This window comes from Shewanella sp. Choline-02u-19 (assembly GCF_002836205.1).
Lineage (GTDB): Bacteria > Pseudomonadota > Gammaproteobacteria > Enterobacterales > Shewanellaceae > Shewanella.
In genome coordinates this window covers 3,517,960-3,575,630 of the sequence record NZ_PJBE01000013.1, presented here as the reverse complement: position 1 = coordinate 3,575,630, position 57,671 = coordinate 3,517,960, and the positions used below count along the sequence as shown (strand labels likewise).

56 protein-coding genes and 1 pseudogene (2 of these 57 only partly in view) are annotated in these 57,671 nt (G+C 44.3%); 19 read left to right on the top strand and 38 right to left on the bottom strand.

From position 1 onward, the window contains the following. The 4 genes from CXF83_RS22385 to CXF83_RS22370 all read left to right on the top strand — a co-directional run. Positions 1-608, top strand: partial view of a flavocytochrome c gene (locus tag CXF83_RS22385; RefSeq protein ID WP_101098067.1) — the 3' end only. It extends 913 nt beyond the left edge of the window; the window shows 608 of its 1,521 coding nt (coding positions 914-1,521); the start codon falls outside the window, past its left edge; the stop codon is at positions 606-608. 28 nt (positions 609-636) lie between these two features. Further along, positions 637-990, top strand: a complete 354-nt coding sequence (locus tag CXF83_RS22380; protein WP_101098066.1) for a cytochrome c3 family protein — start codon at positions 637-639, stop codon at positions 988-990. 385 nt (positions 991-1,375) lie between these two features. Further along, entirely contained in the window at positions 1,376-2,620 is a 1,245-nt protein-coding gene (locus CXF83_RS22920) for a hypothetical protein (RefSeq protein WP_101089574.1), read from the top strand. Between the two features lie 118 nt (positions 2,621-2,738). Further along, on the top strand, positions 2,739-3,845 hold the full coding sequence (locus CXF83_RS22370) for a hypothetical protein (RefSeq protein ID WP_101089573.1): 1,107 nt from the start codon (positions 2,739-2,741) through the stop codon (positions 3,843-3,845). A 91-nt stretch (positions 3,846-3,936) separates the two neighbouring features. Here the strand turns inward: CXF83_RS22370 and CXF83_RS22365 are convergent, their stop codons facing one another. After that, the gene (locus CXF83_RS22365; protein WP_101089572.1) at positions 3,937-4,824 is read right to left on the bottom strand and encodes a LysR family transcriptional regulator; all 888 of its coding nucleotides are present in this window, start codon (positions 4,822-4,824) and stop codon (positions 3,937-3,939) included. Positions 4,825-4,945: 121 nt separating this feature from the next. Between CXF83_RS22365 and CXF83_RS22360 the strand changes: the two genes are divergently transcribed. Further along, complete coding sequence (locus CXF83_RS22360; protein WP_101089571.1) at positions 4,946-5,593, top strand: TetR/AcrR family transcriptional regulator; 648 nt, start codon at positions 4,946-4,948, stop codon at positions 5,591-5,593. A 34-nt stretch (positions 5,594-5,627) separates the two neighbouring features. On the opposite strand, the gene CXF83_RS22355 is transcribed toward CXF83_RS22360, so the two are convergent. Together CXF83_RS22355 and CXF83_RS22350 are read right to left on the bottom strand one after the other, a co-directional pair. After that, positions 5,628-6,998, bottom strand: a complete 1,371-nt coding sequence (locus CXF83_RS22355; RefSeq protein ID WP_101089570.1) for an ATP-binding protein — start codon at positions 6,996-6,998, stop codon at positions 5,628-5,630. Then, a complete protein-coding gene (locus CXF83_RS22350) occupies positions 6,999-7,682 on the bottom strand; it encodes a response regulator (RefSeq protein ID WP_101089569.1) in 684 nt (227 codons plus the stop codon). Between the two features lie 240 nt (positions 7,683-7,922). Between CXF83_RS22350 and CXF83_RS22345 the strand changes: the two genes are divergently transcribed. The 3 genes from CXF83_RS22345 to CXF83_RS22335 all read left to right on the top strand — a co-directional run bounded on the left by CXF83_RS22345 (position 7,923) and on the right by CXF83_RS22335 (position 10,111). Continuing rightward, positions 7,923-8,408, top strand: a complete 486-nt coding sequence (locus CXF83_RS22345) for a Spy/CpxP family protein refolding chaperone (protein ID WP_101089568.1) — start codon at positions 7,923-7,925, stop codon at positions 8,406-8,408. Positions 8,409-8,515: 107 nt separating this feature from the next. Continuing rightward, entirely contained in the window at positions 8,516-9,385 is an 870-nt protein-coding gene (fieF, locus tag CXF83_RS22340) for a cation efflux pump FieF (protein ID WP_101089567.1), read from the top strand. A gap of 171 nt (positions 9,386-9,556) precedes the next feature. Next, positions 9,557-10,111: a porin family protein gene (locus CXF83_RS22335; RefSeq protein WP_101089566.1), complete on the top strand. Its 555-nt coding sequence runs from the start codon at positions 9,557-9,559 to the stop codon at positions 10,109-10,111. Between the two features lie 91 nt (positions 10,112-10,202). Here the strand turns inward: CXF83_RS22335 and glnG are convergent, their stop codons facing one another. From glnG to CXF83_RS22320, 3 genes are all read right to left on the bottom strand, one after another. Next, positions 10,203-11,612 (bottom strand): nitrogen regulation protein NR(I), encoded by a 1,410-nt coding sequence (gene glnG, locus CXF83_RS22330; RefSeq protein WP_101089565.1) that lies wholly within the window; start codon positions 11,610-11,612, stop codon positions 10,203-10,205. 17 nt (positions 11,613-11,629) lie between these two features. After that, positions 11,630-12,670, bottom strand: coding sequence for a nitrogen regulation protein NR(II) (gene glnL, locus CXF83_RS22325; protein ID WP_101089564.1), 1,041 nt, complete (start codon positions 12,668-12,670; stop codon positions 11,630-11,632). Between the two features lie 179 nt (positions 12,671-12,849). Continuing rightward, the gene (locus CXF83_RS22320) at positions 12,850-13,368 is read right to left on the bottom strand and encodes a DUF4124 domain-containing protein (protein ID WP_101089563.1); all 519 of its coding nucleotides are present in this window, start codon (positions 13,366-13,368) and stop codon (positions 12,850-12,852) included. A gap of 297 nt (positions 13,369-13,665) precedes the next feature. Between CXF83_RS22320 and CXF83_RS22315 the strand changes: the two genes are divergently transcribed. Continuing rightward, positions 13,666-14,238, top strand: coding sequence for an MliC family protein (locus tag CXF83_RS22315; RefSeq protein WP_232775178.1), 573 nt, complete (start codon positions 13,666-13,668; stop codon positions 14,236-14,238). A gap of 125 nt (positions 14,239-14,363) precedes the next feature. On the opposite strand, the gene CXF83_RS22310 is transcribed toward CXF83_RS22315, so the two are convergent. The 5 genes from CXF83_RS22310 to CXF83_RS22290 form a co-directional block, all read right to left on the bottom strand. Beyond that, positions 14,364-14,987, bottom strand: coding sequence for a glutathione S-transferase family protein (locus CXF83_RS22310; protein ID WP_101089561.1), 624 nt, complete (start codon positions 14,985-14,987; stop codon positions 14,364-14,366). 112 nt (positions 14,988-15,099) lie between these two features. Further along, on the bottom strand, positions 15,100-15,777 hold the full coding sequence (locus CXF83_RS22305) for a type 1 glutamine amidotransferase domain-containing protein (protein WP_101089560.1): 678 nt from the start codon (positions 15,775-15,777) through the stop codon (positions 15,100-15,102). 119 nt (positions 15,778-15,896) lie between these two features. Then, the gene (locus CXF83_RS22300; RefSeq protein ID WP_101089559.1) at positions 15,897-17,054 is read right to left on the bottom strand and encodes an iron-containing alcohol dehydrogenase; all 1,158 of its coding nucleotides are present in this window, start codon (positions 17,052-17,054) and stop codon (positions 15,897-15,899) included. 123 nt (positions 17,055-17,177) lie between these two features. Next, the gene (locus tag CXF83_RS22295; protein WP_101089558.1) at positions 17,178-17,780 is read right to left on the bottom strand and encodes a TetR/AcrR family transcriptional regulator; all 603 of its coding nucleotides are present in this window, start codon (positions 17,778-17,780) and stop codon (positions 17,178-17,180) included. Positions 17,781-17,903: 123 nt separating this feature from the next. Further along, positions 17,904-18,356: an Lrp/AsnC family transcriptional regulator gene (locus tag CXF83_RS22290; protein WP_101089557.1), complete on the bottom strand. Its 453-nt coding sequence runs from the start codon at positions 18,354-18,356 to the stop codon at positions 17,904-17,906. Between the two features lie 165 nt (positions 18,357-18,521). Between CXF83_RS22290 and CXF83_RS22285 the strand changes: the two genes are divergently transcribed. Further along, positions 18,522-19,697 (top strand): PrnB family protein, encoded by a 1,176-nt coding sequence (locus CXF83_RS22285; RefSeq protein ID WP_101089556.1) that lies wholly within the window; start codon positions 18,522-18,524, stop codon positions 19,695-19,697. 1 nt (position 19,698) lies between these two features. Continuing rightward, entirely contained in the window at positions 19,699-20,832 is a 1,134-nt protein-coding gene (locus CXF83_RS22280) for an aminotransferase class V-fold PLP-dependent enzyme (protein ID WP_101089555.1), read from the top strand. 55 nt (positions 20,833-20,887) lie between these two features. Here the strand turns inward: CXF83_RS22280 and CXF83_RS22275 are convergent, their stop codons facing one another. Beyond that, positions 20,888-21,190 (bottom strand): hypothetical protein, encoded by a 303-nt coding sequence (locus CXF83_RS22275; RefSeq protein ID WP_101089554.1) that lies wholly within the window; start codon positions 21,188-21,190, stop codon positions 20,888-20,890. Between the two features lie 251 nt (positions 21,191-21,441). Between CXF83_RS22275 and CXF83_RS22270 the strand changes: the two genes are divergently transcribed. Then, positions 21,442-22,461: a WD40/YVTN/BNR-like repeat-containing protein gene (locus tag CXF83_RS22270; protein ID WP_101089553.1), complete on the top strand. Its 1,020-nt coding sequence runs from the start codon at positions 21,442-21,444 to the stop codon at positions 22,459-22,461. Between the two features lie 62 nt (positions 22,462-22,523). Here the strand turns inward: CXF83_RS22270 and CXF83_RS22265 are convergent, their stop codons facing one another. From CXF83_RS22265 to glnA, 3 genes are all read right to left on the bottom strand, one after another. Next, entirely contained in the window at positions 22,524-23,756 is a 1,233-nt protein-coding gene (locus tag CXF83_RS22265; RefSeq protein WP_101089552.1) for a dicarboxylate/amino acid:cation symporter, read from the bottom strand. A 159-nt stretch (positions 23,757-23,915) separates the two neighbouring features. After that, positions 23,916-26,096 (bottom strand): carbohydrate-binding family V/XII, encoded by a 2,181-nt coding sequence (locus CXF83_RS22260; protein ID WP_198553567.1) that lies wholly within the window; start codon positions 26,094-26,096, stop codon positions 23,916-23,918. A gap of 218 nt (positions 26,097-26,314) precedes the next feature. Further along, positions 26,315-27,724 (bottom strand): glutamate--ammonia ligase, encoded by a 1,410-nt coding sequence (glnA, locus tag CXF83_RS22255; RefSeq protein WP_101089551.1) that lies wholly within the window; start codon positions 27,722-27,724, stop codon positions 26,315-26,317. 721 nt (positions 27,725-28,445) lie between these two features. On the opposite strand from glnA, the gene typA reads away from it, so the two are divergent. Next, a complete protein-coding gene (typA, locus tag CXF83_RS22250; protein WP_101089550.1) occupies positions 28,446-30,275 on the top strand; it encodes a translational GTPase TypA in 1,830 nt (609 codons plus the stop codon). Between the two features lie 553 nt (positions 30,276-30,828). Here typA and CXF83_RS22245 read toward each other — a convergent pair. The 4 genes from CXF83_RS22245 to CXF83_RS22230 form a co-directional block, all read right to left on the bottom strand. Further along, positions 30,829-32,016 (bottom strand): DUF418 domain-containing protein, encoded by a 1,188-nt coding sequence (locus CXF83_RS22245; RefSeq protein ID WP_101089549.1) that lies wholly within the window; start codon positions 32,014-32,016, stop codon positions 30,829-30,831. Between the two features lie 743 nt (positions 32,017-32,759). Continuing rightward, entirely contained in the window at positions 32,760-33,974 is a 1,215-nt protein-coding gene (locus CXF83_RS22240) for a 4Fe-4S binding protein (protein ID WP_101089548.1), read from the bottom strand. Positions 33,975-34,157: 183 nt separating this feature from the next. Beyond that, positions 34,158-34,805, bottom strand: coding sequence for a DUF2959 domain-containing protein (locus CXF83_RS22235; RefSeq protein ID WP_101089547.1), 648 nt, complete (start codon positions 34,803-34,805; stop codon positions 34,158-34,160). Between the two features lie 62 nt (positions 34,806-34,867). Further along, a complete protein-coding gene (locus tag CXF83_RS22230; protein WP_101089546.1) occupies positions 34,868-35,089 on the bottom strand; it encodes a hypothetical protein in 222 nt (73 codons plus the stop codon). A gap of 121 nt (positions 35,090-35,210) precedes the next feature. Between CXF83_RS22230 and CXF83_RS22225 the strand changes: the two genes are divergently transcribed. The 5 genes from CXF83_RS22225 (at position 35,211) to CXF83_RS22205 (ending at position 38,700) form a co-directional block, all read left to right on the top strand. After that, complete coding sequence (locus tag CXF83_RS22225; RefSeq protein WP_232775177.1) at positions 35,211-36,215, top strand: virulence factor BrkB family protein; 1,005 nt, start codon at positions 35,211-35,213, stop codon at positions 36,213-36,215. Beyond that, on the top strand, positions 36,184-37,140 hold the full coding sequence (locus CXF83_RS22220) for an alpha/beta fold hydrolase (protein WP_101089545.1): 957 nt from the start codon (positions 36,184-36,186) through the stop codon (positions 37,138-37,140). The genes CXF83_RS22225 and CXF83_RS22220 overlap by 32 nt, the downstream gene beginning before the upstream one ends. Further along, positions 37,137-37,706: a hypothetical protein gene (locus tag CXF83_RS22215; RefSeq protein WP_101089544.1), complete on the top strand. Its 570-nt coding sequence runs from the start codon at positions 37,137-37,139 to the stop codon at positions 37,704-37,706. The genes CXF83_RS22220 and CXF83_RS22215 overlap by 4 nt, the downstream gene beginning before the upstream one ends. A gap of 85 nt (positions 37,707-37,791) precedes the next feature. Beyond that, positions 37,792-38,229 carry a D-aminoacyl-tRNA deacylase gene (gene dtd / locus CXF83_RS22210; protein ID WP_101089543.1) on the top strand — a complete coding sequence of 146 codons (438 nt, stop codon included), beginning with the start codon at positions 37,792-37,794 and terminating at the stop codon, positions 38,227-38,229. A 21-nt stretch (positions 38,230-38,250) separates the two neighbouring features. After that, a complete protein-coding gene (locus CXF83_RS22205) occupies positions 38,251-38,700 on the top strand; it encodes a thioesterase domain-containing protein (protein ID WP_101089575.1) in 450 nt (149 codons plus the stop codon). Between the two features lie 77 nt (positions 38,701-38,777). Here CXF83_RS22205 and CXF83_RS22200 read toward each other — a convergent pair whose 3' ends face one another. Then, positions 38,778-40,151 carry a DUF4397 domain-containing protein gene (locus CXF83_RS22200; protein WP_101089542.1) on the bottom strand — a complete coding sequence of 458 codons (1,374 nt, stop codon included), beginning with the start codon at positions 40,149-40,151 and terminating at the stop codon, positions 38,778-38,780. 394 nt (positions 40,152-40,545) lie between these two features. Here CXF83_RS22200 and CXF83_RS22195 point away from each other — a divergent pair, with 394 nt between their 5' ends. Next, positions 40,546-41,139, top strand: coding sequence for an FMN-dependent NADH-azoreductase (locus CXF83_RS22195; protein ID WP_101089503.1), 594 nt, complete (start codon positions 40,546-40,548; stop codon positions 41,137-41,139). Between the two features lie 64 nt (positions 41,140-41,203). Here CXF83_RS22195 and CXF83_RS22190 read toward each other — a convergent pair whose 3' ends face one another. The 18 genes and pseudogenes from CXF83_RS22190 to CXF83_RS22105 all read right to left on the bottom strand — a co-directional run. Continuing rightward, complete coding sequence (locus CXF83_RS22190; RefSeq protein ID WP_101089502.1) at positions 41,204-41,530, bottom strand: rhodanese-like domain-containing protein; 327 nt, start codon at positions 41,528-41,530, stop codon at positions 41,204-41,206. A gap of 160 nt (positions 41,531-41,690) precedes the next feature. Beyond that, positions 41,691-42,932, bottom strand: a complete 1,242-nt coding sequence (locus CXF83_RS22185) for a beta-ketoacyl-ACP synthase (protein ID WP_101089501.1) — start codon at positions 42,930-42,932, stop codon at positions 41,691-41,693. Further along, positions 42,929-43,654, bottom strand: coding sequence for a 3-ketoacyl-ACP reductase FabG2 (locus tag CXF83_RS22180; protein WP_101089500.1), 726 nt, complete (start codon positions 43,652-43,654; stop codon positions 42,929-42,931). The genes CXF83_RS22185 and CXF83_RS22180 overlap by 4 nt, the downstream gene beginning before the upstream one ends. Before the next feature lie 102 nt (positions 43,655-43,756). Next, entirely contained in the window at positions 43,757-44,233 is a 477-nt protein-coding gene (locus CXF83_RS22175) for an ApeP family dehydratase (RefSeq protein WP_101089499.1), read from the bottom strand. Then, positions 44,226-45,455 (bottom strand): beta-ketoacyl-[acyl-carrier-protein] synthase family protein, encoded by a 1,230-nt coding sequence (locus CXF83_RS22170; RefSeq protein ID WP_101089498.1) that lies wholly within the window; start codon positions 45,453-45,455, stop codon positions 44,226-44,228. Before CXF83_RS22170 ends, CXF83_RS22175 begins: the two co-directional genes overlap by 8 nt. Before the next feature lie 20 nt (positions 45,456-45,475). Then, positions 45,476-46,126 carry a DUF3261 domain-containing protein gene (locus CXF83_RS22165; protein ID WP_101089497.1) on the bottom strand — a complete coding sequence of 217 codons (651 nt, stop codon included), beginning with the start codon at positions 46,124-46,126 and terminating at the stop codon, positions 45,476-45,478. Beyond that, entirely contained in the window at positions 46,114-47,391 is a 1,278-nt protein-coding gene (locus CXF83_RS22160) for an NAD(P)/FAD-dependent oxidoreductase (protein ID WP_101089496.1), read from the bottom strand. Before CXF83_RS22160 ends, CXF83_RS22165 begins: the two co-directional genes overlap by 13 nt. After that, entirely contained in the window at positions 47,385-49,802 is a 2,418-nt protein-coding gene (locus CXF83_RS22155; RefSeq protein ID WP_101089495.1) for an MMPL family transporter, read from the bottom strand. Before CXF83_RS22155 ends, CXF83_RS22160 begins: the two co-directional genes overlap by 7 nt. Then, on the bottom strand, positions 49,799-50,527 hold the full coding sequence (locus CXF83_RS22150; protein WP_101089494.1) for an outer membrane lipoprotein carrier protein LolA: 729 nt from the start codon (positions 50,525-50,527) through the stop codon (positions 49,799-49,801). Before CXF83_RS22150 ends, CXF83_RS22155 begins: the two co-directional genes overlap by 4 nt. Beyond that, positions 50,524-50,994, bottom strand: a complete 471-nt coding sequence (locus CXF83_RS22145; protein ID WP_101089493.1) for an acyl-CoA thioesterase — start codon at positions 50,992-50,994, stop codon at positions 50,524-50,526. Before CXF83_RS22145 ends, CXF83_RS22150 begins: the two co-directional genes overlap by 4 nt. A gap of 34 nt (positions 50,995-51,028) precedes the next feature. Beyond that, a complete protein-coding gene (locus tag CXF83_RS22140; protein ID WP_101089492.1) occupies positions 51,029-52,588 on the bottom strand; it encodes an HAL/PAL/TAL family ammonia-lyase in 1,560 nt (519 codons plus the stop codon). Beyond that, positions 52,585-54,303 (bottom strand): glycosyltransferase family 2 protein, encoded by a 1,719-nt coding sequence (locus tag CXF83_RS22135; RefSeq protein ID WP_101089491.1) that lies wholly within the window; start codon positions 54,301-54,303, stop codon positions 52,585-52,587. The genes CXF83_RS22140 and CXF83_RS22135 overlap by 4 nt, the downstream gene beginning before the upstream one ends. Continuing rightward, on the bottom strand, positions 54,303-54,692 hold the full coding sequence (locus tag CXF83_RS22130; RefSeq protein WP_101089490.1) for an ApeI family dehydratase: 390 nt from the start codon (positions 54,690-54,692) through the stop codon (positions 54,303-54,305). Before CXF83_RS22130 ends, CXF83_RS22135 begins: the two co-directional genes overlap by 1 nt. Further along, entirely contained in the window at positions 54,689-56,068 is a 1,380-nt protein-coding gene (locus CXF83_RS22125) for an AMP-binding protein (RefSeq protein WP_101089505.1), read from the bottom strand. Before CXF83_RS22125 ends, CXF83_RS22130 begins: the two co-directional genes overlap by 4 nt. After that, positions 56,065-56,613: a hypothetical protein gene (locus CXF83_RS22120; RefSeq protein WP_101089489.1), complete on the bottom strand. Its 549-nt coding sequence runs from the start codon at positions 56,611-56,613 to the stop codon at positions 56,065-56,067. The genes CXF83_RS22125 and CXF83_RS22120 overlap by 4 nt, the downstream gene beginning before the upstream one ends. Beyond that, positions 56,613-56,861, bottom strand: a complete 249-nt coding sequence (locus CXF83_RS22115; protein WP_101089488.1) for an acyl carrier protein — start codon at positions 56,859-56,861, stop codon at positions 56,613-56,615. The genes CXF83_RS22120 and CXF83_RS22115 overlap by 1 nt, the downstream gene beginning before the upstream one ends. 8 nt (positions 56,862-56,869) lie before the next feature. Then, the gene (locus CXF83_RS22110; RefSeq protein ID WP_101089487.1) at positions 56,870-57,124 is read right to left on the bottom strand and encodes a phosphopantetheine-binding protein; all 255 of its coding nucleotides are present in this window, start codon (positions 57,122-57,124) and stop codon (positions 56,870-56,872) included. Beyond that, positions 57,102-57,671: pseudogene (locus tag CXF83_RS22105) on the bottom strand (lysophospholipid acyltransferase family protein) (it continues 250 nt past the right edge of the window). Before CXF83_RS22105 ends, CXF83_RS22110 begins: the two are co-directional and overlap by 23 nt.

Here is a 57,671-nt window from a genome sequence, read left to right as displayed (position 1 = left end):
CTAACTATTCTATCTACAATTTCCCTCATTCAATGGCGGTAAACCGTCTAACGGGTAAGCGTTTCATGAACGAAATTGCTGACCGTAAGACGCGTGCTGATGCTGAGCTAAGTTGCCGTGATGAAAAGGGTAACGCACTGCCTCCAATCTTGATCACTAGCTATAAGGATTCTAAAAAGCATCCGAATACTAAGAAAGTAATCAAGTACAACGTCGGTTGGAAGTTTGATTCAGTTGAAGAACTAGCCAAACATTTTGAAGTGCCACTTACAGCGCTGAAAGCTCAGATCGCAGAGTATAACGAATACGTTAAGTCTGGTGATGACAAGCAGTTCGGTAAGAATATGACTAAGGCTAAAGATAAGTTTATCCAAGCGCCATTCACCGTCGTAAGACTATGGCCAAAAGTGCATTATTGCCAAGGTGGTGTACAGGTCAATACTAAAGCCGAAGTGAAAGACAGCTTCACAGGTCAGTCTATCTCTGGTCTATATGCAGCCGGTGAAGTCTGTGGTGGTATTCATGGTGTGAGCCGTTTAGGTAGTTGCTCAATTCCGGAATGCATGGTGATGGGTATGACAGCTGCACGCAGCGTCATGAAAGCCTAAATTTACCAGATAATAAAAGGAATGAGTGATGAGTAAATTTAAAGCGGTATTAGCGCTAACATTGGGTTGCCTGTTAACTCTATCTGCACAAGCAGTAGAGGTGCGAGACCACCATAAAGAAGTGATCGGTAAAGACTGTAAAACATGCCACGACAATGGCATCAAACAGTTTCCATCAGATCAAGCATGTTTGCAGTGTCATGATGTAGATGACTTGGCAGAGCAAACAGCGCGTAACGAAGAAGATAAGTGGCAGAATCCACATAACAACCTGCATTACGGTAAAGAGTTACCTTGCCAAGAGTGTCATGGCGAGCATACATCTAAAAAGCCATTATGCAGTAACTGCCATACTTTTAAGTTTGATAAATTTAAAGAGTAAACGGTAAACCACTCATTGTGATGAGTGGCGTTTCATCTCAATTATCCTAATCATTAGGATCAGGCCATGCTACTCAGTAATGGCCTTTTTTATTGAAATAAAATTTATAAGATCCCTGCAAGTTTCTATAAGTTAATATTAGCCTCGCAATTTTATTGCGGGGCTTTTTATTTGTGTGGATATACATCTATTACTATTAGTAAAGTTTTATTGATTAAGTTCTAATTTAATTAATACAATTAAATTTTGTCATCATATTTTGGTTATGTGATACAGATGATGATTTTTTTGATAAAAGTTTGTGGTTTAATCATTTTTGGAAATGATTCCAAATATAATATTACGCGGAGTTTTATATTATATAATTAAACAATAATGGTGATGTATGAACTGTAAAATAGTATTGGGAGCTTTGCTTCTGTCCAATAGTGTCGCGGCAGCTGAGATTCCAGATTTCTTAGATGCTAATGAGATTAAGTCGGCAAAGTTTAGTTGTTTAGCTGAGCAAGCAAAATATTCTGCTGATGACCAAAAGTATGTCGATATTCTATGGGATGAGACTTTAACCTATCTAAAAGCTTACGCTATTGCACTGACCAACGATCAAACAAGCGGTTGCCTTAATTCGGACTCGGCTATGATTGACTCGACAGAGGGCGGTCAACGTATGTGCTTGATGGATAGGCGTGATATGAAGTTGATGGTGAAAAACATCTATCAGGTGATTAATAACGCTGATGAAGCAAAAAAGTGCTTTGGTGCACGTGAAGACGTTGCTTGGATCTACAATCCAGGTGGTGAGCTAACGGAAAACTCTCCCGTGGCGAAATGGCTGAATCGCACTACTTTTGAGACCTTTTTTAAAGAGAAGGTCACTAACCCTGAAGTGAAAAAGTTAGGTAAGAGTTTTACCGATAATTTTTACAAGATGGTGACGGGTGATGAAGTCAAAATGCCTGCGGTATTTCCTTATGACATTAGTGCTAACGCGTTACCCAACCTATGGGCTGCGGCGGGTTGGTTCCCTATGTACGCAGAAGAAAGTAAGCGTAACGATAAGAACTTTAACAATATTCGTGGTGGTTATGCATACGCTGAAATATTTGGTCATTGGGGCTTATTACGTATTGATGAAATTAATGGCGAAAAGGTCGGTGCAGAAGTGGGTATGACAGTACAATCTGTTGATACCTTGTATCCGTTCCATAATCACGCAATCTCTGAGATGTACTACAACATGCGTGTGCCAGCTTGTACCAATCAGTTCAAAACAATGGCTATCCGTGAAGATTCACCTCTTGTTACAACCGTAAAAGAGGATGACAAAATACGTCGAGTGCAATTTGATGAAGGTCAGCATAATTCACAAACTATGTGGTTATCAGGTAGCAGCGAACAAGATCCATTGATCTACTTCCACCAGAATACTATCCATGCATTTGATGTTGACGGTAGTTGCGAAGCTAAGCCTGAAGAGCGCGCTATCGTATCAGTCTGGGCCAGAAGTAACGCGAATGACAAGCGTAATGACTATGGCACAACTTTGCTGTGCGAATCAGCTGAAAATCCGGGAACACCGGCTAAACGTGGCGAAGTTATTCAGTGTGATTTAACCAAAATCAAATGGTAGTGATTTAATATGGCGATAGATAAAATCTATTGCCTATTAATTTAATCCCACTGTAGATATAACCCTCTCAATTAATTTTTTAACACTATATTATTTTTTAAATAAAAGGACGTATTCGATGAGCAAGCTAAATATAGCGCTGACTTTTTCGGCGCTGGTAGCTATTACGAGTAACTTTGCAGTTGCTGATGATTTAAAAGTTGGTGGTTCAGTTCGTGCTAATTACAGTTATAGTGATTATTCTGAATCGTCAAAAGATAAAATTGGTGATCTCGACTTTAACTTATTATCCGTTACTTTTTCAGACAAATGGAATGATATTGGCGTTAAAGCTGAATATCGGTTTTATCAAGGTTATGATTTCTTAAAATATGGTTATGCTTATTGGGATGTCAATGAAGACTTAACGGTTAGCGGCGGCGTTATCAATAAACCTTTTGGTAATAAGGGCTACGCATCGCATAACTGGTGGTATAGCTTAAACTACTATTTGGGCTTTGAAGACGATTATGGTGTTGGTGTTGCGGCAAAATATCAAAATGGTCGTTCACTAACAGAGTTCGCCTTTATTAAGAATGCGGTATATGGCGGCAGTGATCATCGAGATTTTGCGGGTACGGTAGCTAAAGGCACGGTTGATGGTACGAGTTATAATAACGAAGAAGCTAATACTTTAGCGGCTCGTCAAAGCTTTACGCTTACGAATGGGGAATTGATTACGATAGTGGGTGCATCACTTGAGTACGGACAACTCTATAACTCAGCGTTTGGTGAAAATGGCGATACTCTTAATTATGCTGCACACCTTGATATGAGTTATGACGGATGGGGCCTTCAAGCACAATATTTAGCTTATGATTATGATCAATATGACGATGGTCAAATTGATCCGAATAAGATTGGTATGGGCATGTTAGATGGGTTTTTTGAAGTTGCTAGCAAAGGTAATATCTATACCGCTAACTTATCAAAAAACATCACAACTTCATGGGGAAGCTACACGCTCTATAATGACTTTAGTATGGTACAGCCAGATGTTGAAGCGTTTGATGATTCATTGCTAAATACCACGGGTGTGTCATTAGCATATGGTCCAGTCTTTGTTTATGTTGACTATTATATGGCTAAAAACGTCTTATGGTTGGGTGGCAACAGCTTAGGCTTAACCCAAGCTGATGACGATTGGGATCAACGATTTAATATCAACTTCGCTTACTACTTCTAGTGGCTTACTCACTGTAGAGGTTAGTTTAAAAACATAAAAAAATGCCAACAATATTGTTGGCATTTTTTGTTTAACAGATTTGAAGCCGTGGTTAACTGGGATTGACAGTTTGAGTGACTTCACCCAAGTCAGTTACATTGGCTTTTATTAAGTTAATTAATTGATTTGTGGCCTCAGTTTGTGTCTCTGGATTGAGATACAAGGACTCATTGAAAATCGGCAGTGGTGGGATATTGTGTTTAATAGGATCGATAATTTGCATCTTGTCACTAATTCGAAATTCGGCGACGGGAGCGATCACTAAGTCATTTTCGACCGCCATACATATTGCCGCTGGCGATGGGGTTGATAGTAATACACTCATCGGGCGCATGGATATTCTATGGTTGGCAAAAACCTGTGCGCGAATGGGGCAGTTTTCAGGATACAAAGCCATAGGCACGGTTTCCCGTTTATGGGCATTGCCCTCTTTTGCCGCAACCCAATGAAAACGACGTTCAAATAGCAGTTCACCATGACCGGCTGCAGGTGCTTGCCAGTGAGTCGCAACAATGACATCGAATTCACCGTTGTGCAGTCGCTTATAAAGATTACCACTCACGTCGGTATCGATGACTAGCTCGATGCAAGTAAACTCGCGAATAAACTCCAGCAAACAACTGCCGAGATAACGGTTGATGTAATCTGTCGGCACACCTAGTCGTATCACTTCACGGTTTTGACAATCCTTTAGTTCATCAAGTGCTTGTGAGCTGAGTTGCATCATCTTATAAGCGTAGTTAAGTAACGTCTTACCAGACTCAGTTAGCGTGACACCTTTGTTGTCTCTGAGTAACAAAGGTTGACCTACGCTTTCCTCTAACTTCTTGATTTGTAAGCTAATGGTTGATTGTGTGCGGCAGAGTTTATCCGCCGCCTTGGAAAGGTTTCCACATTCAGCTACCGCAATAAAGCTTTCTAACAATTCAATTTTTAACATGGGCTATTGAGTTTATTCATAGTGGTATCAGTATTACTCAATACCGCCGTAAGTCCTAGGCTGCTATGTTATGAATGTGAAGTTTATTTAAACTAATTGTTAGATTCGTGAAGAGGTCGACATGAGTAATTGGCAACAACGAGAAAGCTACTTAACTGACGTTGCGGAGCGATGCCTGCGTGGCCATAAAAGTTTTGACTTACGGCGTTCTCATTTGGTTGAAGCTAGTCAGATCTCTAAAGGTACAATCTATAATCATTTTCCAAGTGAAGCGGATTTAATGGTGACGGTGGCGACGGCACACTTTAAGAAGCGTTTAGAAAGAGCCGCTATCGACGAAAGCCAATATCAAGACTGTTTAACGCGCTTTTTGATGCACCATTGCTGGGGTATACGTGACGATCTCTTATATAATCGTTTTATTATTTCGAGAGTGATGCCAAATTCTGAACTCCTTGAGCAAGCAACTGACGATAATCGTTGTGCTTTTGGACAAGCTTATGGCGACTATATTGAATGGAATCGTCAGTTAATAAAAGCCGTTGGTATTGTTGAAGGTTTTAATCGAGCAGAGCTGGTGGCCAATTATTTACGCGGCGCACATATTAATTGTGATGATGCGGGTAAGCACTACAATGACGCTAACTTATACCATCAGTTTAGTTACGCATTGGCACAATTAATGGGACACTCAGATAAGCGGATCCCCAAGCTGAGCGACTATATAAACTGGCTTGCGTCATTAGAAGCGACCGCAAGCGCGGCATAGTCCATACCCAAGTCATATGGGTATGGAGTCCCGTTTACGCCAAGGGCAATGTTATGGTAATTTTAAGACCCGTGGGGGAGCCGTTTTCAGCTTTTATCTGACCTTGATGCGCAGTCACCGCAGCTTCAGCAATTGCTAAGCCTAAGCCCCATCCGCCAGACTCTCTATCTCTTGCAGATTGCGGACGATAGAAGGGTTTAAAAATAGCTTCTAAGTCGGCAGTATCTGGGATCCCGGGTCCATCATCGATAATTTCAAGTTTAATTAATTGACCTGTAATTGAAGCTTGAATAGTAATTTGTGAAGTTGCATATCGAATCGCATTACGCAGCAAGTTCTCTACCGCCCTAGACAGTGGCCTAGGGTAAAGCGGCACTCGTATCGATTCATCGATATCAATATGTAGCTGTTTGTTTTGTTGTTGAGCCTCAAAATCGGCATCATCTAGCACCTGACTTAAGGCCTCTGCAAGTTCTAAGTTGCGCTTAGACTCGCTGGCATTGAGCTTAACCCGTGACAGTTCTAGTAACTCGGCAATCATCTGTTCCAACAAATCCGCTTCGTACTCTATTCGCTGTGTTTCTTGGGTTTCTTGACCTTTTTTACGGCTTAGCGCCAGTGATAGCTTGAGCCTAGTCAATGGTGTTCTGAGTTCATGTGAGATATCGCTTATCAATCGCTGTTGGCTTTTGACCATATCTTCAACAGAATCTGCCATCCCGTTAAATGCTTGAGCAAGCTGTCCAATTTCATCATTACGCTTGGCTGTTGCACTGTCGACACGGCTGCTTAAATCACCATTAGCTAAGGCGTCAGCACTGCTTTTTAGTGAACGTAAAGGTTTGCCTAGATGCCAGGCAAAAAGTCCGCAGAGCAAGCCTGACAATAAAATTGCAATACTTAAGGTGAGGATTTTGTTATCAATAAAAAAGAAAAACCAAGGTCGAGGGTGATGCTCGGGTAAACGACCATATAAAGCGTATTGCTTACCTTCTGCTTTAAACTCATATGGACCAAATAACAGCTCATCTCTGAATTGATGCTTTATTGGTTTACCGGCTTCATCAGCCATCAGCATAAACCGACGTAGAGCTCGTGAAGGTTTATGAGTATTGAGCACACGTGAGTTTTCATCGACAAGGTAGATCCTTACCGGGCGACCATCTCTCTGTTTGAAGCGGCTCAAGCGCTTCATCCTATCGGGTTGCATTACTTGGGGTGAGTCAATGATCTTCTGTGCCAGCTTTGCTAACATGCTCTCGAGGCGAGGAGGTAACTCTGACTGGTCATGGTTTTGCTGTAATAGCGGCAGCAAACCGATGAGGGCTATGATCAATGAGCTACATAACCAAAAGCCGAGCAGTAACTTTACAAAAATATTGTTGGGACTTTTTCTCAATGACATTTAAGGTAACCAGATATAACCTTTGCCACGAATCGTTTTAACTCGTGGACGACCATCAATACGTTCAGGCATCTTTTTACGTAAGTTAGACAGATGCATGTCTAAACTACGATCAAATGGCATCAGCTTCTTTCCCAGCACTTTTTCACTGAGTGTCTCTTTAGACGCGAGCTCACCGGCATGTTGTACTAACTCAAACAGTAAACTAAATTCAGTTCCGGTCAGAATGATAAGCAGTTCCTGACAATGCACCTCTTGACGAGCAGGATCTAGACTGAGATCACCAAAGGACTGTATTGTTTGAGTATTGTCATTAGGTTTAATATTCGTGCGTCTGATAATGGCGCGAATACGTGCGACGAGTTCGCGATCATTGAATGGTTTTGGGAGGTAGTCATCTGCGCCAATCTCAAGGCCAACGACTCTGTCTATTTCATCGCCTCGTGCCGTTAACATCAATACCGGAGTTTGCTTCTTGGTACGCAGTGCACGTAATACTTCAAAACCATTGAGTTTAGGTAGCATCACATCGAGCAAGATGAGATCAAATGTTTGTTGTAATGCGAGCTCGAGTCCTGCCTGGCCATCATGGGCTAATGTCAGTTCAAACCCTTCTAGTTCTAATAGTTGTGCCAGTAATTCAGAAAGACCTAAGTCATCATCTATCAACAGTATACGGCTCATGCTAACCCTTTTTATTACGCTCAATATCAGGAGTATACCTTGTTTGATGTCAATTGCTGTTTAGCAGTGTAATTCAATGTAAAGGTCATTTAGTCATGTCGTCGGCATTTAGGTTTACTGCGTCAGCTTTACAGTGTTTTACGTAAGCTAAACCCTCGCTTACATTGCAATGGTTACACTGGTAAGCGTCGAAAACAGCTTAGCGTAACCACGCTAAATCGAATTTAAAAGAGGCAGCATATGAAAAAGAATACTTTAAAAGCAGGATTATTGGCGTTAGTGGCAAGTACCACATTACTCACTGTTACAGTGCGTGCCGCGGATGAACAGTCTAAACACCATAACCAGCAAGAGTATCATCAGATGAAAGGTGAGCGTGGCGGGCATCATGATAAAATGCGTAAAATGTTCCGCGGTTTAGATTTATCTGATGAACAAAAAACTCAAGTCAAAGCCATATTGAGTTCGCATCGTGAAGAGATGGAGCTAAACCGTCCTTCGAAAGAGGAGCGTGCAGCGCAAAAAACACAGATGCTAGCATTTATCACTGCTGCTAATTTCAATGAGGCAGAGGTGAAGCAAGCATTAATGGCTAAGCAGGAAGCGCGTCAACAAAAAGCAGTCAATATGATGAAACTGCAAAACGAGGTTTATCAACTGCTGACACCTGAGCAGCAACAGAAATTTGAGCAACGTTTTGCCAAAAACAAACACCACAAAAGATGATTTACATATGATCGATATTAAACATGAGGGGGATCATCAGTTTTCCCCCTCAGTTTGATATAAACTTAAGATCTGGACTTCCCTTACTTTACTTGTAAATCGATCTTATGAATGACACTTCCCAATATGATTTTTGGGTGAAGCTTGCCAGCCGCGCAGCGGTTGCTACAGCCTTAACCCTAATCACCATAAAGTTAGCCGCATGGATGTATTCTGGCTCAGCCAGTATGCTGGCATCTTTAACAGACTCTTTTGCTGATGCTTTGGCGTCTATCGTTAACTTTATTGCCATCCGCTATGCGATAGTTCCCGCCGATCAAGATCATCGGTACGGCCATGGTAAAGCTGAACCGTTAGCAGCACTTGCCCAATCTGCATTTATTCTAGGTTCTGCATTTTTACTGCTTTTCCATGGGGGGGAGCGACTCATCAACCCTATTGAAGTAAAGCATGCCACTCTCGGTGTGATTGTGTCGATTATCGCGATAGTGCTTACCTTCGCTCTAGTGATGCTGCAGAAAAGAGCCTTGGCAGCTACCTCAAGCACGATAGTCGAGGCTGATGCGTTGCATTATAAGTCGGATTTGTTCTTGAATGCTGCAGTGTTATTGGCATTGGTTTTATCACAATATGGCTGGTGGTGGGCCGATGGCTTATTTGCTGTGCTGATTGCACTTTTCATTGGCCAACAAGCGATTGGTTTAGCGTATAAGTCGGTACAGTCACTGTTAGACAGAGAGCTAGATGATGAAACTCGAGATAAAATCACCGAGATCGCGATCCTTGATCTTCAAGTTAGGGGCATCCATGATCTCAGAACAAGAGAGTCGGGTAAGACCATGTTTATTCAATTTCATTTGGAGTTAGATGGCTCGCTGAGCTTGGAACAGGCTCATACCATAGCCGTTGAAACGTCCATTCGGATCCGGCGAGAGTTTAACTATGCTGAGGTGATTATTCACCAAGATCCAGTGTAATTATTGATGGATGACAAGTAAAAACGCTGAGTGTTTTGTGCTGATGGTTATCTCTTGGTTCTTTGTTTGTTGTAAATAGGTAGTTAATATAATTACTTAAACATAGTTGTCGCAATTTGTATCTTTACTGTGCTAAATTCCTTCGCATTAAAACGATGTAAGGGAATCATCATGAAAAAATTATCAATTGTAGCGTTAGCTGTTTTAGGGTTGGCGGCTTCAAATATTGCTTCTGCAGAGACGGATCGCATTGGAGCATATGTGGGTGGTCAAATTGGCGCATTTTCCGCTGATGTTGAGGGCGACTCCGAATCAGGCCAAAGCTATGGTGCTTATGGTGGATACAACTTCAATGAGTGGTTCGGTCTAGAAGGCACTCTTTATATTACTAATAACTTCGTCGATGAAGATTTTGTTGATGTTTATGCAGCTTCATTTTCTGTTGCACCTAAGTTCACATGGGTTATCAACGATACATTTTCTTTATACGGTAAAGTGGGTGTAGCGTCTGTAGCGGTAATCATGGACGGTGTATTTCGTGATGTAGATTACACAGGCGTTGGTTTGACTGCGGGTGCCGGTGTTAACGCAGCGCTGACTAACAATCTCAATATCCGTTTAGGATACGATTATACCTCAGCAGATCTGGATTCAGATGATTTTGGTGCCAGTGATTTTGACATCGATTTGTCAAACGTGACCTTAGGTATGCATTACCAGTTCTAGTCAATGCTAGAGCGTATTAGAGCGCAACACTGAAATATAAAAAGGATATCAAACGATATCCTTTTTTAGTGTCACACTCTGGTGCTGCTCTTTATTCCATCGCCAACTCTTTCAGTTTACGAGTTAAAGTATTACGCCCCCAGCCTAAACGTTTAGCAGCTTCTTGTTTATGGCCATTGGTGTGTTTTAGGGCTGTTTCTAGCAATATCCGTTCAAAAGCGGGCTGCACTTCAGTGAGCAAGTTACTTTCACCCTCTGCTAAGCGCTGATCTATCCAACGTTTTAATGCAGCTTCCCAGTCGGCAGTGCCAGTGTGTTGGTCGTGAGATACTGCGGGTTCCTCTAGCAGTTCTGGAGGCAGATCTTGTGGCAAAATTTCTTGTCCAGACGCCATCACGGTTAACCAACGACAAGTGTTTTCTAGCTGACGAACATTACCAGGCCAAGGCAGTGTTGCTAGCTTATTGGCTGTTTCCTTCGTCAGAATTTTGGGCTCTACATCGATCTCTTTTGCTGCGATAACTAAAAAGTGACGTGCGAGCTGGGCAATGTCTTCTCGTCGTTGCGATAACGGCGGCAGATGCACTCTGATCACATTCAAACGATGAAACAAATCCTCTCTAAAGCCGCCTGCTTGCACGAGTTGTTCTAAATTTTGGTGCGTTGCAGCAATAATACGCACATCAACCTGTACGGGAGAGTGACCGCCTACGCGATAGAACTGACCATCGGCTAGCACTCGTAACAAACGAGTTTGTACATCCAAAGGCATGTCACCAATTTCATCTAAAAAGAGTGTGCCACCATTTGCTTGTTCAAATCGACCTTGGCGAACATTTCCAGCGCCAGTAAAGGCGCCTTTTTCATGGCCAAACAGCTCCGACTCGATTAAATCTTTAGGGATCGCCGCCATATTAATTGCAATGAAGGGCTTACCTTTTCGGGGACTGTGCTTGTGTAATGCACTGGCGACCAGCTCTTTACCGGTACCCGATTGACCATTAATCAGTACGCTAATCGATGAGCGTGATAATCGACCTATGGCTCTAAAAACTTCTTGCATTGCCGGCGCTTCACCAATTATTTCGGGAGTGGCAACAACGGGTTCTGCAGGTGCACTGCTATTACTTTGTTCGTTAGCGTGCGTAATCGCGCGTTCAACGAGGGAGATGGCTTCATCAATATCAAACGGCTTAGGCAGGTACTCAAATGCGCCTGCTTGATAAGCACTGACTGCGCTATCAAGGTCGGAGTGGGCGGTCATAATGATAACGGGAATATGTGGATAATGGGTTTGTAGACGTTCTAGTAGCGTTAAGCCGTCGGTACCTGGCATGCGAATGTCAGACACAATCACTTTGGGCTGCGCTGTTTCAAGGGCATCCCACAATGACTCGGCAGCGGCAAAACTGGCACTGCTGAGCTTGGCGCCTTGTAATGATTTTTCAAGCACCCAGCGAATAGAACTATCATCATCGAGGACCCATACTTGTTCAGTCATGTTGTTGTTTTCCTCATTTAGCTATTGATGGGTAGAGTGATGGTGAACTCGGTGCGTCCAACAGAAGAGTCACATTCAATTCGGCCGCCGTGCAATCGGGCAAAGTTATGCGCAATCGATAATCCTAGGCCTGAACCTTGTTCACGGCCTGTGACCATGGGATAAAACAGCGTATCTATTAAGTCGGGGTTAATGCCTGGACCGTTATCGATTACTGATAGCATCAACACTAATTTATGTCGTTGTGTACCAATCGTTATTTGATGCTGAGTGCGCGTTTTTATGCGGATATTACCGCCGGTCATATCGAGTGCTTGCACCGCATTTTGCACAATATTTAGCACAACCTGTTGCAGTTGGTCTGGATCCATTTCAATATCAGGGATCGAAGGATCATAATCTTGCAACAAGGTAACATTGTCAGGCAGGGTTAAATTGACCAGTTGTAATACTTTATGTACCACTTCATGGATATTATAAAGACGGTGCTGTGTTGGCTTTTGTGGGCCTAATAACCGGTCTACTAACCCTCTTAAACGATCTGCTTGTTCAATAATCAAGTCGGTAAACTCTCTGAGTTCAGCCTCTTCAAGCTCTCGAGATAACAGCTGCGCAGCCCCTCTTAGTCCAGCTAACGGGTTTTTTATTTCATGTGCGAGGTTTCGCACTAGAAATTGAGCGGCTTGTTGCTGTGCATCTTGAGTTAATTGCTGGTGGATACGCCTTTGTTGATCGACCTGTCGTAGCTCTAATAAGGCCTGACCATGCTCTTGTTCTATCGGTGTTAGGGTGACATCGACAGTGTGTTGTTGACCATCGAGAGTGACCAGTGAAACGGTATTAACGGTCAGTCCTTGGTTATTTTTAATTGCTAATTGCAGCATAGGAAGATCAACGGCCAATGTTTGATAATGCTCAGGCAAACTCAGTTCAAGTAGCTTGTTATTGCTAACGCCCAAAAGCTGCTCAGTAGCAACATTAGTGTAAAGCAGTTCCAGCTCATCATTGATAACGAGCACTGCAGTCACTAAGTGATTGAGCAATAAACCTGTATCCATCTGCTACTCCGCCTTAATCAGTTGCACCATTTTGGGATTCTAACTTAGTTGCACCACTATGGTGCACCAAAGTGGTGCGGTCTGCAACTCGACTTCATCGGAGCAATAACATTAAGCTAAACTAGTTAAGTGAATGTATTTATTCGTGTTAACTAATTATTCGCGAATGAGAGCAGACATTATCTTGCTCTATTCTGTATTGTCCGGTGAAGAAAAATTTTCCTTGGGAGAGTTGATGCAAGTAGTTTGCCGTCTTGTGTTAGTGCTTTGATAATAAAAGTATGTTCACCGCGGTCGACATTATTCACTTGGAACAAACCGCTTTGTTGAGCATCACTTTGTTGCTTACCGTCCATAAACAGCACTAATAGATGTGAGGGAGCAAGTTCAGGTTCAATCTGCAGTGCGATTGAAATATTACCTTCATTACTTCTTACCGTTTCTTCTTCGTTAGGAGAGGCGATACGCATGCGGTAATTAATCTTATCGCCAGTAGGAGATAAATGACTATTTGATGGACTGGGAGGCGGGGGAAGTTTTATTTGGTTCTCGGTGTTCTTGTTAAACTCAACGACTTCAGCATTTTTTACGGGCTGATCGGAAAAATGTATTTTACCGTCCTGATCTACCCATTTGTATACTGTCGCATGGATAAATGGGCTGACAAGCAGCATTAAAACCAAAAAACCTAGGCGCATAGTGAGTTCCTTTGTGGCACGTTTGCTCTCTCAGACTAGCGTCTTTTCAATAATAAATCATGAATTTTATTGACGATAATTATGCATTTGTCTAAGCAATCCAGGTTGTGAACCTAAGGTCGGTGCTTATATGCTAATGTAGGTGTTAACTGCACAGTGAGCAGATCCATATTTCCCCTTAATTGTGGCAATGTTGTTGGTCTAAGTATAATACCAATAGTAGAGCTCGATATGACGGATTGCAGCGAGTCGTTATAATGCTAATTTTTACAGTATAGTTTGAGGTGGATGATGGCTTTGAATAAAATTTTATTTCTGGTGTTGGTCAGCATGAGCAGTTTTTCAACTTTAGCGGCATCGCCTAGTTTTGACTGTAATAAGGCCAGTGGTGCAGTAGAGCATCTGATCTGCCAAGATGATGAGCTAGCATCATTAGATAGAACAATAGCGACAGTATATAAACAAGCTTTGAAAAGCATCCCTACAGAAGAACAACCCAAAGCGATGCAAAGAGGCTGGATAAAAGGCCGTAATGACTGCTGGAAAGCACAAAGTGTAAGTGTGCGTGAGTGTGTGGTGCAAAACTATCAAAGTCGGATTATAGAGTTACAAATCCAAGGTGGATTATTAGAGGTCCCTGCGGGTGTTCTGTTTGATTGTGAGGGTTTCCCACCAATTACTGCTGTTTTTTATACCCAGTTAGATCCAGTCACGGCTGTTTTTACCTTTGATGAGCAACAACTGCTGGCGACGAATGTACCCAGTGGCAGTGGTGCTAAATATCAAGGGGCAAACTTTGAGTTTTGGGAACATCATGGCGAAGCAAGCGTCCGTTATTTTGATAAGCACTCTATTTGTAAAATTCGCTAGCGCTGCAGAGGTGATATCTTGCGTTAAGCACCATAGCTCAATCGTTTTAGTTCATGAATTCAGTAAACATAAAGGCAGCCTATAGGCTGCCTTTTTTGTAATCGGTTAACTTAGTCTAAGAACTGCTAACTGTTGTCATATTGCTGTTCAATTTCACCCGCTTTAGCGCTATTGGCATGCTGGTTCAACTGTTTTGCGTAAGCGGCAATATTTGGGTATTTATCTGCCTCACCGCTGGCAACTAACATCTCAACGATAAACGACATCATAATATCTGCACCAGTGAGCTTATCAGCCACTAGGTAGCGCTTACCCTCTAAGGCCTGATTAACATAGCTAAGCACTTTTTCAGTTTCAACAGCGGCGTAACCTTCTAAAAAGTTAGTTTGGCAACCATCTTTGGCAACAAACATTCTGAGCAACAATGGCAGCATTGCCGAACTTTCCGCAAAATGTAGCCACTGGAGATACTCGACATAGTCTTTACTGCCTTTCTCTGGCGCTAGCTTTCCTGCCGCGTGAGCGTCAATAAGATATTCAGTGATCGCCCCTGATTCGGCAATAATCTGTTGGTTATATTCGATCACCGGTGACTTACCGAGTGGATGAATAGCCTTAAGCTCTGGCGGGGCTAAAAATGTTTGGCTATCTCGTTGGTAAGCTTTGATTTGGTAATCTAGTCCAAGCTCTTCTAGTAACCAGATAATACGTTTTGAGCGAGATTTGTTTAAATGGTGCAAGGTGATCATTGGCTGTCCTTTGCTATTGTTCGCCGTGGGTATGGCGACAACGGATAGAGTGAGAGAAAACGGGAAGCATTGATAGAAAGGGGCAAAGCCCCTTTATTTGAACAGCAATAGGCTATTTAAGCTGCTTGATTATCTCATCGGCAACCACTTCAGATGATGCTGGGTTTTGGCCCGTAATTAGGTGACCATCAACCGCTAAGTAGCTCGCCCAGTCATCGCCTTTACTGTAAAGGGCGCCGTGTTGGATCATCATATCTTCAACAAGGTAAGGCACGATATCGGTAAGCTGCACGGCAGCTTCTTCGGTGTTGGTAAAGCCAGTAACCTTCTTACCCGCAACCAATGGAGTACCATCAGCGGCTTTGACATTTTTCAGTGCGCCGGGAGCATGGCACACTAAGCCGACGGGCTTGCTTGCTTGATAGAAGGTTTCAATTAACGCGATTGAATTAGCGTCATTAGTCAGATCCCATAATGGTCCGTGGCCACCAGGGTAGAAAATGGCGTCGTAATCTTCAGCATTAATGTTGGCAAGCACTTGAGTCGTCGCTAGCAGCTTTTGTGCGTCACTATCTTGATTGAATCTATCAGTGGCTGCTGTTTGAAAGTCTGGCTGCTCGCTGGTTGGGTCAAGCGGTGGTTGACCGCCCGCTGGTGATGCTAGTGTGACGTTAAAACCGCTGTCTTTAAAGCGGTAATAAGGGCTGGCAAATTCTTCTAACCAAAAGCCTGTTTTTAAACCAGTATCGCCTAATTTATCGTGCGAGGTCAGTACCATTAATACGTTCATTTATAATCCTTTTTAATGTTTAATCGTTTTAGTTAAAAACGATATTCAAAAGTGTATTCGTTATAAGTTAGATAGCGCACTTTAGCGGGTATATTTAAAGCTTAAGTGCGCTTGCTCGACTAAAGGTTGCGCTCTAAAATTTTGCGACTCATTGCTAAATCTACATCTTGTTTTTCACCGAGCGCTGTCATGCCATGAGCTTCAAGCTGTGCCATGATTTTGTCGATACTGCTGGCATCTAAATCATAGTCGCTTAAGCGGGTTTTAATGCCCATTGCTTCGAAAAATTCACGTGTTTTAGCGATTGCAGCATCGATGATCTCATCGTTAGTGCCTTGGGCTATGCCCCAAACGCGATCGGCATATTGCAGTAACTTCTCCTGCTTACCTTCACGGCGACAATCCAGCATACCGGGCAGCACGATAGCGATAGTGCGAGCGTGGTCGATGTCATATAAAGCGGTAAGTTCATGGCCAATCATATGTGTTGCCCAGTCATGGGGAACACCGCGACCGATCACGCCGCTTAAAGCCATTGTGGCAACCCACATGAGATTGGCTCTAACATCAAAGTCTTTTGGTTCGCTGAGGGCTTTAGGTCCAAGCTCGATTAACGTTTGAAGTAGGCCTTCGGCAAATCGGTCTTGTACTGGAGCATTAACAGGGTAGGTTAAGTACTGCTCAGTGATGTGAATAAAGGCATCGACAACCCCATTGGCCACTTGGCGCTCTGGTAGAGTGAAAGTTTTACTTGGGTCTAAAACAGAAAACTTTGGATAAACATGGTCGCTCATGAAAGAGAGCTTAGCCTGATACTCTTTACGGGTAACAACGCTAGCACTATTCATTTCAGAACCTGTGGCTGGCAAGGTTAGCACTGTGCCAAATGGCAGTGCTTGAGTGACTTTTGCGCCCCAGCTCAAAAGAATATCCCATGGCTCACCTTCAAATAGGGCTGCAGCAGCGACAAACTTAGTACCATCAATAACAGAGCCGCCACCGACCGCCAATAGAAAATCAATATTTTGCTGCTTAACAACTTCAACGGCTTTCATTAATGTTTCGTAAGTTGGGTTTGCCTCAATACCGCCGAACTCAACAACATCACGCTGTCCAAGTGCTGCCTTTACTTCATCTAGCGTGCCAGTACTCTTGGCGCTATTGCCGCCAAACAATATTAATACTTTTGCATCTTTTGCGACTAAGTTATCCAGTTCGGCAATCTTGCCTTCGCCAAAGCTAATATGAGTTGGGTTGTAATAGTCAAAACTGTTCATATTCTTTCCTATCTATCGACAAGTATTATCGAATGAGTATGAGATATTTAGTAGACCAGTCGTCTATTAAATAGTTAAAAAAATACCCGCGCTAATCATAGGCGGGTGAGATAAAACTGTTGGCTATTTCAGCGGAGATATAGGCTGTGCCAACAGGGCTTTGGTTACTTGCAATACGCGTTCAATCACATTTGGATCACGTGATAATTTACTTTTTAAACTCGCGCCTAACCAAAGCTGGTATAAGGTTTCTGCCGTAATTTGGGCGTGCATCGCTGGAAGTGAACCGTCGTTGATCCCAGCTTCGATACAGTGGGCAAGACGCGTAATAACGCCTGATGAGCCTTTATCAAGCGCTAGGCGCATCGACTCAGAAAGATCTGCAACTTCGGCACTGAGCTTAACTACTAAGCATTTTTGGTCAATGCTGCAATTACTTTGAGTTGCCTGCCAGCGCAGCCAGTAGCTCATGAGTCGCTCAAGACCTGAACCATTTTTGGCGTCAAATAGTTCATCAATACTATGTAAGTATCCCTTGAAGTAACTGTTAATGATCTCTTCACCAAACAGCTCCTTAGATTTGAAGTAATGGTAAAAAGAGCCTTTGGGAACATCGGCAAATTTTAGGATCTGCGACAAGCCCACATTCGAGAAGCCTTTACTCGAAATTAAGCTATAACCAGAGTCAATAATATGCTGACGTGTTTGTTGGGATTCAATTTTCATAGGCCGTATCTTAAGCTCAATTAGACCGGTCGTCTAGTTAATATTTGCGATGGGTCAGTTTAAGTACATTATACTTAATTTAATCTAGATTTATTTTTCATTAAACATATGAAATTATAAGTATTATAAAGGCAGGGTGCTTCGTGAGAAATTCTGCTTTAGCACCACCGTTGATTCAATGCCCGCAATACAATTTAAGCTACCCAATGACTTTTTAACGAAGCTTTCGTAGCTAAGTAAATCACTGGCAACAATTTTTAAAACATAATCATGCGCCCCGGTGACAACAGAACATTCCATCACTTGCTCCAGACTTTGCATCGCCGTTTCGAAGCGCTCAGCATGATGATCTGAATTTTCTGTGAGGCGCACAAAGGCATAGACCACCACATTGAGCCCGACCTCTTTAGGTTCTATTTGTGCCGCATAGCCGCTTATAACTCCCGTCTGTTCGAGCTTTCTGACTCGGCGAAGGCAGGGGGTATCAGACATGTTTAACCTTGCAGCCAACTCTGAAATGGCAATACGGCCCTGTTGCTGCAAAATAGCGAGAATATTGCGATCTTTACTGTCCAAAGAGAACTCCGAATTTAGTTTTATAGTTTATTTCAATCGAATGTAGTCAATTTATAGTGGAATCCGATCTGAAATGGAAGTTATAGAAGGGAAAATGACGATTTTACCCCTAGAGATCCTGATAGGCTAATTCAACATAATAATAACAATAACAGGAACCGCTAGATGACATTGAATACTCGGGCTTTTGACCATTGGATCCGTACCCGTTTTGTGGAGCTCAATACCCAATTAGAGCTGTTATATGCAACGCAAGTTGATCGTGCCAATGTCGAAGGTATTGGTGAGTCACTTAAAATAGCGTTAGAAGCTGAAGGCCGAGAGATGATCGCGGCATTATTGGCGGAGGGAAATACCGACGAAGGCTTTGACCACGCGTTCGGCTTACTGGGGAATGTAGGCTTGTACATGGCTGCTTGTCGCCGTCATGAGATAACCGAGCCCTCTCGTGAGCAGGTATCACCATTAACAGAAGCCTCTGCTTTAGCGATGCATATCGGCGCTTCTATTGGTGTTACTCCAAGGTTTGCCACCGCGCACTTAACCACACATAACAGCGCTGATAACGGCCTATACAAACGGTTTACTAACCTGCCCGCTGAAAAGCTGTTTGTTGATTATAATACCAAAGGTATTCTTGCCTATAAGCGTGCAGCAGACGCATTATTAAAAATACAACCTCTAGGAATTTCTCATCCCATTGCCGCCGATTTACTGGTTGTCGCCAAGCAAGCGCTCGTAGATGTAAAAGAGTCGAATAAGCAACTCTTTAACAAGCTCGATACTAATGACTTCTTCTATTGCGTGAGGCCGTACTACAAACCCTATCGTGTTGGAAGCCAAGTTTACCGCGGTGCAAATGCCGGTGATTTTGCCGGTATCAATGTCATCGATATGCTTTTAGGGTTGTGCGCTGCCAACGAAGCTGGATATTCACAAATGTTGGTTGATAAGTTTCTGTATATGATGCCAGAAGATCAACGCATTTTGCGTGACTGTATGCGTCGTTCTAGCTTTATGGACGAGTTGTTAGCGCTGCGGCATTTGCACCATGAAGCCTGGTTTAAAGAAAACGTAAGGCTGTTTCTAGAGGTGTGTAGATTGCACGGTGAAACAGCGATTCAGCATCACAATGAATTAGTAAATAAGTATATTGCTATCCCTTCTCAAACGATGGAGCAGCAACATATGGATAAAGTTACCGCGAGTGGCCCGCCATTACCAGTGTTGCTTAATGCGCTGGAAAAACTACGAGATAGGCGGTCTGCGGCATGCCGCAGTGATATCAAGACGCGATATGACGATATTAAATCGCTCACTGCAAGCTTAGAGGCTCGTTGATATGGGGGATTTTAACCATGACTATAAAAAAGATTTTATGCTCGCGCCTGGAAGTTACTTATTGAACCATTCAGTTGGCAGGCCGCTTCAAACGGCTGAGGCTGATTTTAAGCAACAGTTTTTCACACCTTGGCAAGAGTCTGGTATTGAGCCTTGGAGAGATTGGCTTGGCATTATTGAGCGATTTACCGATGGTTTATCGAGAATGTTTAATGCCCCTGCGAGCGAGTTCTGTCCGCAAGTTAATCTATCGAGCGCATTGACCAAATTGGTGATGTCCGTTGATTCATTGCAACGTGATGATACCGTGATCTTAATGAGTGAGATTGATTTCCCCAGCATGGGTTTTGCACTCAAAAAAGCGCTGCCAAAAAACTGCGAACTGCGATTTATCCCTAAAGCGCTGGATATTACCGATGCTAATGTATGGGATGCTCACTTAACGACAGATATTGATATGGTGTTTGTGAGTCATGCTTACTCTAATACTGGGCAGCTATCGCCAGTCGATGACATTGTTGCGGCAGCAAAATCGAGAGGTGTACTCACACTGATTGATATCGCTCAGTCAGCGGGTGTGGTGCCGGTAGATTTAGGGGCTCTGCAGGCTGACTTTATGATTGGCTCCAGTGTTAAATGGTTATGTGGTGGCCCTGGAGCGGCTTACCTTTGGGTTAACCGTCAGCATATTGCAGATTGTCAGCCTAAGGACGTAGGTTGGTTTAGTCATGAAAATCCGTTTGAATTCGATATTCATGATTTTAGATACCATAAAAGCGCGCTTAAGTTTTGGGGCGGGACACCGTCTGTAGCGCCTTATGCGATAGCGGCTTATAGCATTGATTATTTTTGTCAGTTGGGTTCAGAAAAGCTACGCCAGCATAATCAGCATTTGATTGAGCTGGTGGCCAATGAGCTTGGCAGTGAACTGGTCTCTCCCCGAGAACAAGATAAACGCAGTGGAACCATGATCCTAAATTTCGGTCATCGGCAGCAACAGATATTATCAGCGCTAAAAAGTGCCAACATCAGTGTTGATGCACGAAGCCAAGGGATACGAGTGTCGCCGCACATATACAATGATGAAGCTGATATGTGGCGCCTATTAGAACTTGTTGGCACGACAGGGTGGTAACCAATAATATTGCTCTTTAGCCGTTGGATAAAGAGCAAATAGGGACACTTTTAAATTAGTGCTTAACAGCATGAAGATACGTTTTTCGATAATCAAATTGTTGATTCAGGCGGGTAATTTCACCTAGGCTCATATTGGCAGCAATGGTGTTTCCTTTACTGTCAGACACATATTTTTGAGCTGTTCTTTTGACAAAATCGACCACATAGACATTATTATTCTCAAGTGCCGTTGCGGCTTCTAACGCCGCGCTTTTAGAGCAATCATTACATAGTGCTACAGAGTTCATTCCTGCGAAGCTTGCTGCAGAGAAGAGTAATGTTGCCATCATTAGTGGGGCGGTAAGGGTAATTTTCATTATTTTCTCCAGAATAAATAAATGTGACTCAAGTCACGTTTTTATCATCTTGACTAATTAATGTCCATCTTTTTATTAGCATGTTGTTAACATAATTAGTTGTTTAATAAGTACTTATTTAAGCTGACACTAATATTTGTTGTCTTGTTCTTATTGAGTAGTCGCCGACAAATTCAATTAATTATTCTAGGTTGCCTATTTAACATTATTGATTGATAGTTAAAGCCATTCATTTTTACAAGGTGAGTTTAATGAAGATATTCATACTGTTATTGGGATTGTGCAGTGTTAGTGCCTTTTCAGTTGAATGGCAGACACAGCAGATTGATGCAAGTTTATCTTTTCGTGGTAGCGCAGCTGCTGATGGCATAGTGTGGGTGAGTGGCTCAAACAATAGTGTCTTTTTGTCTAAGGATGCAGGTAAAACTTGGCTCGATGTTTCTGTTACAGAGCAACCGTTAACCGATTTTCGTGATATTGAAGTTTTCGACGCTAACACTGCCATTGTGATGGGGGCTGGTGAGGGCGAGTTATCTACACTCTATATTACTGAAGATCAGGGGGCTTCTTGGAAACTGTTGCTCGAAAATAAACATGAAACGGGTTTTTTTGATTCTATTGCTTTTTGGGATAGAAACAACGGATTGCTGTTAGGGGATCCTGTTGATGGTTGCTTTGTTATCTTACGCACTCAAGATGGTGGTAAAAGTTGGCAACGGATTGCTCGAGCTCATCTTCCTAAACTGCTCGACCGTGAAGTGGCCTTTGCCGCGAGTGGTAATACCCTCATGGTCGGCAAAGCGGGTCAAGCATGGTTCACCACTGGCGGCCATAGTAGCTCTATTTATACCTCGCAAGACTCCGGTGATTACTGGCAAAGAACGCATATTCCACTCTATGACGATACACAAACTGCCGGCGGTTATGGCGTGGCGATGAATACTCTTGGCGATGTTTTTGTTGTCGGCGGTGATTACCAACAGCGTGATAAGCATGATGCTAATATGGTGTATCTAAAAGGCAAAGTCTGGCATAAAACGCGTAAGGCGACTGCCGGACTGAGAACCGCGATGGTTTGTCATCAAGCCATGTGTATAGCGACGGGTAAGTTGGCTACAGATATCTCATTTGACCATGGCTTTAGTTGGCAGCCGTTGTCGATTCAAGGTCAGACACAAGGTTATTACACCTTGGCGATTGATGGTGATACCTTGGTGGCAGCTGGGCATCAAGGCCGTGTGGCGGTCTACGTAGTGCCCCCCGAGAGCTGATTTTTTTACCGTTTATTAGATCCCAAGACATAACCATAAAACCCAAGTGACTTGCTTGGATTTTATGGTTTATTCAACGGCGACTCAGTCACTTTACTTTGGTAGCGTTTACCATTGATCCGTTCAATAATTTGAGTGGCATTTAGGTCGTGAATCACATTGATGAGTGTGGCAGGTGCATCGGTTACTGTGCCGATAATGACTAAAATAGGGATAACTTCTATCGGTAGACCGAGAGTGGTGACGATAAAAATTTCACCCAAAAAGGCTCCGCCAGGCACGCCACTAATAATAAATGCTGACAACACTGAAATAAGTACGGTGAGCGCAAAAACATCTGCAGTGAAATCCAAACCCAATATTGAATAGATAAATACAATCTTTAGCGCGGTGGTCATCGAGGCACCGCCTTTATTGAGATTGACCAACAAAGGCAGACAAATATCTGCTATCTCCTCTTTTATGCCCATCTTATTGGCGGCTCGGATATTAACGGGTAACGTGGCCAGAGAGGAGCTGGTACCTAATGCGGTAACTGACGGTGCAACCGCATTTTTCCAAAATTGAGTAACGCCTTTTGCCCCGCCACCTAACCAAGCGTAAAGAGTTGAGCCGATGATGAAATAGATAATTGCCGCAACAAAGAATAGCCCAATAGCGCGAGCAAAAGTGCTCAACAGTTCGGTGTCTTGACTGGCCATGGTTGAAGCAAAGTAGGCGCCTAGTCCTATTGGGGCTGCTACCATCAAAATGGATACTATCTTCATGATAACGGTATTGAGACTATCAAGGATATCTGAGACTTTCTCACCATCTTTTCCTGATTGACCAATAGCGATCCCGGCGATGACCGACATGATGATCAATGCCAGGATATTGGATTTAGACAGCAAACCAACAAAATCATTGGTAGTGAGCAAACCAACGAAATCCATTGTGCCCGCCCCCGCTTCAACATGTTGATGCAGATCGAGTAAAACACCTTGCGCAGGATCGAAGGCCAGAGCCAAGCCTACAATCGATACGGCGGGGATAATCGCCATTACAATTGACACCAAGAAGAGGGTAATAAGAATGGCACCGAGTTTTTTTAAGTCAGTCATTCGTGCAATGGAAGAGGTCACACTAATAGCAACGAGTGGCACAATAATCATGAATAGCAGATTAAGAAAAATCTGCCCAATAGGCTTTAATTCAAGTGCAAAATCAGGCAGTACAATACCGATAACGCCACCAATAAATAGTGCTGACAGTAAAACAATTGAAGAACGATAGGGCTCAAGTTTTTGCCACATAAATGAAGGTCCACTTATTATTGGTTGTCAGAACACTGACTTTTGATGGGGTATCCCATTAAGCTATCTAGCCATCGATGGGGTGTCAACCTAACAAGCGGTAGAAGAAAAGGAAAAGGCCTGCAGCAAGCAGACCTTTAAATATTGAATCGTCGCTAATTAACGTCCTCTTCGACCTTCTCGCGCCATACCGTGTTGCCTTGCGTTGCGTGAGCGGTTCAATCCTTCTCGGTCAATGTTGCGGTTATTCATCTGTCGATTCATATTGTTGGGGCGACTCATATCAGTATTAGGCCTAGATGGCATAGTGACAGGCTTGCTGATATCACGATTACTTAGCCCAGTTTCAACTCTCTGTTTAGTTGCGGGCGCAGGTGTCCAATTGCCTTTATTGCGGTTTTGCCACTCACCATTATTATCTCGTGCAATATTGCCATTTTTATCGGCAAAGACGTTATTGTCACGGCTCTTGTTGTGAGTCGCTTGTCTAAGATTGTTGTTTATTTTCTTTGAGTCAGCATTACGTACGCGGTTCTCTGGACGGTTATAGAGATTATTTTTCCCCACGCGGTTACCTGAAATATTGTTGTTTTTGGTAACCTTGTTGGAGATATTGGTTCTATTACCGATACTGACACTGTTACCGATATTAATATCACCGGTATTTATCACGACAGGGCGACGGTAACCTCCACCGTAATAACCGCCACAGCATCGGCCTGGATGATAGTTATTACCCCAGCCAGCATTCCAGCCAACCCCCACGCTAAAGAAACCATTGCTCCAACTCACACCGACGTTCCAGCCTGTCCAAGGGTTATAACCAACATGTAATCCCCAAGTCGGTGGTCTTGGATAATAGTAACGGCCCCAGTAGGGTGGGTAGTACCAGCCTGTGCCATATACAGGTACACCATAATAGGGGTAGGACCACATATAGCCTGGAGTGTAACCCACATAGACAACCTCGGGTGTAGAGTCATAAATCTCGACATAAGTGGTGTTATACACAGGTGAGCTTGGGGGGATTTTTGCAATCTCGTCTGTCGGGATGTTATCTGCGACTGTCCATGGGCCTTTAGCCGCTGAAGCGACAAACCAAACGGCATTATCTACTGCGTAGTACTGACCGTTTATTTTCAATACCTGAGTGGAGGTGTTAACGGCATAAGCGACCTTAGTACCTGGGATTGCATCAAACTTAGGCTCACCATCGTATTCAACAGTTAGCTTTGTTTCACTGCGCTTAATCGCAGCAGTTTGTGGTATTTGCGCATCGAGCATCGCTTGGTCTGCTTCTGTGGTGCCTGCAACAGAAACACGTAGGCCTCCAATATCGGACTCAGGTGGGATATCATTAAAACTCGTCGGCAGCTTATCGGCGCGAACAAACTCCCAAGGTCCAGCTTCCTTCTTGGCTTTAAACCAGCGCCCCGACAGCAATAAATACATATCACCTGAAGAAACCTCTCTAATCCATGCGGTCTCTGTGTTGCTGACGTACAGCAGCTTGCCTTCGGTCAGGCTTTTCCATCTGGGCTTACCCTCTGTTGCGACCAATTCGGTGGCGGTGTTTACGGCGATGACGGCGGGTGCTGAGGCACTTTTTGCTGGAGTGGCATCTTCAGGTTTAGGAAGCATTTTAACGAGGTCTTCAGGCGGATATTCGGTTGTTTGCCAAGGGCCCATGGGGTTGTCTGCGGTGTACCAGAACGTACCGCTGCTGAGGTATAACTTTTTAGTCTGTTGGTTACGTGCAACCGCAAATGGCGTGTTTAATGCTCGCTCATAAGGGCTGCCTTCTATTTCCCTAAATTGCGGCGCGCCGTCGAAAGACAGCAGTACACTGAGGTGCTGACGGAAAATAATGTTGGGGGCATCGTTCTTAATGTTCTCTAAGCTTTGTTTCTCTTGTTTAGCATTGGCGAGACTGGCAGAAAGGCGCTCCATTGAGATATTAAAACTACTGCTGCCTAGGGCTTTTTCTACCACTTCGGTAAAGCGCTGCTCGTCTGCTTCAGTCGACTCTGGCCAGCGAACCTGAGTGACTTTAACGTCTCTAACGGTAGCGTTATCGGTATTGGTATCGATGCGTGCACTAAACCAAAAAGCGCCAAAAACGGGCTCGTCTCTATCGATGAGTTCGAGAGACATTGCCGCACGCCCTTGCAGAATATTACCGTTAAGTGATTCAGGCTGTGGCTGATATACCACTATGGTGCCCTCTTTTTCGGTTACCTCTTGTGGCCACTCAATCGCGTTAGCATTGGCTAGACCCAATAGCATCATCATGATTACGGCGAGGGTTGAGCGGAAACATGCAAAAATTTTAGCTGACATAGCAGTCCCTTCTGTTTTGATCGAGTGGTGAATATCAAGCTAACATGTTGGCTATTATAATGGTTAAACTTTATTCAGAATAACTATAGTTGTTCATTATTATAATCGCATTATGGACAAAAATATTATTGATTTATAAGCACAAAAAAGCCCTAAACGTTTCCGCTTAGGGCTTTCTAAATGGCGCTTTAACTACGCCATTAACTCAGTTTTTAAGTTTACAAGCTGTAATAAAGCTCGAACTCTACAGGGTGAGTCGTTTGGTTAACACGTTCAACATCAGCAGTCTTAAGCTTGATGTATGAATCGATGAAATCATTGCTAAATACTTCGCCACGAGTTAGGAACTCACGGTCAGCGTCTAGACACTCAAGTGCATTTTCCAGTGAAGTGGCAACTGTTGGGATTTCAGCCGCTTCTTCTGGTGGTAAGTCATATAGATCTTTATCCATTGCTTCGCCTGGATGGATCTTATTTTGGATCCCGTCAAGACCAGCCATTAGCATTGCAGAGAATGCTAAATATGGGTTAGCCATTGGGTCACCAAAACGTAATTCAATACGACGACCTTTAGCACTTGGTACTACTGGGATACGGATAGAAGCACTACGGTTGGCTGCTGAGTAAGCAAGCATTACTGGCGCTTCAAAGTGTGGAATAAGACGCTTGTATGAGTTCGTTGCTGGGTTTGCAAATGCATTAATTGCGCGAGCATGTTTGATGATGCCGCCGATGTAGAACAATGCTGTTTCGCTTAGGCCTGCATACTTGTCGCCAGCAAAAATGTTCACGCCATCTTTTGCTAGAGATTGATGCACGTGCATGCCGCTACCGTTATCACCAACGATTGGCTTAGGCATAAAGGTTGCTGTTTTGTTGTAGGCGTCAGCCACGTTATGGACAACATATTTAAGCACCTGAACTTCATCCGCTTTAAGCGTAAGCGTATTAAAGCGAGTGGCGATTTCGTTTTGACCAGCAGTGGCGACTTCGTGATGATGTGCTTCAACAACTTGGCCCATCTCTTCAAGTACAAGACACATTGCTGAACGTATGTCTTGTGAAGAATCAACTGGCCCTACTGGGAAATAACCGCCTTTAACGCCTGGACGGTGACCTTTGTTGCCGCCTTCGTAGCTGGTACCTGAGTTCCAAGCGGCTTCTACAGCGTCAACTTTGTAAAAACAACCTGACATGTCAGCGCCATATCTAACGTCATCGAATAGGAAGAACTCTGGCTCAGGACCAATCAATACTGTATCGGCGATACCAGTAGAGCGTAAGTAGTCTTCTGCTTTCTTAGCAATTGAGCGTGGGTCACGGTTGTAACCTGTCATTGTGCCTGGGTTTAGAATATCGCAACGAATGTTTGCGGTTGTTTCAGCAGTGAACGGGTCAAGTACGAAACTTGCAGCATCAGGCATGAGCACCATGTCTGATTCGTTAATGCCTTTCCAACCTGAAATTGAAGAGCCGTCAAACATCTTACCGTCTTCGAAAAAGTCTTCATCAACCTGGTGGCTTGGGATCGAAACGTGATGCTCTTTACCTATGGTATCGGTAAAACGTAGATCAACAAACTTAACTTCTAATTCTTGTAGTTGTTGTAAAACTGATTCTGCTGACATTCTAAAGTCTCCGAGTAGGGTAAAGGGTTATCCCTTGTTTTTTATCTTAATGCTTAACGCAATATGCGATTCTGCTATCTGTAAAGCGAGAGTCGTGCCAATCATGTAACATTATGATTTATATGAATTCTAAATCATACTAAAAATATAAAGTTAGCTTTAACGCACCATTTTGGTGCGGCAAGCGGATCAAAATGGTGCACGCGCCATCATTGTGCAGCTAGACTGTTTTCATATTGACTAGCCGTTGGCTAATGGTTAAAAGCAAGACAACAGAATAGCCAAGAATAAGACTTTTTTATAGGGGACAAGTCAAAGAAAAATCAACCAAATGTAGATAAGTGTTATTCAGATAAAAGACAGTTTCATGCCGCTCGCAGGCGTATCTGGTTAAACAGACTAAACTAGGAAGTCGACTAAAGGGGTCGTAAACAGGATGTTTAACAAAATTTATCAATTAAAAGGACGCTAAATGCCTCAAAGAGGTATTTGAAAGGAACGGGAATATAAATAATCCTATCAAAGATAATGATGGAAAGTGTATGTAAAGCGGACGTTATGACGGGAAAAAGCAACACGCATAAGTTATTTCTAACGATTGGTTAAAAATAATCCTGTGAGATACTCGCCACCTAGAGTAGAATGTCACGCTTTTTATAGCAACAACTATAATCGTTTGGTTTTAGTGGTTGTCAGTACCCCCCCCTATATATTTATACCGATGGTAAGAGGTTTAGCCGTGTTAGAGAATTTACGTAACATCGCCATTATTGCACACGTTGACCATGGTAAGACTACCTTGGTTGATAAGCTGCTGGCGCAGTCAGGAACCCTTGAGACTCGAGGAGAAGCCACTGAGCGGGTGATGGATTCAAATGATCTTGAAAAAGAACGTGGTATCACGATTCTGGCCAAGAACACTGCCATCAAGTGGAACGATTACCGTATCAACATCGTTGATACCCCAGGTCACGCCGATTTCGGTGGTGAGGTTGAGCGTGTTCTATCTATGGTTGACTCAGTATTACTACTAGTTGACGCAGTTGATGGTCCAATGCCACAAACTCGTTTCGTGACTAAGAAAGCATTTGCTCAAGGTCTTAAGCCAATCGTTGTTATCAACAAGATTGACCGTCCTGGCGCACGTCCTGATTGGGTTATCGACCAAGTATTTGACTTGTTCGACAACCTAGGCGCAACCGATGAGCAACTAGATTTTCCAATCGTTTATGCTTCTGCACTAAACGGTTTCGCTTCTCTTGATCCAGAAGTCTCAGATGGTGACATGACTCCTCTATTTGAAACTATCGTTGAGAAAGTTTCATCTCCTGACGCTGATGCTGAAGGTGATTTCCAGATGCAGATCTCTCAAATCGATTACAACTCATACGTGGGTGTTATCGGTATTGGTCGTATCAAGCGTGGTAGCGTTAAGACTAACCAACAGGTCACTATTATTGGTGCTGATGGTAAGAAACGTAACGGTAAGATGGGCCAAGTATTAGGCTACATGGGCCTAGAACGTAACGAAGTCGAGATTGCTAACGCTGGTGATATCGTTGCAATTACGGGTCTTGGTCAGTTGCTGATTTCTGACACTGTTTGTGCAACTAACAACGTAGAAGCATTACCAGCTTTGTCTGTTGATGAACCAACACTAACAATGACCTTCCAGGTCAACACCTCTCCATTCGCTGGTAAAGAAGGTAAGTACGTAACTTCACGTAACATCCTTGAGCGTCTGCAGCAGGAACTTGTTCATAACGTAGCACTACGTGTTGAAGAAACTGAAAGCCCAGATCGTTTCCGCGTATCGGGTCGTGGTGAACTTCACCTTTCAATTTTGATTGAAAACATGCGTCGTGAAGGTTACGAGCTAGCTGTTTCTCGTCCAGAAGTTATCGTTAAAGAGATTGATGGCGAGATGTGTGAGCCATTCGAAAACTTGACTGTTGACGTTGAAGAGCAACATCAAGGTGCTGTTATCGAGAAGCTTGGTATCCGTAAGGGTGACATGAAAGACATGCAGATGGATGGTAAGGGTCGTGTACGTATCGATTTTGTTATCCCTAGCCGTGGTCTAATTGGTTTCCAAACTGACTTTATGACAGCCACTTCAGGTTCTGGTCTTATTTACCATTCATTCGACCATTACGGTCCTGTGAAAGGTGGTGATATTGGTCAACGTGCCCGTGGCGTATTGGTCTCTAACGCAACTGGTAAAGCACTGACATTCGCATTGTTTAACCTTCAAGCTCGTGGTCGTCTGTTTATTACTCACGCTGCTGAAGTTTATGAAGGTCAAGTTGTTGGTCTTCACGCTCGTGCAAACGATTTGACTGTTAACTGTTTGAAAGGTAAGCAGCTAACTAACATGCGTGCATCGGGTACCGATGAAGCACAAGTACTGACTCCGCATATCGACATGACACTTGAGCAAGCGCTTGAGTTCATCGATGATGATGAGCTAGTTGAAGTAACACCGCTGAACATTCGTGTTCGTAAGCGTTACTTGAGCGAAAACGATCGTAAGCGTCATAACCGCAAGTAATCGTTTCGTTTAGCTTCAGTCCTTAAAAGGATTGAGCGCTAAGAAGAAGCCCTGAACATGAAAATGTTTGGGGCTTTTTTATACATGGTCATAAATGTTCCATTCATTTATTGGCATTCCCTCCTTGACCCACAGGGATGTGAGGAATGCCTAAGTGATATAGGGAATATCATAGGCCTTGGCTGTCAGATGTATTTATCCCCGAAGTACAGGATGTACTAGGAGGGGATTTATGTCTGGAAAATAATGGAATTCAGTGGTTCCAAACGGTTGATGCAAAGGATGTGCGAACGGCTCGTAAAGGAACCGCTGAAGATACGCAGGGACCGTTAATTACAGGGCACGCTACCAAGCTTGGGATTACAGCGTGTTACCGCTGCATATGCACAGCCTTGCGGGAGGCGGGTAATAATCCCCGTTGTATCTGTACCGCGGTATTTTTGAGTGGAAAAGTGATCCACAAAGATGAGCGGCTTTTTAATGCGACAGGTTAACGTAAGCGCACAGTGTGTTAAATTGCGCACGCCGAATTGACTCGCAAGTTACTTAGCCGTTACTGCACGACACCTTTGTCTTGAGTTGGAGTCGGTTTGGATTTTGCAAGTTTACGCCAAAGCATTTCCAATGGCCCTTGCTTGAAATACTTAAGGTATACGCTGGCAAGAATGATTTGAAAAATAGAGAAACCAAGCGCAATCAACATATAGCCTGGCCTGTCGAGTGTGTTCACTAGTGTTGGCGCAAAATAGCGAAACACTAGTACTCCACAAATTGACTGCAGGATGTATAGGCTTAATGATAATTGGCCTACCTTCTGTAATGGCGCCAATACAGTGGAACGGTTTTGACATATTTTAACCAGTATATGAATGTAAATCAGCGCCATAGGTATTGCGCTGACGATAACGGCAACACCTGATAGGGTATTTAATATAGGATCTGTTGAAAGAGTCAGTAAGCTATCGAAAACCGATAATAGTACCGTCGCCACTGCCAGCTGGATAAGTTGGTTTTTGTTAAAGCCGTGCTCAAAAATGCCTTTACGGTAAAGCGCTATGCCAAGCAGCATTAAGCCTGCTGATAACCACATAAGAGTTAATGGGATAACAAATAGCATCGTTGCAAATATCGTCAATTGCATCGTCAGCTGTTCTGCATACGATCCAAACCATATTAGGGACTCCTCTTCAAATAGCGCAGATCCACGTATAAATTTTTCCTCGGGAGATAATAGGCTCATCAGGGTGAGGAGCAGCACAGGGGCAGCGATAAACAAAAGTGATTTTTTTAGCAGTTTATTGTGATCAAGTTTAAGGTAACAAAGTGCCACAAACCCACTGAGTGCATAGGTAAAAAGTACGTCACCAGACCAGATGAAAATAGCGTGTATCACCCCGAAAATCACAAGCCACTTCAACCTGGATTTCACTAATTGATAAGCATCTCTATTTTGTGCTGACAATCTGTCGAACTGAATCGCCAATCCCACCCCAAATAGCATTGAAAACAAACTAATGAAGCGGCCTTCAATAAAAAAATTGCTGAACAACTCCACTAAAATGTCATGCAATGGGTTGGATTCATGGCTGGCGTAGCCTGAAATAGCATTGCCAAAAAAGTAGATATTGATGAACAAAATGCCCAATACAGCTAAGCCACGAATAACATCGATATTAGCGTTACGATCAAAATCTGTAGGGTTCTGCGATGGGTTATTTATTATCACGGTTAACGGTTCCATGTTTTTTGCTTGCACTCCAAGTGCAATAATAGGCTAGACAATATTATACCAGTTCCATTAAATATGTGATCAATTCAGAGCTGTCTCAGGGCTTTCAATTCTAGGCGCATTGTTGAAGAAATGGTTATTCCCTTTTGAGACTTGCAACGCAGTAATGGAAGTCCTGAGAAGCTCACGTAGTGCGGGTTTAAAATCACTTTATGCTGCGTATGTGGTTTTCGATATAGAATAACTATTAGCTACAATCGACTTACTTGCCTACAGTGATTTTAATTCCCGCTGAATGACCAACTATTTAATGGAATTGGTATTAGCATTAAGCCGCTTGCGAAATCACGACATCTACAATCGATTACCTTTCATGTGGTTTGGGTATAAATCTGATTAAAATAAAACGTTAGCCAAAAAAAAAGCAATCCATATGGATTGCCGAATAATATGTTCAATTTACAGTGCGCTAGCGTTGAAACTGAATTTTTGTGCCAAACCTAACTAGGAATGCGCAGTAGGGAGTGATGATGAACAAAACAAATATTTAGCAGGGCATTTTCAGTGGTTAACCGACAAAATGGCTTACAAACATTAGCCTCATATAATCAGAGTGTGATAACTCTAGATGGTTCCCACTTTCTGCATTAACAAAAGTTTAGTTTTAAAAAATCCGATATTCAGATGTGAGTGCACTCCCTCTACTTGAAAGAAACGTCTCCATCCTTGGAGACGTTGTGTTGCTTCGACTCGCGCTAATGCCCTATCGAATTTAGGTGTTGGATTAAATACATCCGCGTTTCTGTTGGTGTTTGACTTACCCAAAAACCACATAGGTAAGCAATCAGAGGGACCAGAAACAATAGTGTCATTAAGGCGATAGTAAGACCTCGTGCCGATAACTTAATACCGTTGCGAGTGCTAAACTGCAAAGCCTCTTTTGTGGGGCAGGCTGATACGCAGCGCATGCAGGCTTGGCATTCATCTGAGCGGATATTGATCTGACTATGTACCGAAATATTGGCAGGACAGGCGCGGCTGCATTTATCACAGTTCATCCCTTTACTGTCAATCAAGCAATGCTGAGTATTGCGGCGAATTTTAAATGGACTTAAAAAACTGACTAGCCCGAGTAATGCACCATAAGGACAGATGTAACGGCAAAATCCTTGTCGGCGCCATAACGCCAGGCTCAGAATAAAGCTGAAACAGAGAAAAGTAACTAGGCCTGGAGTGATAAAAAACAGTGCCATTTTTAGATCGGCTATCTTGTGATAGTTGCCACTGAGGTAGTCAGGTATTCCCTGTGCAGGCATACCCACAATGATATAAAGTAACGCCAGTAAAAGAAGGTACTTCACCATTCTCAGTGGCCAATCTAGCCAAGCTGGTGGTAAATATTCACGTTTGATAAAGCGTATTCTGAGTTTATAGAGGTATTCGCCAGCTAAACCGAGCGGACAAGCCCAGCCACAAAAAGCACGTTTACAGATCAAGCCGGTTAGTAGTACTACTGTTAACATTACTGCCGCTGCAGGGTGAGTTTGATCCCAAATGCCGAGGCTGATAATTGCTTTGAGTTCGATACCGCCAGCAATGGGTAGGAATGCATCACCAACATCGGGACGCATAAGCCAAGGCGTAATCCCGGCTTTGAGCAGTGCGCTATTCACCGCAAACTGTATTCCAACCAGCAGCATCGATAGCGCTAACAGATGCTGCACCCCTTCGCGTAAGTTATTGCTCCTCATGTCGCCCTGAGCGACTTGGGGTTGAAACTTGCTGACTAAGCCAATAATGACTGCCGCAATGGCAAGAGCGGCGATTAGAGGCCAATATAGGCTAGATATGACTGCGGCTGAAACCAATACTCCGCTAGCTGCTGCCCCCCATTTTTTGCCACTCCAATAAAGCAAGCTAACGCTGTAGGTTAGTGCCAAAGTAAGCGTTAATGATTCGATAAAGCTCATAACGGTGTCAGTTTAATAATGATTGATACTAGTGTGAAACTTTTTAAAGGAAGAAGTTCTTGGAGTGTAAGCAGATTGTGGAGTAGGTCGTAAACTTGTGATTAAACTATAAGAAATAAGGCTTTGAGTTCACAAATTCGGTTCCTAAGCCACAGGGCGTAGGAACCGGACTTTAGTCGTCGCTTATTTGCCTTCTAATGCAGCAATAAACTTAGTCGACTCATCAATTGATTTGTTCATCTCTTTTATCAGGCCAGAAATGTCAGTTTGTAAACTGCTAAATTCACCCTTAATGGCGCCAATGGCTTGTGCGTTAAGGTTATGCTTTAAGTAAAGCATATTGTCTTTCATGGCCGTGAGTACCGGCGGCATTTTGCTTTCAGCACGACGCATGCTTTTGATCAGTTGAGTATATGAACGGCGAGTCTGTTTAAGCTTGGTTTCGCTATTTCGGCGCAGACTCGCTTTGCTTATCTCGGCTATCTCTGTCTGCCATTCATCGAATAATGCTTCGGCGACATCTTCAACTTTGTCGATGCGATTAGTGACATCATCGGCCGCATCTAGCGCCGACTCATATTCATCTTTGGCCTTGTTATAAGCACTTTCGAGATCGCCACCGTCATGGTTAAGTAGCGCCTGCATCTCTTCAAGAGCTGAGCTGAACTGCTCTTGTGCTTCCTCTTGAGATTCTTTGGCGTCTTCAACACGATCGACCATGATGTCGCGTTTGTGATAACCGACCTTTTCCATGGCGCCATAGTAGGCACTTTGGCAACCCGTCAGTAGTAAACCGCAACTTATGATGGCAACAGATAATATTTTTTTCATCTTATTCAATCCTGAATGTGATTCTAAAGCTTAACCCTAAACTTGTGTGTATTGGCGCTGGACTAATCGGCGCGATATTTAGCCGCATCGATAATGCTCCACAAATGGGCTATTGCACCGATGATTGCGGGGAATATTAACCACCACATGGCATAACCGACGATTACGACAATACAAAACACTAATGCAGCGAGTATACGACCTTGAACGAGTTGCCCAAGACCGGGAAAGAAAAAGCTTGCGATAGCGGCAATAACATTGCCAGCGGAACCCTGTTGAGACATCAATTCGATCCTTATACTTGTAAAGAGAAGGTTATAAGCTTTATTGTACCAATATAGATTTAAACAAATCATTTATCGTTGTACATATTCGGTACAACTTTAACAGAATCAAGAGTGACAAGTGAAAAATAAGATAGCAGTGAATCAATTTCGGTCTTTTTTGTGGAGTATTTGGGCATTTTTTTTACATTTGCTGCGCCGCTTTAAAGAAGATCAAGTCAATATTAAAGCGGGGCACTTAGCCTACGTAACGTTACTCTCGTTAGTACCGATTGTGGCCGTCATGTTTTCTATGCTGTCGGCTTTTCCAGTCTTTGCCGGTATTCGCGAGCAGTTGGAGGGGTTTGTGTATGACAATTTCTTACCTGCTGCTGGCGATACGGTACAGATTTATATTAATGAATTTGTGGCCAACGCCTCTAAAGGTACCACTGTTGGTATCGCAGCCCTTGTGGTAGTTGCATTAATGCTCATCTCTGCAATTGATAAGTCACTTAACAGTATTTGGCGTACCAAAGAAAAACGTCAAGTTGCGGTGTCGTTTTCGATGTACTGGATGGTACTGACGTTGGGGCCTGTTTTGGTAGGGGCAAGCTTGGTGGCTAGCTCCTATCTTGTGTCACTTCAGCTATTTAATGACTCTGAATTGTCGGGCGTGGTGCCGCTGATTATTGAGCGATTGCCAATGATATTTTCGGTGGCTGCTTTTTTGCTACTTTATATGGTGGTGCCGAATAAGAAAGTTAAGTTTTTCCATGCATTACTGGGTGCCATTGTCGCCGCGATGCTGTTTGAACTGGGCAAGAAAGGCTTTGCATTTTATGTAACTCAATTCCCGAGCTACGAGGCTATTTACGGCGCATTAGCGGTGATCCCTATTTTATTTGTTTGGGTGTATGTCTCGTGGGTTATCGTATTGGTTGGCGCTGAGATAACCGCCGCGTTGCCGGAATATTTACGCGAACGACACCTGGCTAGGACGGCGCTATTATTAGAAAATCGCGGCGAAATAGAGACACCAGTGCCGGCTACCGATAGCAGCCCTGTTGATGCTGACAAGCTTAAATCGACATCTAAAGAGGGGCTTAAAGACAATGCTAAGGCTGCAGACGTTGATAGCGCGTGACTGGTTAGCGGTCGGTGATGAGCATGAATTATATATAAGCCAATACGGTAATCTTGATGGTATTCCGTTGCTGTATTTACATGGTGGTCCAGGGGCTGGCTGCTCATTTGATGAGTTAGGATTGTTCGACCTTTCGGTTTACCACGTGATTATGATGGATCAAAGAGGGGCGGGGCGATCGCGACCTAGAGGAGGACTTGAGCACAACAGTGTTAATCATTTACTCACTGATATTGAACAGGTTAGAAAGTGGTTAGGTATTGCTAAGTGGGCGCTAGCGGGTGGCTCATTTGGCGCAACATTGGCGCTATTGTACGCTGGGTTTTATCCAAACCGAGTGACCAAACAAGTGCTGTGGGGCGCCTTTATTCCTAGCGAGGAAAGCATTCAATGGTTGTATGGTCAACAGGGGGCCGCTCGCTTATTTCCATCTGAGCATTTGGCCTTTAGTGTGGCAGCGGTACCGGGTAATCAACTCGATGGATTATTTTCATGTTACCGAGAGGGTTTCGACAATGATTCTACAAGCATTCGTCAACATTTTGTGAGGTGCTGGTTAAACTGGGAGCTGGCTTTGGCCTACCCTGGTTGTTTGCAAGTGGGTGAAAATGTCATTCTCAGTCAGGCATTAGCAAGCATCGAGCTTTATTATGTGACCCATAATTACTTCGGTGCCTTTGAGCTGTTGTCTGCCACTGTGATGGATATTCAAGCGGAAACGCTCATTATTCAGGGAGAGCTAGACAGGGTTTGTCCAAGCGGTTTTGTACATGGTTTTTTGCAAGATAAAGCAAATCATCAGATAAAGGTGATGGAAGTTAACGGCGGTTATCATGCATTGGCGGACGTCAAAATGGCGAATGCAATCGTGAGTGCCGTAAGGGAAATGGCCCTAAAAATAAATAAAGGAATTCGTATCCAATGAAAAAATTATTAGTAGCAGGCTTGGTCATGAGCCTTAGTGCTTGTGCTGCAACAGAGAACAACACTGACGTTGAAGTAACGACTAAAACCCCTGATAGTGTGACTTTAGGTGGGATGACGAATGAACAAGCTTCAACAAAACTTTTAGAAGCATTGCTCAGTAAAAACTACTTAGCGACTAAAGCAGGGCCTAATGGCGTGGCGGTAAATTTTGATAATAGTCAGTTTATCCTGCAGCCAAGTATTAACCCTGAAGGTATCGACCGAATTTTAATGAACCGCTTTTATGCTATCCACCCTAAGTATGTGGGCAGCAAAGAGATGATGATCATGATTGGTACACTGAACCAGAAACTCAACTTTGCAAAGTTTGTAGTTAGAGAACGAGGTGCTGTGATTCAAGTGCAAGGCGCCGCAACATTTGTTGATACCATTAGTATGGAAGAGATCCGTCGCTTTTTACTTTGGACCGATGAAGGCTTGCGTCAGGTCGGTAAATCGCTGCCTGAAGGCTCAGAAGATGTTATTAAGCCAATCCCTGTGATGCAACAGATTAAATCAATGTAAGTTTACCCGCTACAGAAAATCGCCTATGACTTACATGAGTAAGCTAGGCGCTTTTTTTTAGCTTTTTAAGTCGGAGAGTTTTTACGTGATAGCCCTGATTCAACGTGTGAGCGAAGCAAATGTAGTCGTTGATGGTGTGACCATTGGAGAGATAGATAAAGGCCTGTTGGTTTTGCTAGGTGTCGAGCGAGAAGATGATGTGGCAAAAATGAAAAAATTGGCTACTAAGGTAATGAGTTACCGCGTGTTCTCTGATGAAAATGGCAAGATGAACCTGAATCTAGAGCAGGCGGGCGGTAGTTTACTGGTGGTTTCACAGTTTACACTGGCTGCGGATACTGGCCGTGGTTTACGTCCCAGTTTCTCAGGTGCTGGTACGCCAGATCAAGCGCGTGAACTGTATCAAGCCTTTGTTGATTTCTGTCAGTCGAAAGGGGTCAATACTCAAACGGGGGAATTTGCCGCCGATATGAAAGTCTCATTAGTTAATGATGGCCCGGTGACGTTTAATCTACAGGTTTAGTTTGTCATGACATCAAAACCGATGGATGAAACGGCATTACTAAAACAACTACAACAGACTTGGTATCGAACCATACCCGTTAGCGAGTTTATGCATGTGACGCCAATTGAGTTTAACGCCGATAGCTTTAGCGTTACAGCGCCATTAGAGCCGAACATCAATCTTCATCAAACAATGTTTGCGGGCAGTATTTATACCCTAATGGCATTAACTGGTTGGGGGATGATGTGGTTGCAGCAACACCTTGGCGGTGTTGAAGGCGATATCGTGCTGGCCGATGCACATATTCGTTATATTGCACCAATAAACGAGGCCCCTGTTGCTAGAACCCATTGGGCTGGTGCGGATCTATCTGTGTTGCAGCGAGGTAAACGGGCACGAGTTCCTTTAACTATAGAGTTATATTGTGGCGATAAATTATGTGCTAATTTTGACGCTATATTTGTGAGTTTACCCACCAAAAATTTATAATTTTGTTGTTGAGACATTCAGATTAAATAGAAAAGCGACTCAACTGAGTTAAGTCGCTTAAGTTTGGTTATAGTCATCTATTTAGCGGTGAAATCATCCATTAAAATCACGCCAAGTGGTGTTCCGCCGCCGATATTATCAACTGCCGCGACGCTATAAATACCGCCTGCCATTAAGGATACCGCTAGTGGACCGATTGCAACGGTTTTGCTGTCGTGTGGTGTCACGCTAACAACATAGTCACCCGCTGTAATGGACAGTGCACCAGAGGCTGCCATAAAGGGCACATCGCTCAATGCGGGAGTTGCATCGCTGATATCATCAGTCGCAGTTAAGTAGATATCAACATTACCTGCAGAGTAAGAAGCATGGGCAATATTGAGCTTTGCTGCCGTTGCTATACGTCGAGGGCTATCCATCAATACCCACGGCATAATGTCATTCTCTGTGAGTGAGCCAACAGCAAGTGCCGAGTAACTCATACCTTGATCTAAGGTCACAGCTGCCATGTCGATGACAACGACACTATTATCGCTATTAGCTGCCACGGTAACAGTGTGGTCCCCTTCGGGTACGTTCAAGAAGGGAGTTACTTGCTTGAATGTGAGCATAGCAACCGCAGGTGTTGTCCCCTCATCTAGAAACACATCGACAGCAGGCGCATCTGCGACCGCGTGGATAACTCTGAGGCCTGCTCCGGCATCTTTATCCTGTATTAATACTTGCCCTTCAGGAAGCGCTGCCAGCAGTGCCACGGGTGATGAACCGCTCCACACATTGGTGACCGCAGTGAGGAAATAGTCATTTAGTGCCATTAAAGCAACAGTACCTGAGTCATATACCACTGCTTTTTGATCGGCGACTGTGATACGAATTTGATAGTCACCAGCGGCGAGCTCAATTTGGGCGGTGTAAGCCATATAATCTAGCGATAGCGTGGGCGACATCATGCTGATATCGGCATCGACAGCAGTGACGTAGACGTCAACTTCGCCAACACCTACAGTGCCATGCAACACTTGTACTCGGGCATAATCAGCCGCAATATCGGCTGTAGGATTTTCAATAAGGGCAAGATCTAAGCTGTTGTCTGCGACGCTACCGACTGCGACCGCGGTGTATTCCATATCCGCTTCTGCATCCAAGAATGCAGTAAAAACAGTTTGTGTTTCGTCGCCAGGTAATTGGGCATCGACACTGATATCGTATTCAGCTGAGCTGACCTGCAGTAATCCTGAGGATTGAGCATAATCAACATCGGTGAGTAATGCGTTACCGTTGGCTAATATGTTGACCATGGGTGCATCGGCACTGGCATGAATGACACGAATTTGTGATGAAGCTGCAGGTTCAGGTAAAACGACTGCGATATTGTCATTGTCATCGTCACTGCCGCAAGCGGTTAAGGCGAGTGTTGCAATAAGTAAGGCGCTAGTATGTAAACGTTGCATTGGATTTCCCTTCTTGAGTTGGGTTCCATTCGCTATACGGGCTTTCTAAAAACAACGATCACATTTTTATTACATCTCTCTCTATAATCCAATTCACTTGCTGAATAATATTTAAACTATTTATCTGTTTTAATAGAGTATTAGTCTTATTCATTATTTTAAAAATTTATTTATAATTTCGAATGTTTTACTGGCATTAAAATGTAGTGATGAATATCGAATTGGAGTGTATGACGGTTTGATTGTAGAGACGAGTGGTGAGTTCTTTCGATTTAATCGAACAGTAAGCGGAGTTTTATCCGCTATTTTTGTCTTTTATTGCACTCTACACTGACGTCATTCGATTGAGCAGTTAAATTCATCTTAGCTTGATCATCATTATATGGAGTACGTTATGTCGAAAGTTCTAGTATTGAAATCAAGTATCTTAGGTGGCTATTCTCAATCAGCTCAATTAATAGAGCATCTAAGCCAGCAGTTTTTAGCACAAGGAAAGCTGCTCACTATCCGCGATCTTGCAGCAGAGCCTATTCCTGTTTTAGACGGTGAAATTGCGTCGGGTATGCAAGGTAGTGATGATTTATCGCAACGTCAACAAGATGCTATCGCACTGTCGAATACCTTAATTCAAGAGTTGAAAGAACACGACACCATAGTGATTGCTGCGCCAATGTACAATTTCTCTATACCGACTCAGCTTAAAAATTGGATCGATCTTGTTGCACGTGCTGGAGTGACTTTTACCTATGGCGAAAATGGCCCAGTAGGGTTAATTAAGGGCAAGCAGGCTATCGTTATTAGCACTCGAGGCGGCGTGCACAAAAATACCGCAGCAGATCATGTTGTACCTTACCTTAAGACGGTACTGGGTTTTATCGGCATTGATGACGTCGAATTTGTTTATAGCGAAGCATTGGCTATGGGGCCTGAAGCAAAAGAGCAAGGATTAGCCCAAGCAAAACAAGAACTGGCATTGATAGGTGCTTAATGACTTTCCACTGAATAACTGAAAAGGCCGCTAACATTAGCGACCTTTTTGTTGCTAAGTGATGCTAGCCCTGCGGCTTACAAGCCAATAGATCTTTAAGGGCGCCAGCATTAACCACACTGGCTAAACCGCTGGCGTTAAGTATATCGCAGCCCTTTTGCGCTCGGATACCCGCGCCGCAGTAGAGTAGAAACATTTGTTGTGGGTTGTTGATACGGACTACCCATGCCGCCAAGGCATCCAGCGGCACATTGATCGCGTTTGGCAGATGGCCGTCAGCGAACTCTTGAGGACTACGAACATCAATAACAGTGGCGCCTTGTTCGATAAGCTGCCAACACTTATCTCCTGGCTGACAGCTAGACAGCGTCGAAAGTATAGGTTCAGACATGGACTCTCCTTTCACATAGCAATTTATATATTAGTGACACCTATTAAAACCGTTTATTAGATTTATTTCAATAAGATTTTCCTAATCCACCATTCAAGGTTACTGATATAAAGATTATGCTAACTAACCCTGCTCCCAAAAGGAGCTATTTATAAAGGGGTTATGTCGACCACTTCTTAAAAATCAGTGAAGTATTAATCCCACCAAAGGCAAAGTTGTTACTCATGACATAATCAGTCTCGAGTAACCTTATATCATTCTGAATGTAGTCGAGCTGAGCACATTCAGGATCAATCTCGGTAAGGTTCAGTGTGGGGGCAAACCAGCCCTCGTTCATCATCTGAATACTGACCCAAGCTTCAAGTGCACCGCAAGCGCCAAGGGTGTGGCCAGTGTAACTTTTAAGTGATGAAATCGGCTGTGATGGGCCAAACACGGCGTTGGTCGCCTGTGTTTCGGCGATATCGCCACGTTCAGTTGCCGTGCCGTGGGCATTGACGTAACCGATACTACTGGCGTCAATAGCAGCATCTTTAAGCGCGAGTCGGATAGATTTTTCCATCGTTCCTGCGTTTGGCTGGGTGACATGTAAGCCATCTGAGTTGGTACCAAAACCGACGATTTCAGCATAGATTCTAACGCCACGGGCTTGGGCGTGTTCGAGATCCTCAAGCACTAAGGTGCAAGCGCCTTCACCAATCACTAATCCATCACGCTGCTTATCAAATGGCTTAGGCGTTTGTGACGGTGTATCGTTTTGAGTGCTGGTGGCAAAAAGGGTATCGAACACAACGGCCGCAGTTGGGCATAACTCTTCACCACCACCGGCAAGCATAAGGTCTTGTTGGCCATATTTTATGGCTTCATAAGCATAACCAATTCCTTGGCTTCCGGAGGTGCAAGCACTACTGGTAGTATGCACTCGTCCTTTTAAACCAAAAAAAACGCCAACATTTACCGCGGTGGTGTGGGCCATCATCCTAATGTAACTGGTCGCTGTGACGCCTGACATATCCCCGGTTTTCAGCATATCGCCAAAAGCGATAATGGGTTCGGTACTGCCGGTGGATGAGCCGTAAGCGATCCCCATCGCCCCCGATGTCACCACAGGGTCATCAAGCAGGTTGGCATCCATTAAAGCCAGTTCGCTGGCTCGTGTTGCCATAATGGAGACTCGGCCCATTGAGCGAATTTTTTTGCGAGAATAATGCGCGGGTTTCTCAAAATCAGTAATAGGCGCGGCTAAACGAGTATTTAGATCCTCAAATTTGTCCCACTCATCGAGTCGAACAACACAGTTTTTCTTAGCTTTAAGACTGCTCGCAATCGTTTGCCAGTCATGACCTAGGGCTGAAATCCCACCGATGCCAGTGATGACGACTCTGCGGGGTAGCGGGTTCATATCATGCCTCCATTAACGGAGATCACTTGGCGAGTGATGTAAGCGGCATCTTCAGACATTAAAAAGTTAGCCAACCCTGCAATTTCTGAGGCTTTACCCATACGTCGCATCGGGACGAGAGTATTGACCATCTCTTTGGGGATATCAGCCACCATATCGGTTTCAATTAATCCTGGAGCGATACAGTTGACGGTGATTTTGCGTTTTGCTAGCTCAAGTGATAATGCTTTGGTGGCACCGATGATCCCGGCCTTTGAAGCGCTGTAATTGACTTGCCCACGGTTGCCCGCAATACCAGAAACAGAGGCCATAGTAATGATCCTACCCCCTTGTCTAGCTTGTACCATTGGCATTACCGTGGGATGAATTACATTGTAAAAACCATCTAAATTAGTGTGTACCACGCTGTCCCACTCTGACTCTGTCATAGCGGGGAAAGCGGTATCGCAATTAATGCCGGCGTTTAACACCACGCCGTAATAGGCGCCGTGCTGTTCAATGTCTTGTTCAATGGCTTGCTTTACGGTTGCGCGGTCGGCGATATCAAATTTAAGGCAAGATACAGACGCACCCAGCTGCTCTAATGCTTGCTGCGTTTCGTTTGCGGCGTCGATATTTTGATAATAATGCATTGCAATATCAAAGCCTGCAGCGGCCAGCTTTAATGCTATCGCTTTGCCTATTCCGCGGCTTGAACCGGTGATCAGTACTCTTTTAGTCATCTTTTCTCCCTAACAGCTCCGTTGTTATGCAAACTATCTTTAAGTTTCAATGGGATAATGCCGTTATCAATGATGTTTAATTCAATTTAGTATGTTTATTGTTCAGCCAGTCGCTTCGGCAATATAGTTTTTAGTGTCTTGAGGCTGAAAAACGTTCACATTTGCTTCGGCAACTATCTGTTCATTGTGTATAATTTTGCAGTCAAAAACCGCTAAGCCAGACTCTTCTTGATACAGTCGAGTGACTTGGGTTTGGTAGGTTTCACCCGCTTTAAAGTGCGAAATATGCATGTTCAGTTTGCGCGTTCCCAGTAAAAAACCCACTCTGATGATGTCTTGCCTAAGATGCGCTTCAACCCCTGCTAAAGCGGCAATGCTTTGCGCCATGTATTCAATGCCAACATAGTTTGGCACCCCCTGCAGGCTGTCATCAAAATAGGGACTGGTTGTCGTTATCTTAGTTTGTGTGAGTAAATTATCAGCTTCATACTCTAATAGATTACTGATCAGCACCATAGGTTGCCGATGAGGGATAAATTGCTCAACGTCTTGGCTGGCAAGGGTGGTTAAATCAAACATGTGGTTGAGTCTCATCAGTGGTTTTTGTATGGCGGCTGAATATGAGGCTTGCGTTGCTGCCACCAAAAGCAAATGAGTTGCTCATTACATGGTGTATCGTCGCTGTGTCGCCGGAGTTCACCAAAGGTAATGAGGGATTATCTGGGTCTTGCTGTTGATCCCATACTTGTGGTGGCAGTCTATTATCGACGTTTAAATCGCTGAGTAACAGGTAGCAAAAGGCTGCTTCAATCGCGCCAGCTGCGCCTAAGGTATGTCCGGTTAACGGTTTGGTTGAGCTGCAAGGAGGGAGCTGTTTAGTGAATACAGCAGTGACGGCTCGGCTTTCCATAGCGTCATTTTTGGGTGTTGCGGTGCCATGTAGATTTAAGTAGTTGATCTGCCCTGCATTCAAGCTTGCCATTTTTAACGCTGATTGCATGGCCATAATCGCGCCAGTCCCTTCAGGATGTGGTGCAGAAATATGATAAGCATCGCTGGATTCGCCCACACCGCTTAATACAATAGCATCACGTTCGGTTGCTCGCTCTAGGGTGAACAATGCAGCCCCTTCGCCAATATTAATGCCATCGCGGTTAGCACTGAATGGCTGACAATGGGCTTTGGATATTGATTCCAATGAGTTAAAACCATTGAGGGTCAATTGACACAAGGAGTCGACCCCGCCAACAATGACCATGTCACAGAGATCAGCGTTGAGCAGTCGTCGTGCGCTGGCAAATGCTTTAGCGCTTGAAGAGCAGGCGGTTGAGACGGTAAAGCAAGGTCCGCTTAGCCCAAAGTAACTTTGTAAGAACAGAGTGCTGTCGCCCAACTCTTGTTGTGAATAGTCATATCCCGCGGGAAATTCACCATGCTGATGATGATGTGCTAACGCCTGCTCGCCAGTGGCGATACCTGAGGTACTCGTGCCAATGACAACGGCAACTCGGTTGGCACCATATTGGGTGCTAGCTGCAATAACATATTGTTCGATTTGCTTGGCAGCAACTAGGGCGAGCTGATTATTACGGGTATCAAAGTGTCGCCATTGCGTCGTCAACTCCGGTAGTTTACTGGCCACTTCACCCACGAGTACCGGGCGATCAAACATTAAATCATCGCGCCATCTCATGCCGTCGACATTTGCGGTAATGAGATTATTAAGCACAGACGCGGAGGTGTCACCTAGCGGGGTACATAAACCTATTTGGGTTATTGCTATTGCGATATTTGACTTCACTTTAAATCACCATAATAGATTTATAACGGAGTGATGATGAGCTCGAAATCAGCAGCATCAATCCTCAATTCGACTTTGGCTTGCCATGGTTCAGGCCGACTATAACGGATGGTGACAATCGGCTGCGGATCTTCTGCATTAATCTTCATCTCTTTGCTACTCCCTCTCGGCACTGCAGCAAATAGCTTTCGGCAATACGCACCATCGCAATTATAGCCCTGTATATAGCCATTTTGTAAATGGCGATTGAGGCTGTCTTCACGCCAATAGACAAGTTGCATAATAGCTAACAGATACTCGGCTTTAAATTGATTGCCGAGTAACGTGCTTTGCTCACTGATAAGCTTATCGCCATCATAAGTCAGCGTAAATAGTGGTTGGCCTAAAGGGGCTAAGCCAACTAACGTCAGCTGCTGCGGATTAAGCTCCAATTGAGTGAGCAGTTCATGCTGACTTGATTGGGTCTTTATGGTTGTTTTTTGAGTCAGGCTACGCTCAGTGAAAGGCTTTGACGGCTCAATTGTGCTGGCGTCGTTGAGCGGCGCCAGACAGTAACTGACGTTGCTTGGCAGTTCAACGCAGGTTTGTCTTTGCAAGGTTTGGCTGCAACCCGCTAACAGCAGCAAGCTAAAGCAGCTTATGCCTTTAAGAAAATGCGTTAGCTGCGACATATTTCTACAACCATATTAAGGCGTCTTTTTGATTCACTGACAAAGGGATTGTTTTGATCCCAAGCATAGCCCGCTAAAATTGAACAGATCATCTGCTTAATGGTGAGGTCGGGATCACTATAAAATATAGCGTCTTGAAAGCGGCAGTCGTACCAAGCTTCGACGTATGTTCTAAAGGTATCAACGCCTTTCATTAATGGCGTAGCGTATTCATCCTGCCAATCAATGGCTTCACCATCGAGTTGCTTGATAAGGGCTTTAGCCGCCAAAGAAGCCGATTGCATTGCGATAGTCACGCCGGATGAAAAGACCGGATCAAGAAACTCTCCAGCATTGCCTAAGAGCGCAAACTTATTAGTCGCTAAGGTCTTTACGTTAGCGGAGTATCCTTGTAGCAGCGCGGAGTCATTGACTAACTCTGCATTGGCGAGCAATTTTTTAAGCCCAGGTTCTAGAGATATCATCTGCAGCAGCACGTCGTCCAAATTGCCTGCTAAGTTACCGAGTTGATGTGGCTCTGCCACAACACCAACTGAGCAACGGCCATTGCTAAAAGGGATTAACCAGTACCAAATATCTTTATTATCAGGGTGAACACTGATGAGAATTTTATTACGGTCGAAATCGGGACAAGTAATATTGTCGTTGATATGGTTGAAAACGGCAGTACGCGTGGGTAAGTGTGATGGTTTTTCTAAGTCGAGTAATCGGGGTAACACTCGGCTAAAACCACTGGCATCCAGAATGAACTTTGCATTAACGGTGTAGGTTTCGCCGGCTTCATTTTGTACCGTTAGTTCAGGTACTGAGTCAAGGTTTACCGACTCTACTGACTGGCCATAGCGGATCTCTACCCCCTGCTTAGTGGCTTCGTCTGCCAGCAGTTTGTCGAACTGAGCGCGTTCAACTTGAAAAGTTGTCCCTGGGCCCGGGGTGAACTTGTCATTAAAGTCGAAGCTGGTGTATTGATCGCGACATCTAAACGCTGCACCATTTTTATATTGAAAGCCCGCCGCGTTAACAGCGTCGAGCATATTGGCTTCAGCAATCACTTGCATGCAGCAAGGGAGTAGGCTTTCTCCAATTGAAAAACGCGGAAAATGCTGCTTCTCTAGCACCAGAACGCGTTTGCCCTGAGCATGCAGTAAACTTGCCGCAATACTCCCTGATGGGCCCGCGCCTATGATGGCAACATCGACGTCTTCAACACGACTCTTTTCAACATCTTGAGTTATCGTGTTCTGATGTGCATTGGAGCTTAACATTGAGATGGTTTCCTTGTGTAAATTTGAATAAATGGCGACAGTAAAAAGGTAAAGCTAATGCCTATCAATAGGGTCAAACCAAATGCGCTAATGGCTGGGGTTTGGCTAAATGCAAGTAAACCAAAAGCGAGTAGTGTCGATATCGCTGACATGAGTACAGCCATCATCACCCCGCGTGTCTTTTGATTCGCTTCAGCAAAAAACAGGCTGTAGTCAATGCCAATCCCAAACACTAAAATCAGCGCCAACGCATGAAACAGAGTCAATGGCGCGTGCATTATCCCCAAGGTCGATAAGGTTAATATCGCAGCAAATCCGGGTACGCTCACCACTATTGAAGCAAGTTTTACACCGAATCTAAAGGTGAATATGCTTACGGCAGTGATCAATGCGATGACCAGCAGTGCCAGTGTTAGTTGACGATAGTGGCCCATTACTTTGGATATGTCGCCCACCTTATCCACTAAATCAACGTTGGGATTGTCGCTAAACAGGGCTGACAATGTGTCGAGTTGTTTAATGCCACCGAGTAATACAATGGATGCGTAGTCAGAGTCTTGTTGCGGCATTAGCCACATAGAGCTTAACTGCTGCCCTGCGGGAGATTGTAGGAAGTCTTCGACATGAATATAGCGGTTTTTTGCCGCAGTAAACTCATCCGCTAACGGCTGTTTAATGCTGTCTTCGATCCCCAAACGGTTAAGGATTTCGACTAAATGTTGCTGATAAATTTGCTGCTGTAACTGGTAGTTGCTTGCTTGTGTTTTATCACTGGGCAGAAATTTACTCAAGCTAAAGTGATTGCCAAGTAATTGCTGTTGTTGTGCCGTCTCGAGAATAGGTTCGAGTTGCTCAAGCGCTTGCTTTACTTGTTCTTCAGTTTGTCCAGATACCAGCAGAAACTGATTATCCGTTCCGCCACTGAGTACGGTGCGTAGCGTGTCTTCTTGCTGCTGAATGGCTGCGGGTGTGTGTTGTAATTGACGAATATCATCATCGCTCTTAAGCTGCGAGAGCCCGACACCGATAAAAGCTACCGTGCTAAGTAACAGGATTACTGTTGATAATCGCGATGATGGTATGGCGCGCTTAAGCATAAAACCTTGGTATGTATCAGCAAACTCAAGCAGGCGTTGGCCGTCATTTAGTTTTGCACCCGCCAATTTAGGGTAGGCAAACACCAAGGTTAAATAAGCCCCTATTAGACCCGCAGCGCAAAATATGGCGACTTGTTGCATCCCAGGGAAAGGCGCTAGCCCCAGTGAGCCATAGGCGATAATACTGGTGACTAAGGCTAATGAAATCGCTGGCAGAATGGCTAATGAAGTCCGGTTAGCATCTTGCTGAGGATGATTTAATCGTTCGCAGTAAAAGTGAAAGCAGTAATCAATGGCGATGCCAATAAGGCTGGTGCCAAATACTAGGGTCAGTAAATGCAACTCGCCAAATACCACAAGCGTGAGTACGACGGCAAAAAGCAGGCTGCAGCTTAACGTAATGACAGCAATCATTAACGGCATGATGGAACGAAAGGCAAACCAGACTAAGGCGATAACCCCGATAAGCGAGATGAGGCCAATGCTTGAGACCTCTTTTTTTGCATTGTCAGTGGCTGCCGCGGCATGAAAAAGCGCGCCTGCGTGTATAAAATCAACCGCAGCAAATTCGGCACTGACCGCCCGCTGTGCAGTATTGAGTGCGCTCAGCTGTGATTGTTGAGCATTAGGACTAAAGACGCTTTGTAACCCTTTTGCCATCACGATAGCGACATAGCGTGGCGTAGCTTTAGCATCATTACTGGGTAGGCGAGTCACGAGCACAGCGTTCTCTACACTTAACGCTTGTTTAGGGGCCAGTGCGAGTAAGTTATCGGGGTAGAGCAACAGCGGGTCATGACTTATCAAGGCGCTATTGGCGTAACCAAAGGCGCTATAGAGTTTCTGTAAACTCGCTTGAGTTAGCTGTGGCCACTGATTTTGTGTGAGTTGCTGTTGTTGTTTATCGGTCAGTAGGTTGAATCGGTACGGAAAGTAAAAGGCGTTTAAGGCTTCGGCTTGCGAAATGTCAGCGCTACTGATGTCAGTGAACACCGCGGTGCTATTTGATTTTAACTGCTGCATGAGTGCAGATGCAGCGCTCACTGCTTGGTTTTTATCAGCACTAATAACCCCGATATAGAGTCGATTGGCTAACTGCTGTTCAACTTGAGCAATGGCACGTTGCTCAAGTGGTTTTTCACTTACTTTAGGCAGCATAGCCAAAATATCAGTCTGGATCTTGGCGCCAGATTGCCATTGCAAAAACCCCAGTGTTAACGTGAAAAATACCAATGTCAGCCAGACCAGTAACTTTTTACTTGGGCTGAGCGTGGCTAACACGCTAAATACGGCTAGAGGAGATGTTGTGCTCATCGGGTTTCTCTGCTGCTATCTTCCTGTGCGGGAGAAAAACGTGCTTTGTCTTGCTCAGTTAACGGCATTTCATTGATCGCCGAAAATTCGATGCGGCTGCTATCTTGGTTGTCACTGAATAGGATCAAGGTCTGGATCTGTTTCTCACCCATTAACACCAGCCTAGGGATCGCTTTTTTGACCAAAGGGTCTATTGGCGTCAAACCCAGTTGCCATTGTTCGTTGTCGGCGCTGGCGCTTTGTAAGCTCAATTGAAAATGTTGCTCGAGCGTGTGTAGATCACCACTGAGCAAGGCGTTAAGCAGGGTTGGCATTAATTGCGACAGTTGATTGGCCGTGGTGGATTGCTGTGCATCGCTAATGTGGACTTGCCCTTGACTGTCGATTTGAGTCAAGCGACCCGCTTGTAAGATTAGGGTGCTATTGAAGGGCGACTGCTGCTGCCAGATCACGCCGAGCTGTTTAGAAAAGACAAAACTGCCTTTACTGACCAGTGGCTTCTTAAGCACCTTTAAGTGCCGATACTGAGTAAATAACCCCTTCGCTTGTGAGCTTGGTGCTAGCTGCTTAGAGAGTTGGGTTAACTCATTCGATGATGCCGTTTGTGCAAATAAAGCATCAAAATCTGTCCCACTATGAGCCGAAAAACTCACGGCATTACCGATTAAGAGGATACAGGTTAATATAAACTGGCAGCTGCGCGACTCAGATCCTGCGAACGTCATTTATTTGAGCCTGTGGTCGGGGTCAGCGAAGCGCTTGATTGATCACTCGCATCGACAAGTTTGGCTATTTTATGTTGAAACACCTCAGGCGTAACAAAGCACAACTCTTGCGTTTGCATGTCAACCGCCGCTTGTATGGTATAGCCTTTGGTAATGCGTTTTTTAGTGACAGCATCCAATACTTGGTAATTAATTTTTAACCGATTCTCCCATTCAACGATGGCGGCTTTGATGATCACCTTTTGCTCAAAAGTACTCGACTGTACATACTTGATCTGTAAGTCGACAATGGGCCAGCTATAGCCTGAAGCTTGCATTGCTCGGTAACCGTAATCGATAAGGTCGAGTAACTGGCAGCGAGCAATTTCAAAATAGCGCAGATAGTTTCCATGCCAGGTAATGCCCATTGAATCGACATCATGGAAAGGGATAACTATTTCAATTTCGGTGCTTATAATCCCTTTCATAAGGTCACTATCCTTGTTGGCATGGTTACGCCCACTAACATACTTCCCAATCGCCACTTTGGATCTTGTCGACGGTAGCACGGAGTGCTTGCTCCAATGGTCTGTCTTCGGTGAGCAGTTCAAAATCGGCTTCGACTTGCGCCAACGTCTTAGCCAGTGATGGCGTGATAGAGCTTGGCGCTAGCTCTTGTTGCATGATACGCAACCGAATACCTTGAGACATGGCCAACAAAGCTGCGGCCGCGACTTGTTCTGTAAGTTGTAACACTCGCATACAATCACGCGCCGAAATGGTGCCCATGCTGACTTTATCTTGATTATGGCATTCGGTAGAGCGTGAAAACACACTGGCAGGCATGGTATTTTTTAGTGCTTCAGCAGTCCATGCAGACACGCCAATCTGTACGGCTTTAAAGCCGTGATTGATGGCTTTACGCTTACCCATTGCCGCTGAAAGGTTAGCGGGCAGACCATTATTAAACTTTTGATCCATCACTAACGCCATCTGGCGGTCAATTAAGTCGGCAATGTTGGCCACGGCAATTTTCATCGAGTCCATCGCGAATGCGATATGGCCGCCATAGAAGTGCCCGCCGTGAAGGATATGCTCACCTTCGGCATCCACAATAGGATTATCGTTAGCGCTGTTAAGCTCGGTTTCGATAAACTGGCGCATAAAGGGCAGCGCATCTTGCAGTACACCAATCACATGTGGTGCGCAGCGTATTGAGTATCTGTCTTGCAATCTGTCAGAGTTACGCGGGTGAGTGTGATGATTTAAGTCCTCACGGATCCACGCGGCAATTTGATTTTGACCCGGGTGCGGCTTGGCGGCAAACAGGATCTCATCGAAGTGGTTCGAATTTCCTTTTAACGTCAGTGAGGCCATCGCTGTAATGCGGCTTGATAATCGAGCCATATATTGAGCGCGATCAAAGGCTAAACAAGCCAGTGCTGTCATCACCGCAGTACCATTCATTAGCGCGAGTCCCTCTTTAGGGCGCAGCGTCAACGGGATAATATTCAGTTGTTTATAAACGTCGCTCGTCGGGCGTCGCTCACCTTGATACATGACATCACGCTCACCAATGAGTACGGCCGCAAGGTAAGACAAGGGCGTTAAATCACCACTGGCACCGACGGAACCTTCTTCAGGGATCACCGGAGTAATATTGAGGTTCAGCAGTGTCTCAATGCGTTCGAGTAGTTCAAAGCTGACGCCAGATTTACCATAGGCGAGAGAGCTTAAGCGACAAGCCATTACCGCCCGTGTTTGTGCCACTGATAGAATATCGCCAAGCCCGCAGCCATGAAAACGGGTCAAATGCAGTGGTAACTCATGAACAAGATCGAGGCCGACGGTGACAGTGCAGGAGTCGCCGTAACCCGTGGTAACGCCATAAACCACGCCTTCTTCTTTGAGCAAACTATCGATAAATAATGCACCTTTTTGAATATAGGCTCGGTATTCTTCGGTCTGCTTTAACTGTGCGGTTGCCCCTTTTGAAATTGCTACAACGTCTTCAAGAGACAAACTACGGTAGCCAAACTCAACGGTTTGTTGCTTGATGTTTAGGGAATTAGCGTGGGTCATTTGTGTTGTTGTCCTTTACTGCCTTGAACATTGGTACGTTGGATATTTTCATCCTTGTGCCAAAAATCATAAAAATTAAACCATTGAAGTGGTTGGCGCAGCGCAAAGTATTCAAGGCGCTGGCTAAAATCTTGTACTGCATTGTCGAGTCGTTCAGTTCTGCCTGCTCGTGGGCCTTTCAGGCTGTTAGCAAAATGGCTGAGGTGAACGTGGTAACGACCCTCTTCACGTAAGCAGAACATGGTAAACACTGGACAATCTAATAAGCCTGCAAGGATAAAGGGTCCTTGAGGGAATGGTGCATCTTGACCCAAAAAGGGCTTGTAGATAACACGGCCAGCCGTTTGCGAGGAGGTTCTATCTCCGGCGATAACCACCAATTCACCTTCATCGATTTTTTGCTGTAACAAGATAGAAGTGCTTGGCCCAAGCTCGGTCACTTGAATGAGGTTTAATGCGCTATCTGGGTTGAGTTGCTGCAATACACGGTTAAAGTTTTCGGCGTGCTCGGTTAAGACCATGACATTCACTTTCACTTTGCGCTGGTGGATCGATATTGCGCGGCAAAGCTCTAGATTACCTAGATGGGAAACCAGTAAAACAGCCCCTTTGCCAGTTTCCAGTTGTTCTGTTAAGAGTTGTCTATTGGGAAAGTCGACTTCGGCGAGTTTGATGCGGTCACACCAGGCATCGATGCGGTCAAGCGCTGCATGACCAAAGGCAAAAAAGTGCTTGAGGCTGTCACGCCAGCTGAGTTTGTCATTAAGCAAAGGATGGTTGGGCTGAGTCGCTTTAATTTGGCTTAAAAACTGCTGTGATGCTGATCTGGCCGTGGATCCAGTGGCAAAGAAGTAGCAGATAACGGGGTACATAATGGCACGGCATAACCAGTGACCACCGTAACGATAGCTTTCAGCTATCAATTTAATGCCCCAGTAGCTGCCGCGCTCCTGCATAGTGGACCAGTGTTGGTTTTGTTTACCTTGGCTGAATTTGTTCCACAAGCGCTTAGGTTGCTGCAGTAGCATGCTGAAAAACAGTTTGCTGTGCATGAGAGAGATACGCGCATTATCTTTGAACCCTTGAAAGTGGCTAATGCCATCTTCGGGGTAGATAACACGGGTAGGAATATGAATAACGGGTACGCCTTGCCAATACAGGCGCACTAGCACTTCTATATCAAAGTCCATTCGCTCGCCAAGAGCATGAGTTAGAAACAGTTTTTCAGTCTCGGCTAACGGGTAAACTCTAAAGCCGCACATGGAATCTTGGATATCAAAGCTGAGTGTTTCTATCCAGACCCAAATGTGGGTGAGATAGCGACCGTATAAGCGAGCCTTAGGCACCGATTCATCATATTGAGGTAGCCCAGAGATTAACGCCTCTGGTGCTGATTCTGCACGGGCGATCATCGCCGGAATATCATCTAAATTGTGTTGCCCATCGGCATCAACTTGCAGTGCGTGGCTGAAGCCATCTTGATAAGCGGTGCGCAGTCCCGTCATTACCGCAGCGCCTTTACCACGATTAAAAGGATGGTGCAGCAGCGTTACCCAGGGGTATTTATTGGCCAGCTCGATGAGTAAAAAGCGAGTTTCATCATCACTGCCATCATTGACCAAGTAGCAAGGCAAACCAAGTTCATCAAGTTGCTCAAGCGTATGTGCAATTGCCGTTTGGTGGTTATAGTTTGGAATGACCAAAGCGATGCGCATTAGCCTATGTCCTTATTGGTCTGTTGAATACTCTGAGGGGCCATATTGAAGGCGATTCGGCCAGATGCAAAGCGTTTATCGCCATCGCTATAAGTAAACATAAGCTTAGCTTTAGCGGCATTGTGACTCATGGTCAAATTGACCTGAGTGTTAGGCAGCATGAGTTGTTGAAACTTGAGAACCTCAAGCACGGCAACGTCGCAGGTGTAGCCAAAATGCTGGCTGCCAAGTTTAATCGCCCAATCTAATTGAGTGACTCCTGGCAGCACGGGTTGCTCGGGAAAGTGGCCTTTGAAATACTCAAGTTCAGCAGCAATCTCTAGACGCCAACAAATGGTGTCATCATCTATTGCAGTGCTCAAAATCGTCGGTAGCGTAGATTTAATCATTTACTCTTAAACTTATCGATATCAAATAAAGCCAACATGGTGTTGTGTACGCGTTTTCCCTGAAAATCAAGCGGCAGCTGCTCTGGGTAGCGCCAACGACGTGGCAAGGTAACACGTTCAAACTGGGTTAATAGATGGCGTTTAAGCACGTTGTTGAGTGCCAGTTTGCCATCGGTAGTTAACTGCTCAATACCTTGCTGCGACAGTTCAATCGCTGCCCCTAGCTGTATTCTGGGCTGTTCTAATAAGAGTAGGGCCGCCTTTGTAACGTAAGGATGACTCTCTAAAAGTGACTCCATCTGCACTAATGATAAGCGTTTCTCTTCGACTTTAATGATGCGATCTAAGCGGCCTTGTAGGCTAAACTTACCATCGGCCGCGATGTCGACTTTATCTTCACACCTTAACCAGTGGTCGTTTTCTAAATAGGGTGATTTCAGCTGCAATGCGCCATCGACAGCGTCTTGCTTAATCTCCATTTCGGCAAATGTTTGCCAAGGTTCAGCGGGGGAGTGTTGTTGTCTGTATGCGATCCCCCCCGTCTCTGTACTGCCAAAAACTTCGGTGGGTAGACGACCGTAGCATTGCTTTATTGCCATCGCGGCCTCAAAGCTGAGTGGGCCGCCTGAGCTAAAGACTAAGCTTGGGGCGCGCAACTGCGGCTCATTGTCGAGAGCATCAGGCAAACGAGATAACTGAGCTGGGCTACTCACTAAGCACAAGTTTGGAAATAAGTTGGCGTAGTAGCTAAGCGTTTCAGGATACTCAACTAAATCACTTAAAAATGGACGACTAGCGGCAAGTGGCCACAGAACTTTAAACAGCAAGCCGTAAATATGTTGGTGCGAAACGGTTGCTATGACGCTGCAATGTGGCAGATGCTGAGCAAAAGTATGCTCCAAGATGCTGACTTCAGCATCGAGTTGCCTAATAGATTTGGCGATTCGTTTGGGTTTACCACTGCTACCAGAGGTGAATAATACCAGCTCACCCCATTGGATTGATTGAGGCCATTGCGATGTAGGCAGATTAATATCTTTATCTAAGCGCAGAAATGCTTTGCCTTCACATAGTGGTAAATCGGAAATAACCCCCTCAAATTCATGGGTTAATTCACTCAACGTTCCCGTTTGAGTATTGGCGGGCAGTATAATCTGCTTTCCGGCAAGCAAGCCTGCACAGAGCCCAACAGCAAACATATCGCTACTATCACAGCTCAATAGCCAGCGCTTTTCTTGGGAACGATTGAGCTGCTGGTGCAGATGAGCAACTTGGTTGCTGAAAACCGCACCGGTCACAATATTGTGATGGTTGAAGCTAATTAACTGCTGTGCTGTTGGCCCTTGAGATAACCAAGATTTGAGTAATTCAGTCATGTCTTTTTTAACCACAATGTTCTGTATAACCACTCACCAGCGAGCAGTAATCCAATAAGCAAATAGGCGATTAAGCCGTTATAAAGGGTCCAAGTTTCCAAGCTAGCATAAAGAGCGGTATAGAGTGCAACGCACCCATTGAAAATGAACAATCCACACCAAAGTCGTGTGACCTTATTGAGGTAGCCAGCGGCTTCATCAGGAAGGTCGGGTTGTTTCAATCTCGCAAGTTGCTCAATCATGCTAGGACCACGAACTAAAGAGTAACTAAAGAGCGCTAACATTGTCAGGTTGATCACGACTGGATAGAACAGTAACAGCGCATGCTCTTTAGCGATAAAACTGCCTGCGGTGAGACCAATACCAATTAAAATGGGTAATAATAGTGCTTTTAATTTTTGTTTTTGCAGTAATAAGCGCAACAGCAGTACGGCGCACAGTACCAGTGCAACGGTGCCTACGGGCAAATAGTGCAAGCCGAAATAGACTGCCAACGGATAGGCAAACACCACTAGGCTAGTCACTATTTGCAAAAATAAGCGCATTAGTCTTTAACTAAACCTTGAATTGCATCGACCACATCACCGACGGTGCGCACGGCTTTAAACTCTTCAGGTTTTATTTTTTTACCTGTCATCTGTTGCAGTTTAATCACTAGATCGACAGCATCAATACTGTCCAAATCTAACGCTTCATAAAGTGATGCTGTTAACGTGATATCGTCAGCGTCGACTTCAAAGTCATCGACTAATATACGGGTTAATGCTTCTAAAATTTGTTCACGAGTTTGCATAATGCCTCCTACACTCGTTGTGACTTAACGAAGCTTGCTAAGCTAGCAACGCTGAAAAAATGTAATTTGGTTGCGTCTGAATTAGCTTCAATTTTCACATCAAATTGTTTTTTTATTGCTAAGCCAAGTTCTAGTGCATCAATCGAGTCTAGCCCTAACCCTTCACCAAAAAGTGGTGCTTCAGCATCAATATCATCAATACTGACGTCTTCAAGGTCAAGACTGTCGATGATCAATTGTTTAATTTCGTTTTCTAAGCTCATAAGTATTTATCTAATTGTTGTTTATAATATTCTTCTAGATCACGGGTCATTTGGCGAGCCATCTTAGCATCGCCACCCGCAGTTGCATCATAGCGTAGATAGGGCAGTTTTTCGCCTATTTCAATATGCATGCCGATGGTGCGTCTGGGTAATTGATACCAAGATTCTTGTTTACTAAAGCCAACACAGTTGGTTTTAAGCAATATGGGTAGCAGGTCGCTGCGTGTGCGAATAGTGATGTTGGCAGCACCGCGAGCAAAACTATTGACGCGTTTACCAATGATAGTCCGAGTACCTTCAGGGAAAATAATTAAATTATTGCCTCTATTGAGCACCTCTTTGCAGTCCGCTAATAGGAATTCTGCACCACGATTGGGTATATAACCTGCACTGGATACTACACCACGTAAAAAGGGGTTGCGCCAAATACCTTGTTTGACAATGCAGCTGGTATTGGGCATTAAACTGATCAAGACAACGACGTCGACCAAGGTAGGGTGATTTGAGGTGACAATCATTCCCTTGGCATCCTTGAGTTGTTGCAGGT

Excerpts from the sequence above, each read along its gene's own strand:
- typA (WP_101089550.1), top strand. The coding sequence starts at position 28,446 with ATGGTAAGAGGTTTAGCCGTGTTAGAGAATTTACGTAACATCGCCATT.
- CXF83_RS22140 (WP_101089492.1), bottom strand. The coding sequence starts at position 52,588 with ATGACCCACGCTAATTCCCTAAACATCAAGCAACAAACCGTTGAGTTT.
- CXF83_RS22265 (WP_101089552.1), bottom strand. The coding sequence starts at position 23,756 with ATGTGGCAAAAACTTGAGCCCTATCGTTCTTCAATTGTTTTACTGTCA.
- CXF83_RS22280 (WP_101089555.1), top strand. The coding sequence starts at position 19,699 with ATGGGGGATTTTAACCATGACTATAAAAAAGATTTTATGCTCGCGCCT.
- CXF83_RS22150 (WP_101089494.1), bottom strand. The coding sequence starts at position 50,527 with ATGACGTTCGCAGGATCTGAGTCGCGCAGCTGCCAGTTTATATTAACC.
- CXF83_RS22275 (WP_101089554.1), bottom strand. The coding sequence starts at position 21,190 with ATGAAAATTACCCTTACCGCCCCACTAATGATGGCAACATTACTCTTC.
- CXF83_RS22120 (WP_101089489.1), bottom strand. The coding sequence starts at position 56,613 with ATGCGCTTATTTTTGCAAATAGTGACTAGCCTAGTGGTGTTTGCCTAT.
- CXF83_RS22185 (WP_101089501.1), bottom strand. The coding sequence starts at position 42,932 with ATGAACCCGCTACCCCGCAGAGTCGTCATCACTGGCATCGGTGGGATT.
- CXF83_RS22270 (WP_101089553.1), top strand. The coding sequence starts at position 21,442 with ATGAAGATATTCATACTGTTATTGGGATTGTGCAGTGTTAGTGCCTTT.
- CXF83_RS22205 (WP_101089575.1), top strand. The coding sequence starts at position 38,251 with ATGGATGAAACGGCATTACTAAAACAACTACAACAGACTTGGTATCGA.
- CXF83_RS22920 (WP_101089574.1), top strand. The coding sequence starts at position 1,376 with ATGAACTGTAAAATAGTATTGGGAGCTTTGCTTCTGTCCAATAGTGTC.
- CXF83_RS22200 (WP_101089542.1), bottom strand. The coding sequence starts at position 40,151 with ATGCAACGTTTACATACTAGCGCCTTACTTATTGCAACACTCGCCTTA.
- CXF83_RS22320 (WP_101089563.1), bottom strand. The coding sequence starts at position 13,368 with ATGCGCCTAGGTTTTTTGGTTTTAATGCTGCTTGTCAGCCCATTTATC.
- CXF83_RS22220 (WP_101089545.1), top strand. The coding sequence starts at position 36,184 with ATGCTAAGGCTGCAGACGTTGATAGCGCGTGACTGGTTAGCGGTCGGT.
- CXF83_RS22180 (WP_101089500.1), bottom strand. The coding sequence starts at position 43,654 with ATGACTAAAAGAGTACTGATCACCGGTTCAAGCCGCGGAATAGGCAAA.
- CXF83_RS22230 (WP_101089546.1), bottom strand. The coding sequence starts at position 35,089 with ATGTCTCAACAGGGTTCCGCTGGCAATGTTATTGCCGCTATCGCAAGC.
- CXF83_RS22310 (WP_101089561.1), bottom strand. The coding sequence starts at position 14,987 with ATGATCACCTTGCACCATTTAAACAAATCTCGCTCAAAACGTATTATC.
- CXF83_RS22370 (WP_101089573.1), top strand. The coding sequence starts at position 2,739 with ATGAGCAAGCTAAATATAGCGCTGACTTTTTCGGCGCTGGTAGCTATT.
- CXF83_RS22365 (WP_101089572.1), bottom strand. The coding sequence starts at position 4,824 with ATGTTAAAAATTGAATTGTTAGAAAGCTTTATTGCGGTAGCTGAATGT.
- CXF83_RS22305 (WP_101089560.1), bottom strand. The coding sequence starts at position 15,777 with ATGAACGTATTAATGGTACTGACCTCGCACGATAAATTAGGCGATACT.
- CXF83_RS22380 (WP_101098066.1), top strand. The coding sequence starts at position 637 with ATGAGTAAATTTAAAGCGGTATTAGCGCTAACATTGGGTTGCCTGTTA.
- CXF83_RS22160 (WP_101089496.1), bottom strand. The coding sequence starts at position 47,391 with ATGTTAAGCTCCAATGCACATCAGAACACGATAACTCAAGATGTTGAA.
- CXF83_RS22110 (WP_101089487.1), bottom strand. The coding sequence starts at position 57,124 with ATGAGCTTAGAAAACGAAATTAAACAATTGATCATCGACAGTCTTGAC.
- fieF (WP_101089567.1), top strand. The coding sequence starts at position 8,516 with ATGAATGACACTTCCCAATATGATTTTTGGGTGAAGCTTGCCAGCCGC.
- CXF83_RS22130 (WP_101089490.1), bottom strand. The coding sequence starts at position 54,692 with ATGATTAAATCTACGCTACCGACGATTTTGAGCACTGCAATAGATGAT.
- CXF83_RS22345 (WP_101089568.1), top strand. The coding sequence starts at position 7,923 with ATGAAAAAGAATACTTTAAAAGCAGGATTATTGGCGTTAGTGGCAAGT.
- CXF83_RS22335 (WP_101089566.1), top strand. The coding sequence starts at position 9,557 with ATGAAAAAATTATCAATTGTAGCGTTAGCTGTTTTAGGGTTGGCGGCT.
- CXF83_RS22155 (WP_101089495.1), bottom strand. The coding sequence starts at position 49,802 with ATGAGCACAACATCTCCTCTAGCCGTATTTAGCGTGTTAGCCACGCTC.
- CXF83_RS22195 (WP_101089503.1), top strand. The coding sequence starts at position 40,546 with ATGTCGAAAGTTCTAGTATTGAAATCAAGTATCTTAGGTGGCTATTCT.
- CXF83_RS22240 (WP_101089548.1), bottom strand. The coding sequence starts at position 33,974 with ATGAGCTTTATCGAATCATTAACGCTTACTTTGGCACTAACCTACAGC.
- CXF83_RS22245 (WP_101089549.1), bottom strand. The coding sequence starts at position 32,016 with ATGGAACCGTTAACCGTGATAATAAATAACCCATCGCAGAACCCTACA.
- CXF83_RS22115 (WP_101089488.1), bottom strand. The coding sequence starts at position 56,861 with ATGCAAACTCGTGAACAAATTTTAGAAGCATTAACCCGTATATTAGTC.
- CXF83_RS22145 (WP_101089493.1), bottom strand. The coding sequence starts at position 50,994 with ATGAAAGGGATTATAAGCACCGAAATTGAAATAGTTATCCCTTTCCAT.
- CXF83_RS22235 (WP_101089547.1), bottom strand. The coding sequence starts at position 34,805 with ATGAAAAAAATATTATCTGTTGCCATCATAAGTTGCGGTTTACTACTG.
- glnA (WP_101089551.1), bottom strand. The coding sequence starts at position 27,724 with ATGTCAGCAGAATCAGTTTTACAACAACTACAAGAATTAGAAGTTAAG.
- glnG (WP_101089565.1), bottom strand. The coding sequence starts at position 11,612 with ATGACTGAACAAGTATGGGTCCTCGATGATGATAGTTCTATTCGCTGG.
- CXF83_RS22285 (WP_101089556.1), top strand. The coding sequence starts at position 18,522 with ATGACATTGAATACTCGGGCTTTTGACCATTGGATCCGTACCCGTTTT.
- CXF83_RS22355 (WP_101089570.1), bottom strand. The coding sequence starts at position 6,998 with ATGTCATTGAGAAAAAGTCCCAACAATATTTTTGTAAAGTTACTGCTC.
- CXF83_RS22135 (WP_101089491.1), bottom strand. The coding sequence starts at position 54,303 with ATGCGCATCGCTTTGGTCATTCCAAACTATAACCACCAAACGGCAATT.
- CXF83_RS22260 (WP_198553567.1), bottom strand. The coding sequence starts at position 26,096 with ATGTCAGCTAAAATTTTTGCATGTTTCCGCTCAACCCTCGCCGTAATC.
- CXF83_RS22300 (WP_101089559.1), bottom strand. The coding sequence starts at position 17,054 with ATGAACAGTTTTGACTATTACAACCCAACTCATATTAGCTTTGGCGAA.
- CXF83_RS22360 (WP_101089571.1), top strand. The coding sequence starts at position 4,946 with ATGAGTAATTGGCAACAACGAGAAAGCTACTTAACTGACGTTGCGGAG.
- CXF83_RS22125 (WP_101089505.1), bottom strand. The coding sequence starts at position 56,068 with ATGACTGAATTACTCAAATCTTGGTTATCTCAAGGGCCAACAGCACAG.
- CXF83_RS22165 (WP_101089497.1), bottom strand. The coding sequence starts at position 46,126 with ATGTCGCAGCTAACGCATTTTCTTAAAGGCATAAGCTGCTTTAGCTTG.
- CXF83_RS22175 (WP_101089499.1), bottom strand. The coding sequence starts at position 44,233 with ATGTTTGATTTAACCACCCTTGCCAGCCAAGACGTTGAGCAATTTATC.
- glnL (WP_101089564.1), bottom strand. The coding sequence starts at position 12,670 with ATGGATACAGGTTTATTGCTCAATCACTTAGTGACTGCAGTGCTCGTT.
- CXF83_RS22350 (WP_101089569.1), bottom strand. The coding sequence starts at position 7,682 with ATGAGCCGTATACTGTTGATAGATGATGACTTAGGTCTTTCTGAATTA.
- CXF83_RS22190 (WP_101089502.1), bottom strand. The coding sequence starts at position 41,530 with ATGTCTGAACCTATACTTTCGACGCTGTCTAGCTGTCAGCCAGGAGAT.
- CXF83_RS22295 (WP_101089558.1), bottom strand. The coding sequence starts at position 17,780 with ATGAAAATTGAATCCCAACAAACACGTCAGCATATTATTGACTCTGGT.
- CXF83_RS22215 (WP_101089544.1), top strand. The coding sequence starts at position 37,137 with ATGAAAAAATTATTAGTAGCAGGCTTGGTCATGAGCCTTAGTGCTTGT.